This is a genomic window from Limnohabitans sp. DM1 (assembly GCF_001269385.1).
Classification (GTDB): domain Bacteria; phylum Pseudomonadota; class Gammaproteobacteria; order Burkholderiales; family Burkholderiaceae_C; genus Limnohabitans_A.
Map to the genome: position 1 here is coordinate 1 of NZ_CXOO01000025.1, position 56387 is coordinate 56387.

The following is a 56387-nucleotide window of genomic DNA, read 5'->3' on the forward strand; positions in this document are numbered from 1 at the left end:
ACGCTGTGCACCAGCCGCCTGTGCAACAGACAACGCTCACGCTGGGGGCAGACAAAGGCTACGCCGCTCAAGAATTCATCAAGGCCTTGCAGCAGATGAMCGTGTTGCCGCATGTGGCGCAGAACCAATCAGGGCGTAAATCGGCCGTACCCGATGCAGTGGCCGACAGTGAGGGTTACGCCATGTCGCGGGAAAAACGCAAGCGCATCGAACAAGGCTTTGGTTGGGCTAAGACTGTGGGCCACATGCGCCAGGTGTTGGTGCGAGGTTTGGAGAAAGTCGATCAGATGTTTGTGCTGACGATGACGGCCTACAACCTCACGCGACTGCGCACGCTGGAACAGGTGCGTCTGCAAGGTGCCCGATGAGCGAAAAAAGCAGGGATAGGTGCGTCAAAACGCGGTTTTGAAGCGTTCCAAACCACTGGAATTTCAAAATGCGAAATGAAAATCTGAAAATGCATCTTCGGGGCAAGGTGGCCCCTCTGAATCGTTGAGTAGTTCAGCAGCCTGATAGACCCTGTCGATGAAGGCAAACCAGAATCAATAACCAGTGTTTTGGTATTAAATGTATTTTGTTGATTCAATGAATAATTAGATACACCAATTCCAAATTCAGTCGTTTTACCTAAAGCACCAGCGAGATGGTAAACGGTCGAATAAAGAATGCGCAAAATATTCGTGGAACTAATTTGATTCGATGAATAGCCAACTGGATTTAACCCAGAGTTAACCAAGCTTCCCCAACTCGTTTGGGCGAGTATTTCTGAAGAATAACTTCCTGGATATGCTGCGTATGTAAATACGCGCTCTGTAGGATCTTAGCCAACATAACCGGGCGTACCAAGAGTCTCGTAATGGCTGTTTTCAAGCTTGTTAATGGCAAGATAGTCAGCATGTGCCTGGGCCGCTTTGTCAAGCAATGCGTTCTGAGTCATTCTTCCAAAACCACAAAGGGCGCGGTCGTCGTTGAGGCGATTGAACACAGCCACTTTTTCAGCTGCATACGGATCAGTGGAAGGATAAACAGGAGCTGGCACGCTTGTGACAAGCGCAGTCCCGCCGCCACTTCCCCCAGTGGATGAACCATTGATCGTTACTTTGATGTCCTGCGTCGCAGTGCCATCACTGGATGTCACAGTCAGCGTGTCAGTGGCCACCGTAGTTGAGGACAAAGCCTGAGTAGCGGCCTTGGCGTTGTCGATCAGGTAAGTCCAAGCACCGGTGGATTCATTGAACGTGAATGTCCCATACGTACCCACAAAAGACGAGGGCGTCTTGAACACTGCTTGCCCAGCATCTGGGTCAGTGACTTTGAGCGTGCCAGACACGTAGTTGCTTGCGCCTTTAGCGGTCGAGCCGGTACTTGTGCCGCTGATTGACGCGGGAGTGTTGTTCGTGCCGCCACCACCACCACCGCAAGCGGTCAAGAAAGAAGAAACGGCCAAAGCAATGAGAGTCAAATTTTTCATGTTGAACCAACCTATGCAATTTGGATAAGCACAATTGCTGTCCTTGTTCTTAAAGATTAGCATCTTAGTAGTGGAACGCAAATCCGAATTTTTAAACTCGTGCGATGCGTCCAAGACGCGACAAAATCTCTAACCCCGATGGCATGGGACCGCTGTTGTCAAACACTGAGAGCGTCAATGGCAAGCCCCTCGCGGCTGAGAAAACGTCTCCCACCAATCCATCACGCTCACTGGTCATGCCAGGCGTCCAGGCGCGACTTGTGTCCAATGCCCTTTGATTCAATCGTTCCTCGCGCATGGCCTCTTCACAGAACACCAACACGATGCTCGATCCTGGGGGAATCAATCTCAGGTGTTCGGGCGCAGCGGGGAAACCATCACACACGACACGCTCATGTTTGGATAAATCGTTGACGAGCATTTGACCGAGTTCCATAGACATGGGCGTGCCTGGCGTGACGCGCCCAATGCGGACCATCGTGCGTGGCGCATCCATTTTGGGTGTCGCGGCCACACAAAAAATCCTCGACCAGATCCAAGAAATGGTCATACGCAGCCGTCTTGGAGACAGCCTGACCCACGCAAGGCAGACCCGGTGAGCCAACGTGACTCGTTGTGGGCCGTTGACGCTTTAGGATGTCTTCATCGAAAGGTTTTTGATGACCCAAGCGTTTTCTGCATCCTTTAGGCGCTTGGCCTGGTCCAACCTGCTGGCGCAGTCGGCCGAGCAGCTGAGCCTGGCCGCCGTGCCCATCGTGGCGGTGCTGCTGCTGAAGGCGGGGCCCGGTGAAATTGGTTTGCTGGCCTCCATCCAATCGCTGCCGTTTTTGTTGTTGTCCATGCCGCTGGGCCTGCTGGCCGACCGCACTTCGCGCACGCGCTTGATGGCGCTCGCCGAGGCCTTGCGGGCGCTGGCTTTGCTGCTTTTGTTGGCGCTGATCGTCACGGGCCATGTGTCGATTGCGGCTTTGGCCATCATTGGTTTCATGGCGGCAGTGGGCACGGTGGCTTTCAGTGTGGCTGCGCCTTCGTTGGTGCCTGCGCTGGTGCAGGTCGAGGGTCTGGCCCGGGCCAATGGGCGGTTGGAGTTGGCGCGCAGCGCGGCGTTTGCGGCAGGCCCGGCTTTGGCGGGCGCCTTGATCGCGTGGACCGGGGCGTCGGCGGCGTTTGTGCTGTCGGGCATGTTGTCGGTGGCGGCGGTGTTGTGCTTGCGTGGCATCGTCGAACCTGCACGCGCCGCCATGCCAGCGCGCCACCCTTTGCTGGAGTTGCAAGACGGTGCCAAGTGGGTGTGGCAAAGCGATTTGCTCAGGCCCATGATGTTTTGCTCCATTGCCTGGAACATTTCCTGGTTCATGCTGCAAGCGGCCTATGTGCCCTATGCCATCCACGACCTGGGCTTGGACGCCAGTGGCGTGGGCATAACGCTGGCTTTGTATGGCGTGGGCATGATCTTGGGGGCATTGCTGGCGCCGCGTGTGGTGCGGGCCTTGCCCTTTGGGCAGGCGATTTTGCTGGGGCCTTATTTTTCGGTGCTGGCGGCAGTCACCATGGCCTTGACGCTGTTTTGGCCCCAGGGTTGGGTGGCAGCTTTGTCTTACTTTTTGTACGGTGCGGGCCCGATCCTGTGGGTCATCACCTCGACCACCTTGCGCCAGACCGTCACGCCACGCGCCATGATCGGGCGGGTCACATCCATCGTCATCGTGGCGAGCACGGGCGCACGGCCTTTAGGCGCGGCGCTGGGCGGCTTGTTGGGGGTGTATTTTCCGGCCTCGGTGAGCCTGTGGTGCGTGGTGTTGGGCTTTGGGGTGCAAGCGGTCATCATCACCGCATCCAAGGTGCGTACGCTCAAACGCCTGCCCGATCCTTTGCCCGATTGAATTAAAAAAACGAAGGAGACCAGCGCATGCATCCAGCCGAATTTGAAGAATTGCTCAAGCGTTTTTCAGCCGCTGCCGAAGCGGGTGATGGCGAGGCCTTTGCGCAGTGCTTCACGCCCGATGGCGTTTACCACGACTACATCTACGGCGACCACACGGGCCGTGCCGACATCGCCCACATGATGAATGACTTGTTCCACCGCGATGCGGGGCCGGACTACCGTTGGGAGATGTTCGAGCCCGTGTGCAATGGGCAGGTGGCCTATGCGCGGTCTTTGTCGAGCTTCACCTCGAGGGTGCCCGAGTTTGCGGGACGGCAGGTGGTGATCGATGGCATCAGCCGCTTTGAGCTGCGTGACGGGCTGATTTGCGACTACAGCGAATCGGTCAATGGCGGCGTGGCCATGGTGCAGCTGGGGGTGGCGGCGCCGCGCCTGGAGAAGGTGCTCAAGCGCTGGAGTCAGCAGTTGATTGACCAGCCTGCGACCCAGGCATTTTTGGCCCGTGGCAAGCGCACCGTTTGATTTGTTCAATCCTTCTTTGAAAGGCCTGGCCATGAGTTTCCAAGACATCCTTTACAGCGTGGAGCACCGCATCGCGACCATCACCTTGAACCGCCCGGACAAGCTCAACGCCTGGACCGCCGTCATGGAGCGCGAGGTGCGCGAGGCCATGGACGCCGCAGCCGCTGACGAGGGCGTGCGCGCCATTGTGATCACGGGTGCAGGGCGGGGCTTTTGCGCGGGGGCCGACATGGATTTGCTCAAGGGCCTGGACCCGAGCGACATCACGGCCACCACCTGGACGCGGCCTTTTGATGTGAACCAGCGGCTGGACTACCAAACGCGTTACGGGTTTTACCCGGCGATCCCCAAGCCGGTGATTGGCATGCTCAACGGCGCAACCGCAGGCATTGGACTGGTGCACGCCTTGTATTGCGACATCCGGTTTGCGGCCGACAACGCGGTGTTCACCACCGCGTTTTCAAGGCGCGGCTTGATTGCCGAACATGGCTTGAGCTGGATGCTGCCCCGCATCGTGGGCCACGCCAATGCGATGGACCTGCTGCTGTCGGCCCGCAAAGTGTTGGCCCCTGAAGCGCAGGCCATGGGTTTGGTCAACAAGGTGTTTGCGCCCGATGCTTTGGCCGCCGCAACTTATGCCTATGCGCGTGATTTGGTGGACAACGTGTCGCCGCGCTCGATGGCGGTGATCAAGCGCCAGCAGTACGACGCGCCGTTTCAGACGCTGGCAGAAAACACCCGCCAGGCCAATGCTGAAATGGCCCGCAGTTTTGCGAGCGATGACTTTCGCGAAGGGGTGGCGCATTTCATGGAAAAACGCGCACCGCAATTTACGGGCCGATGAGGCTTGGTGCGGAATGTCGATTCGACTCCATCAAGCTTGAATTGCCTCTGAGTAGGTCGGCTATGTGTTTGTTTTTGTAGGAGCCCACCCCATGGGCGATGGTTTGCCTGGCCGGCGCAGAGCCAAATCAAGGGCGTGTGCCACGCCCATCGCCCACAGGGGTGGGCTCCTACAAGTATTTGTCCCTCGCCTGTCACTCAATACTTCAAGGGGCCGGTTCCATAAGGGGCAGAAGCAGGGGATTGCCCCCGCCTGACTCACTTGAGCGTCATCAGCGGGATGTCTTTGGCCGCCGCCAGCTTGTCGAGCTGAGCGCGGGTCTGGCTGGCCAAGAAGGCCTCGATGGCTTGGCGTGTGGCGGGCTTGAACAGGTCTTTGACCGGGTGGGCCAGTGGGACGCCAGCGGCTTCGCACAGGCGCTGCGCAAAATGCGGCTCCAGGGCCGCCACGGCCACTCGGCCGTTTTTGCAGGCGTAGATGCGGTAGCCCGCGTGTGCACCGCCCACCGCGCCGTCGGGCGTGGTCATGCGCAGCTGGCGGGGCAGGGCCAGCCAGGCGGCGGCGTCGGACAGGGCCACTTCGTGGCGCGAGCCTTTGCCTGTGGTCTTGAGCGAGATGACGGCTTTGAGTGTGGCTTCGCTGGCCATGAGCGCGCCGCCCATGTCGGCAAACAAACTCGGTGGCAGGTCCATGCCGTTGACGAGGCCCACTTCGGCCTGGTAAGTCAAGTCGTGGCCGGGAATTTCGGCCAGCGGGCCGGGTGCACCGACCACTTCGATCAGGCTGAGTGCGGGGTATTGCTTGCGCAGGGTTTTCCAGCTCAGGCCCAGCTTGGTCAGGGCAGAGGGGCGGAATGAGGTCAGCAGCACATCGGTCTTGGGCAACAGTTTGTGCAAGGCGGCTTGTCCGGCCTCGGTTTTGAGGTCGAGTGTGTGGTGTTTCACGCCCTTGTGCATCAGCGCGTAACCGTCGGGGGTGTAGTGCTGCATGGGGTCGCCTGAAGGCGGGTTGATCTTGGTGCAGCTGGCACCCATTTGGGCCAGGCGCATCAGGGCGGCAGGACCGGGCAGGTTGAGGGCGAGGCTGACGACGCGAACGCCGCGAAGGGGTTTGGTGGATGGCATGCTGTTGATCTTGAAATTGTTGCTGCAGCATTATGTGCAAGGCGCTGACCGGGCACTGTCACCTGTGCGGTGGGGGCGCAAGGACCGAGCCCCCACCACACGATGGGTTTCAAACGCCCAGATTGCGCAAGGTGGCCTCGATCGCTGCTGCGGTAGCGATGGGTTTTTCCATGGGGAAGAGGTGGGAGCCGTCGAGCATCATGATGCGGCCTTTGACGACCTGGTGGGTCAGGTCGGTGCCAGCCTGGCGCATCTCGGCCGAGTGCGTGCCGCCAATGAAGGCGGCGGGGCATTTGAGGGGTTTGCGCTTGAGCAGGCTGTCGAGTTTGTGCGGCAGGCTGTTGTAGATGGCGGTTTCGATGTCGCGGTCAAAGCTGAGCACGCGCTGGCCGCCTTCGTCGTGCGTGCCGAACTCAATGTAGTCCCGCAGCACCTGCGGGTCCCAGCGGGCAAAGGATTTTTTGTGCGCAAAGCTCTCGAGCGCAGCCTGCGCGTCGGGCCAGTGGTGGCGGCGTTTTTGGCTGATGCGCCCGGGCGAGAGGGCGCCGATCAGGGGTGTGCGTTTGGCCAGGCCCAAGGTGGTGGCCCGCCAGCCGCCCAGCACGGGCGAGTCGATCAGCACCACGCCACGCGCCAGCTCGGGGTGGCGGGCGGCGCACATGAGGCTCAAGATGCCGCCCAATGAGTGACCGACCAGGAAGGCGGGTTCGCCATCGCCTTGTTGCTCACGCGCAAAGTCGGCCAGTTGCTGCACCAAGTTAGGCCAGTTGTTGGTGACGGGGTATTGCGGGTCGTGGCCGAATTTTTCGACGGCATGGACCTCAAAGCCGCGCTGGCGCAGGTTGTCGAACAGCACACGGTAGGTGCTGGCCGGGAAGCTGTTGCCGTGCGAGAAGATGATGCGGGGTGGCTTCTGCATGTGTTTAATGTTTGGGCAGCAGGCGCTGCAAGGCATACAGGGCATCGAGCGCTTCACGGGGGCTGAGCGCATCGGGGTTGATTTGGGCGAGCGCCACTTCGATGGGGCTCGGGCCTGTGGCTTCGGACTCGGGCGGCGCGGCGAACAGGTCCACCTGTTGGCGGCTTTCATTGGCCCCGGCCTCCAAAGCACTCAGCGCGTGCCGTGCGTGGTTGAGCACGGCGGCAGGCATGCCCGCCAAGCGCGCCACCTGCACGCCGTAGCTTTTGCTGGCGGGGCCGGGTTGCAGCTCGTGCAAGAAGACGATGGATGCACCCGATTCGGCGGCGCTGACATGCATGTTCACGGCGGCGGTGTGCGTGGCCGGGAATTCGGTGAGCTCGAAGTAGTGCGTGGCAAACAGCGCAAAGGCTTGTGTTTTGTTGTGCAGGTGCGTGGCGATGCCACTGGCGAGAGCCAGGCCATCAAAGGTCGATGTGCCGCGCCCAATTTCGTCCATCAGCACCAGGCTGTGCGGTGTGGCGCTGTGCAAAATTTGCGCGGCCTCGGTCATCTCCAGCATGAAGGTCGATTGGGCGTTGGCCAGGTCGTCGGCTGCGCCGATGCGGGTGTGGATGGCGTCGATGGGCCCGAGGCGGCAGCGGCTGGCGGGCACATGGCTGCCGATGCTGGCCAAGAGCACGATCAGCGCCACCTGGCGCATGTAGGTCGATTTACCGCCCATGTTGGGGCCGGTGATGATCTGCAAGCGCTGCTTGCTGCCCAGCACCGTGTCGTTGGCGATAAAGCTCGCGCCCGACATCTGAGCCAGCCGCGCCTCGACCACCGGGTGGCGGCCTTGGCGGATTTCGATGCAAGGCTCTTTGGTGAATTCGGGGGCGCACCAGTTCAGGGTGAGCGAGCGCTCGGTCAGGGCGCACAGCACGTCCAGGCTGGCCATGGCCTGCGCCAGTGCGGTGAGCGCGGGCACAAAGGGCTGCAGTTGGTCGAGCAGGCCTTCATACAGCCACTTTTCGCGGGCCAAGGCGCGTTCTTGCGCCGACAGGGCCTTGTCTTCAAAGGTTTTCAGCTCGGGCGTGATGAAACGTTCGGCGTTTTTCAGGGTCTGGCGGCGGCGGTAGTCGTCAGGCACCTTGTCGAGTTGCCCCTGCGTGACTTCGATGTAAAAGCCATGCACCTTGTTGAACTGCACGCGCAGGTTCGCAATGCCGGTGCGCTCTTTTTCGCGGGTTTCCAGGTCGAGCAAAAACGCATCGCAGTTGGTCTGGATGCCGCGCAATTCGTCCAGCTCGGCGTCCAGGCCGTCGGCGATCACGCCGCCGTCGCGCACCAGGGCAGCGGGCTCTTCGAGCAAGGCCATTTGCAGCAGCTCGGCGCAGTTTGTGGGCGGTGTGAGCCAGCGGGCCATACCTGCCAACAAGCTGCCCGGCTCAGGCTGAAGGGCTTGCAGTTGCACCGAGAGTGCAGCCGCACGCGCCAGCGCATGGCGCAGCGCCACCAGTTCGCGCGGGCGCACCTGGCGCAGCGCGGTTCGGGCGGTGATGCGCTCCACGTCGCTCGCGCCTTTGAGCTGTTCGCGCAGGCTGCTCCAGGGACCTGAGCCACTCTCACCGCGCAATACGGCTTGGGCTTGCAGGCGGTCCCTCGCGGCTTGGCGCTCGCGCGGCGGGCTGAGCAGCCAGCTTTTGAGCAGGCGGCTGCCCATGCCGCTCATGCAGGTGTCGAGCAGGGCAAACAATGTGGGTGAATCCGACGCGCTTTCGCCGCGCAGGGTTTGCGTCAGCTCCAGGTTGCGGCGGGTGCTGGCGGGCAGGTCAATGAGTGCGTCCGAGCGTTGCACCTGCACCCGCTGCACATGCGGCAGGCTGCGGCCTTGGGTGTGTTCGGCATAAGTGAGCAGGGCTGCAGCTGCGGCGTGTGCGTCGGCCAGCGCATCGGCGTTCCAGGCGGCCAGCGACGCAGCTTTCAATTGCTCGAGCAGCTTGCGCTGGCCCAGGCCTGCGTCGAACTGGAAATCGGGCCGCATGGCAAAGGACCAGCTGCCCCGGCCTGCGGTTTTGAGGCCGCGCAGTTTTTGCTCAAAGGTGGGGGTCATGCCCGCGCTGGCCAGCAGTTCGCTGGGCGCGATGCGGTCCACCCAGTCGGCCAGCTCGTCCTGTGCACATTCGGCCAAGTGCACCACGCCTTGGGTGACGCTCAGCCACGCCAGGCCGCAGCGGTTTTTGCCCGCTTGGTGCACGGCCAGCAAAATCGCTTCGCTCTTGTCGGACAGCAGCTCGGTGTCTGTGAGGGTGCCGGGGGTGACCACGCGCACCACTTTGCGCTCGACCGGGCCTTTGGCTGTGGCCACGTCGCCCACCTGTTCGCACAGGGCCACCGATTCGCCCAGTTTGATCAGGCGGGCCAAATACGTCTCGACCGAATGAAAGGGCACGCCCGCCATGAGCACCGGCTGGCCAGCGGACTGACCCCGGCGCGTCAAGGTGATGTCGAGCAAGCCTGCGGCTTTTTCGGCGTCGGCAAAGAACAGCTCGTAAAAGTCGCCCATGCGGTAGAACACCAGCGTGTCTGGAAACTCCGCCTTGATGCCCAGGTATTGGGCCATCATGGGCGTGTGGGCTGACAGGTCGAGTGCGGGCTTTGGGGCGTGGGGGATATCGTTTTGCATCAATGAGTGGCCAAATTTTTCCGCGACGGCATCAGGCTGCGCAAGAAAATATCCCGGGGATAAGGGTGATTCAGGCTGATCAAATTATCTTTAAAAATGCCAACGATAAATTTGCGGCTCAAAATTTATTGTTCCGGGGGGTCAACCCTGCACTTTGCCTGTGCTTGAAGGCCTGCAACGATCAGGCGGGTTCACCACCTGCCCGATGAGCCACCGCCGCCAAAACCACCACCGCCCCCCTTGAAGCCCCCGCCGGGGCCACCCCGTCCACCGAACCGGGCCCTGAGCAAGCCGGTGATGCCCAGCAAAGTGGTCACCATGGTGATGCCGCCAGCAATCAGGGCCATGGACAGCACGCCCAGCAAGAGCCAGCTGACGGTGCCCACGATGGCGGCGGTCATGATGGCCCCCGGAAATCGGCCCAGGACGGCACGCAGGACAAAGCCCAGGAGCGCGCCCGCCACAATGATCCAGGTGATGTCGATGTAGGGGCTGGCGGATTGGCCTGCCGCTTTGGCGGGCAAGGGTTCACCGTCGATGACGCGCATCATGCGTTTCATGCCCGCAGAAATGCCGCCAGCAAAGTCCCCTTGGCGAAAGTTGGGGGTGATGATGTCTTCGATGATCCGTTTGGCGGTGGCGTCGTTCAAGGCGCCTTCGAGCCCATAGCCCACCTCGATCCGCACGGTGCGGTCGTCTTTGGCAATGAGCAAAATCGCGCCATCGTCCACTTTTTGACGCCCCAGTTTCCATTGCTCCGCCACCCGCAGGGCATATTGCTCAATGGTTTCGGGTTGGGTGCTGGGCACCATCAACACCGCCAGTTGGCTGCCTTTGCGCTGCTCGAATGCCGCCAGGGCTTGTTCGATCTGGGTTTTTTGCTCTTCGGTGAGGGTGTGGGTTTGGTCAATGACATGGCCCGTCAATGGCGGCACGGGCACCCATGTGGGCACTTGCGCATGTGCAGCAAAACCCAGCAGGGCGCAAAGCAGCAGTCCAAAGGCCACCATTGACCGCCACATGGTCACTGCACCGCGTTGGAGCTGGGGGCTTTGGGTGGTGTGGCGCCTGTGCCGAAGTTGACGGGAGGAGGAACAGCAATGGCTTTTTCATTGTCCACCGAAAAGTTGGGTTTTTCCTTGTAGCCCAACACCCAGGCGGTCAGGTTGGAAGGAAAGGTGTGCACCGTGACGTTGTATTCCTGAACGGCTTTGATATACCGATTGCGCGCCACGGCGATGCGGTTTTCGGTGCCTTCGAGTTGAGCTTGCAGGTCAATGAAACCCTGGTTGGCTCGCAAGGCAGGGTAGTTTTCTGACACCACCAGCAATCTGGACAAGGAGCTGGACAAGTCCTTTTGAGCTTGCTGGAATTTTTGAAAGGCTTGCGGGTCGTTCACCAGTTCGGGCGAGGCTTGTACGGCAGTGGCTTTGGCACGGGCCTCGACCACAGCTTGCAAGGTGCTTTGTTCAAAGTCGGCCTGGCCTTTGACCACATTGACCAAATTGGGAATCAGATCGGCCCGGCGCTGGTATTGGCTGAGCACTTCGGACCAGCTGGCTTTGACTTGCTCGTTGTTGGTTTGGAATTGGTTGTAGCCGCAACCTGTCAAGCTCAAGGTGCTGAGCATCAGGAACACGGCGATCCAGCGTTGAAATGCTGACTTCATGACTCATCTCCATCGGGTTGTGGCAGTGTGTTGTGGGCGCAATAAGTCAGGGCAGCCTAATCAGGCGGGCTTTGCATGGCTGTGCGGTAGTTCACACGGTCAGTGATGGCGCAGTGAGTCGGTCCGCGGTATGCGCATGAGGCGGCTGGTCCTCATGGGGTGCGGGCCGGTTTCACCAACTCGATTTTGAAATCAGCCTCGTAAGGCGGCACATGGCATTCAAGGATGTCAGCCGGGGCAATGGCCAGGTGCACGCCCACCACATCGGCATGCACAGGCAGACTGGCTGTGCAACGGTCTGCCAGGCAGACCACCCGGATGGCGACGGGATTTTTCTTCAACAAGTAGGGCAAGACTTTCAGGATCGAGTGACCGGTATAAAACACGTCATCGACCAGCAGCAAGGTGTAGCCCTTCAGGTCCAGTGCTGCATGCTGCGCTTGTTCGGTCAGCAAGGTGTCCGGATGCAGCAAGGTCAAATCGTCGGCATAGCGCTTGACCGACAGGTCCAGCCGCAGCGGGGGCTGCAGGCCGTGCGCGCTCACCATGCGCTGGGTCAGCAGATCGGCCAAGGGCGCGCCCCGGCGCAAGATCCCAATCACGGCCACGGGCGAGTGGCCGGGCAGCAGCGCCATGGCCTGGCTGGCCATGCGGTCCAGCACGGCATTCAGCTCGGCGGTATTGAACAGGCAGGTGCGTGACTCGGCCGAGGTGGTCATGGGCAGCTCATGTCATCGGCAAGGCCGGGGGGCCAGCTCAGTGTCCATACGCCTGGGGTCTGAACCTGCATCCTGGTTTTGAAAGCCGAAGACTTGTCGTTGAACAGCGTCCTGAATGCCTCTTCGTAGTTGTCGTCTGCGCGCACCAGGCGGAACTTTTTCAATTGCCAAGGGCACATTTCCAGTCGCAAAAGCTCACCGGTGCGGTTCGAGATGTTTGCAAAGAACAGCGCCGCCATGCCCAAGTTGCCCGGCTCGTGCATGTCAATGCCTTCGTAGTCATTGATCAGGTCACCGCAGCCGTACAGGATGAGCTTGCCCTGGTAAATCTCGATGGGGCGCGGGTGGTGTGATGAATGACCGTGCACCAGGTCGGCCACGTCCCAGTCGATAAGCCAGCGTGCAAATTGCTGTTGTTCTGCGCGTACGTCCCAGCCCCAGTTGCTGCCCCAGTGCAGTGAGACGATCACCCGGTCACCGGCTTGGCGGTATCGGGCCACGCTGTGTGCAAGCTGCAACGCACTGTGTTCGCTCAAGGTGTCCAGCAACTGAATGCCGGCCTGTTGGGGCGTCGCCCGCCATGGCTGGGGCACGCCGCTGTCGGTGGTGGCCCAGGCGAAGATCAGCCAGCGTTCGCCGGTAGGGGCATGCCACTCAGCCGGTATTTCGGCCGATGCCTGATCGATACCTGCACCCACAGTGCGCAGGCCCGCGCTGTGCAGCACGTTCAGCGTTTCGCGCAGGCCGTCGACGCCCCAGTCCATCACATGGTTATTGGCCAGGCTGCACACGTCGATGTTCGCAGTCTGGAGTGCATTCACATGCATCGGGTTCATGCGGTAGTGGATGCCTTTGGCGGGCCAGGGGTGGCCGTGTGTGGTGATGGTGGTTTCCAGATTCACCAGCCGCAGATCGACTTGACGTCGCACCATGGCGGCCAGTGCCTCTCCCCAGATGTGTTCGGGGGGAACGGGGTGAGGAATGCGGCCGTGGATTTTTTCAGCCAATTTCACATACTCGCGGGCGTCGCGTACCCAGCTTTCGTAAAGCTCGGGGCTGCATGGATGAGCCATGATCTGGTCGATGCCGCGCCCGGTCATCACATCACCAGCCAGGCACAGGGTGGTGTGCGTTTGCATGCATCTGATTGTTTGCAGCCTGCGGCGACGGGTCTGTGTGCGTCAGCACAAACCCCATGCCCGTATTGCGGTCCAATCTTTGGCGACAGATGACCGTGTCATGTTGAAAGGCAGACCATGAAAATCCTGTTGGAAGATCAGGTTCAGATCGAGATCAACGGCTTGATGCTGGAGGGTATTTTGGCCGTACCTCCCGATGCGAAAGGCTTGGTCTTGTTTGCCCATGGCAGTGGCAGCAGCCGCCACAGCCCGCGCAACAACTTTGTGGCACAGGTGCTTGGTGACCATGGGGTGGGGACCTTGCTGATGGACTTGCTCAGCCCCGAGGAAGATCAGGACCCTTCGGCCCGGTTTGACATTGCCTTGCTGACCGAGCGTCTGGTCGCCGCCACGCACTGGGTGCACCATCAACGACTGACAAAACATCTGTCCCTGGGTTACTTTGGTGCCAGCACGGGCGCGGCAGCTGCCTTGCGTGCAGCCGCCCAATTGGGGGCTCAGGTGCATGCCGTGGTTTCACGCGGCGGACGGCCCGATCTGGCGGGGCCGAGCCTGTTGGCAAAAGTGACTTGCCCGACCTTGTTGCTGGTCGGAAGTCTTGACGAAGAGGTGTTGGCATTGAACCGCCAGGCGGCCCGGCAGATGCATGCCGATGTGCATTTGACCGTGGTGCCCGGAGCCACGCATTTGTTCGAGGAGCCAGGCACGCTCGAAGCTGTGGCGCGCCATGCGGCCCAATGGTTTGTGCAGCATCTGCCCGTCAAGCCCTGAGGTCTTCAAAACATGTCCATCTGCTGCCCCATGCCAGGCCCCATGGGCGTCTCTGCGGATTTGGCAGCTTGCGGTACAGCCGCAATCATGCAATCGGTTGTGAGGATCAGGGCGGCAATCGAGGCCGCGTTTTGCAGCGCCAGACGCGTCACCTTGGCCGGGTCGATCACACCCATTTGCAGCAAGTTGCCATATTGGCGGGTGGCGGCGTTGTAGCCCTCATTCGGGTCGGTGGCATCGTCCACCCGCTGCGCCACCACAGAGGGTTCTTGGCCTGCATTGCTCACGATGCGCCGCAAGGGCTCTTCCAGTGCACGCTCCACCAGGCGGATGCCCGAGGTTTCATCCAGCGATTCGCCTTGCAGTGCGCTCAGCACTTTGCGTGCGCGCAGCAAGGCCACGCCGCCGCCGGGCACGATGCCTTCTTCAATGGCGGCGCGGGTGGCGTGCAGCGCATCTTCCACCCGGATTTTGCGTTCCTTCAATTCGGTCTCGGTGGTCGCGCCCACCTTGATGAGCGCCACGCCACCGGCCAGTCGGGCTGCGCGTTCGTCGAGTTTTTCGCGGTCGTAATCGCTCTCGGCGGCTTCCCGCTCTTTGCGGATGACGGCAACGCGCTCCTGAATTTTGTGGGGGTCGCCTGCGCCGCCGATCAGGGTGGTGTTGTCCTTGCCCACTTCGGCACGCTTGGCACGGCCCAGGTCGCTCATCTGCAGCTTGGACAGGCTCAAACCCATGGTCTCGCTGACCACTTTGCCGCCGGTCAGGATGGCCATGTCCTGCAACATGGCCTGGCGGTGCGCGCCAAAACCGGGGGCCTTGACGGCGCAGGTCTTGATCGAACCCCGGATGTTGTTGATGACGAGTGCGGCCAGGGTGTCGTTGTCCAGATCTTCGGCAATCACCAGCAAGGGTTGACCGGACTTGACCACTTCTTCCAGCAAGGGCAGCAGCTCTTTGAGGGAGGACAACCTGCCCTCGCACAGCAGGATGCGCACATCGTCCAGCATGGCGCTCAGGCGTTCGGTGTTGTTGATGAAATAGGGTGACAGGTAGCCATTGCCAAACTGCAGGCCTTCCACCACTTCAAGCACGCTGACCAGGCCCGATCCGTCCTCGATCGAGATGGCGCCTTCGCGGCCCACCTTGTCGATGGCGCTGGCCACCAGTTCGCCAATGGAGCGGTCGTTGTTGGCCGAGATGGTGGCTACATGCGCGATGTCCTGCGAGTGCGCACAGGGCTGTGCCGTGCGCTGAAGTTCGGCCACCACGGCTTCAATGGCCCGCTCAATGCCGCGTTTGAGGTCCATCGGATTCATGCCCCCGGCCAGATAACGCAGACCTTCGTGCACCATGCCGTGCGCCAGCACGGTGGCGGTGGTGGTGCCGTCACCTGCCATTTCGCTGGTGCGTACAGCCACTTCGCGCAGCAGTTGCGCGCCCATGTTTTCAAAAGGATCTTCCAGGTCAATGGCTTTGGCCACCAGCACGCCCGAGTTCACGATTTGCGGCGAGCCCCATTCGCGCTCCAGAATCACGGTGCGACCGCGAGGCCCCATCGTCACCTTGACGGCTTCGGCCAGGGCGTCCACGCCCCGACGGATTTTGTCTCTGGCTTCGTCGTGAAACATCAGGTGCTTGGCTTTCATGGTGCTTCCTTTGCGCAGATGAATCGGGGATGTCCCATCACGCATGCTGAACAGAAAATGCCCGGTTTTCTGTGCGTTAGCGCAAAGAAACAGACACAGCGCAGCCGTGGCCTTCAAGTCGCCGTGGTGTGTGAATGAGGCAACAGACACCCACGCCAGCAGATACGACAGTGTGGATGGGGCTGTTGTTTGGAGACGGCCCTGTGTGCGATGGGGCATTCCTGCGCGCACCCTGTCATGCAGCGATCTTGCTGCGATTCATTGAATGGAGATCACACCATGAGCAACCTCGCACGATTCAACCCTTTCAGCGAACTGCGGGACCCTTTCAGCGACGATTTCTTCAAAGGCTTTGCCTTGCGTCCGGTTTACCGCATGCTGGAGGGCGAACCCCAAATGCGTCTGGATTTGACGGAAGACGACAAGAACTTTTTTGTCAAAGTCGAAATTCCAGGTGTCAAGAAAGAAGACATCAAGGTGTCTGTGGAAGGCAACCAGGTGTCCCTGTGCGCCGAAGTCAAAAAGGAAACGGAAGAAAAAGAAGGCGCCAAAGTGATTCGCTCTGAGCGCTACTATGGCAGTGTGACGCGCAGTTTCACGCTCAATGAAAGCGTGGATCAGGCTGCATCCATTGCGAAATACGAAGACGGTGTTTTGCACCTGACGTTGCCCAAAAAACCCAGCGAGCAAAGTCATACCCTCAAAATTTCCTGATGAAGTGGCTTGGGTGCCGACCTCGTTTCAAGCGTGTCCGATGGGGTCGGTGACTCACTGATTCACTGATGGATGCACCCACCATGGACATGCTGGCTTGACTTCTGGCTGTCAGGGCGTCGGGCTCTTTTTCCGGCATGTCCATGTCGGGCGACAAGCAATTTCCACTTTTTGAAGGAGCCGTCATGAGCAAACAATTGACAGCGGGCGAAATCTGCAAACGCAAAGTCTCAGTGGCTTACGAGAACACCAGTCTCGTGGCTGCAGCTCAACTCATGCGCGAAGAGCATGTCGGTGCCTTGGTGGTGGTAGCAGATCAAAACGGCCACCGCCTTGTGCGTGGGGTCGTCACTGATCGTGACATCGTGATGGCCGTTGTGGCCACAGGCCTGGACCCCGAGCCCTTGCTGTTGGAAGACATCATGTCCGATCGCCTAGTGACCGCCAAGGAAACCGACTCACTGCTTGACCTGATGCGGGTCATGCGTGAACACGGTGTGCGCCGTGTACCTGTGGTCGGTGAACAGTACGAATTGGTGGGCATCGTTACCATGGACGATGTGCTCAAAGTGTTGGCGCTGGAGCTGAACATGCTGGTGGGCACGATTGACCGCAATATCAAACAAGAGCAAGTGCGCAGGCGGTGAGCCTCTTCGTAGGTCGCAGCATCAGCTCAGACAATACCTGCTTCGGTGCAGGCAGCATTCGGGGCTGAAGCCACCGACCTGCGGGGGGCATGCTGGCGCCGCTTTCGGACTTTGCGAGGGCCAAATCAGCAGGGACAGCGCAATCCAAGTCGTGATGTTTGATGTTGTGCAGCGCCTGCGGCCGGATCAAAACGGCGCGTCTTTGCGCTCGTCGCTGCCCTCGGCACTGTCACCGGAAACTGTGTCAGTGGCTTCGGCGTCCGGGTTGTGCGTGTCGCCTGTGCGCTCGCGGCTCAGGGCGTCCACGGCGGTGCGCACGTTGGCCTTGTCACCCGCGCTGGCAAATTTGCTGTACTTGCCCAAGATGGTGACCAGCTGGCCATAAATGCGGGGGGCGCCAGCCAGGCATTCTTTTTGTTCCAGAAAGTCGGACTCGCCCGTGAAGTTGCCAATCAGGCCACCGGCTTCGGTGACCAACAGCGAGCCCGCAGCCACGTCCCAAGGAGACAAACCTGTTTCAAAGAAACCATCGGTAAATCCTGCGGCCACATAGGCCAGGTCGAGCGCGGCAGAGCCGGGGCGGCGCAGGCCGGCGGTGCGTTGCATCACGTCGCCCATCATGCGCAGGTACTGGTTGAAGTTGTCGCCCTTGCGGAAGGGAAAGCCGGTGGAGATGATGCATTCCTGCAGGCGGATGCGCTTGCTCACGCGCAGGCGGCGGTCGTTCATGAACGCACCACGGCCTTTGGTGGCGGTGAACAAATCGTTGCGGGTGGGGTCGTAAATGACGGCTTGCTCGATCTTGCCGCGCACTTGCAGGGCAATGCTCACGCAGTAAACGGGGAAGCCGTGGATGAAGTTGGTCGTGCCGTCCAGGGGGTCGATGATCCAGATGTGGTCAGCGAGGGGGTTGCCGAATTCGCGGCCCGACTCTTCGGCCAGGATGCCGTGGTCGGGGTAGGCGGTCAGCAGGGTGTCGATGATGACTTTTTCGGCGGCGTGGTCGACTTCGGTGACGAAGTCATTGACCTGCTTTTGCGAGATGCGAACCGCTTCAACGTCGAGCGCGGCGCGGTTGATGATGGCGCCAGCGGCGCGCGCAGCCTTGATGGCCACGTTGAGCATGGGGTGGAGATTGGACGACATGAATTGTGTGAAGAACGGGTGTAACGCACGCACGATCGCGGCGACAGGGGGTGCATTTTCTCATGAAAAGCCCAGCAAGCCGTCGCTGGCGCGTCATAAGCATTGACGTTCACGCAGCCACTCAGGCGAACGGCGGGTGTCCAGCACGGCCGATACAGTGGCTTTTTTGCCTTCGAGCAAATAGTAAATGGCAAAGGGGAAAGCGGCTTCCCAAGCTTCGAAACGCGCCGCTTGGTTGAACTTTGATATGAACACCGGCACTGATTTGCAAGGCGTCAATGTCGGCTTACAAACTGTTTAAAAAGTAAGCACCTATGCCAGCCTGCTGGTGTTCGTAAAACCAATAAGCCGCCAGCAAGTCGTCTTGTGCCGCCTGCGTGATCTCAATAGATTCGCAGCCATTCATGGCTTGCCTGGCTCAGTGGCTTGGGGTTGGGCGGGTCAGGGTGCGCAAGCGCTCTTTGGCTTGATCCCAAGGCAGGCAGTTTTCCCGGCCTGACTTCAGGCGTTCCAATCGTGCGGCAAGCACCTGTTGGTGCCAGGGGGGGGGCAGGTCTTCGGATGGGTTTTGAGACAAGGACTGCCACAAAATTTCCATGGCCAGCAAGCTTTCCGCTTTGGGCAAGTCTTTCAGGTGGTCAAATTTCATGGGTTTTCCTGCAAGTCTGTTCGATCAGATCAGTTTAGCAAAACCAAGCTTGAAGGGCTGCACCAGGCTCAGCGTATGGGAGCGTGGACAATCGGGGCATGCAAACGCGATTCATCTTGATAGAAACCAGCCATGCCGGCAACGTGGGCGCTGCCGCCCGGGCCCTGAAAGTCATGGGCTTTGACGATTTGGTGCTGGTGGCGCCGCGCTGGCCCAATGTGCTGCGCAAAGAGGAAACCATCCAGCGCGCCAGCGGGGCCAACGATGTGCTGACCAAGGCCCGCGTGGTGGGCACACTCGACGAGGCTTTGGATGGCGTGACCCACCTGTGTGCCACGGCCATGACCCCGCGCGACTTTGGCCCGCCCACGCGCTCGCCGCGTGAGCATTTTGCCGAGCTGACCCGGCCCGGTGCGCCCGAGCAATGCGTGGCCTTCTTGTTCGGCTCCGAGCGCTTTGGCATGAAAAACGAGGACGTTTACCGCTGCCATGTGGCGCTGTCGATCCCAACCAATCCCCAGTTCGGCTCGCTCAACTTGGGCTCGGCCATTCAGGTGATTGCTTATGACTGGCGGGTCGCTTTGGGTGGCTTTCCTGTGCAGGACGCGGTATCGCCCGCTGACAAGGCCGATGCACAGCAGGTGGCGGGCATGCTTGGCCACTGGGAGCAGGCGCTGACCGACATCGGCTTTCTGGACCCGGCCGCGCCCAAAAAGTTGATGCCGCGCCTGAACCAGTTGTTCAACCGGGCCGACTTGAGCCCGGAAGAAATCCACATCCTGCGCGGGGTGGCCAAGGCCATGATCCAAAACGCCATCGCCAAGCGATAGACTCAAAGCCTATGTTTTCTCGCCTTCGCTCCGACATCCAATGCATCCTTGACCGGGACCCCGCAGCGCGCACCGCCTGGGAGGTGCTGACCTGTTACCCGGGGCTGCATGCCTTGGTGCTGCACCGCCGGGCGCACTGGTGCTGGAACCATGGCTTCAAGTGGCTGGGGCGCTTCATTTCGCATGTGTCGCGCTGGCTCACGGGCATCGAGATCCATCCCGGTGCGCAGATTGGCGAGCGGGTGTTTTTTGACCATGGCATGGGCATCGTGATTGGCGAGACGGCCCAAATTGGCGAGGGCTGCACCATCTACCACGGCGTCACTTTGGGCGGTACATCGCTGTACAAAGGGGCCAAGCGCCACCCCACGTTGGGCCGCGATGTGGTGATCGGGGCGGGGGCCAAGGTGCTGGGCGGTTTTGAGGTGGGCGATGGTGCCAAGGTGGGCTCGAACGCGGTGGTGACCAAACCGGTGCCCGCCGGGGCCACGGCGGTGGGCAACCCGGCCCGCATCATCCAGGCCGAGCAAGACGCCAAGCGCGAAGAAGTGGCTTCCAAAATGGGTTTCTCGGCCTATGGCGTGACGCAAAACGACGACCCGCTGAGCCAGGCCTTGCGCGGTTTGATCGACAACGCGGCCGGACAAGAGCATCAAATTACCATGCTCTGGAAAGCGATAGAGCAGTTGGGTGCGCACCAGCAGATGCACGTGCCCCGCGATGCCGCCACCTGCGAAACCTTCGAGGCCGACAAGTTCAACCAGCTGGTGGGTAAGTAGGCTCGGCGGGAAAGAATTTTCCGCGTCAATGCGACGCTTTCCTTCGTCATTTCGTGCTTTTTCCCGTCATTTCTTCCTGTCATTGCGAGCGAAGCGTGGCAATCCAGCCTCTGAGCTTGATCGGCCGCTTAAGCCATTTACAAGCGCTCAGCTGGATGAACGGGTCCATGTCTTCGCGCTATCAACATCAATGAACGGTTGTGATTGCCGCCGCAGCTGCCATCAATTCCTTGCGCCGTTCGTGAAGGCTGCGCCAGCGTTGCTGGGCTTCGGGGTCTTGCCCGGTGCTGGCCTGCGACAGGGCTTCGGTTTCGAGCTGCTTGAGGCGATCGATCAGCATCATGTTGAGCAGGCGACGCAATTCTTGCCGGGCTTCTTGCGGGTCGGGTGGTGGGGCCTCTTCCTGGCCGGGTGTCACCCCCAGATTGTCCTGGGCCATCCAGCGCTTGGCATCGTCGGCAAAGGCCTGTCCCTGCATTTCCGCTTGCAAGGCCGACCAGCCCAAAGCCCCTTGCTCATGAAACTGTGATTCGAGCCAGGCAAACAAGGGGCCATGCGGCGCAGGCTGTGCGCAGAGCATGGCGTGGTCTTCTCCGGCCAGGGTTTCCCACAGCGCCATATTGCCCAGCAGCAGGCGGGCCGCATGGTCGGCGCGGCTGGCCGGTTGGGTGCGCGGGCCGGTGTAGACAGGCGGCTGATCACGCTTGAAGCGGCTGTTGCCCTTGAAGCCGGGTGTCCAGTTGGGATTTTTGCGTGGCCAGTTGTTGCCGCCAGCACCCGCATTGCCATAGCCACTTTGCCCCCCATGGCTGCGAGCAGCCGCCGGGTTTTGCGCAGAGCCGCCGGGCCAGGCAGGCGGCTCGCCATAGTGGGGCTCAAAGTGGGGGTATTCATCGCTGCTGGCCGCGGCCTGGCCGAAAGCCGCGTTGGCCTGTTGGGGCGAGGCCGTGGCACTGCGGGCGGCGGGGGCAAAACGTTGATCAGTCGCCGCTTGCTGGCCCCACAGGCGCTCCAGCCCGGCCGTTTCCAGCTGGATGAGTTGCGCCAGTTCTGACAGCAGTTGCTGTTTGAGCGCGCCTTCGGGCAGCAGCTGCCACAGCGGGCGGGCCTGGCTCGACAGGCGGGCGCGGCCTTCGGCGGTTTGCAGGTCGCAGTCGGCGCTGGCCGCTTCGATCAAAAAGCGCGACAGGGGCATGGCCTGCTTGATTTGCTCGGCAAATGCCTCTTGACCAAACTCGCGCACGTAGCTGTCCGGGTCGTGCTCGGCGGGCAAAAACAAGAATTTGATGCTGCGCACATCGGTGGCGTAGGGCAGGGCCCCGTCAAGCGCCTTGCGGGCTGCGCGCCGGCCTGCGCCGTCGCCGTCAAAGCTGAAGACGACCGAGTCGGTGAAGCGGAACAGCTTTTGCACATGGTCGGGCGTGCAAGCTGTGCCCAGCGTGGCCACGGCGTTGGCAAAGCCGAGTTGCGCCAGTGCCACCACGTCCATGTAGCCCTCGGTCACCAGCACATAGCCCGCGCTGTGCAGGGCTTCGCGGGCTTCGTACAGGCCATAGAGCTCGCGGCCTTTGTGGAACACCGGGGTTTCGGGTGAGTTCAAATATTTGGGCGTTCCGCTGCCGATCACCCGCCCGCCAAAGCCGATGCACTCGCCTTTGATGTTGCGGATCGGGAACATGATGCGGTCGCGAAAACGGTCGTAGCGTTTGTCGTCTTCTTCATTCACGATCACCAGGCCCGACTCGGCCAACAGCGGGTCGTCGTATTTGGGGAAGATGCTCGCCAGTGAGCGCCAACCTTCGGGTGCGTAGCCCAGGCCAAAGCGCTTGGCGATCTGGCCCGACAGGCCCCGGCCCTTGAGGTAGTCGATGGCGTGCGGTGTGATCTTGAGCTGGTCGCGGTAAGCCTCGCCCGCTTTTTCGAGCACATCGCTCAGGCTGTCTTGCTTGGCCTTGGCGGCTGCGGCGCGGGCGCGGTCTTCGGGCGACTGCTGTTCTTCGGGCACCACCATGCCGGTTTGCTGGGCCAGGTCCTTCACCGCTTCGATGAAGGTCATGCCCGCGTGCTCCATCAAAAAGCCGATGGCGTTGCCGTTTTTGCCGCAGCCAAAGCAATGGAAGAACTGTTTGGTGGGGCTGACGCTGAAGCTGGGCGATTTTTCGCCATGGAAAGGGCACAGGCCCATGAAGTTGGCGCCGCCTTTCTTGAGCTGCACGTACTTGCCCACGATGTCGACCACGTCGACGCGGGACAGCAACTCCTGGATGAAAGACTGGGGGATGGCCATAAGAGGGCTATTTTCGCCGATAAGGGCGGTTCATCCCGTGCAGGTTTCGGGGCAAACCAGCATGGATTTCAGCGCTGGGTCAGGCAAACTGTTCAACATCCAACCGTTAGCCGATACAGGACCCGTTCATGACTGATACCAAAGTCAGCATCTTTGACCAAGACTTGCCCCAAACCCCCGCCAACCACGCGCCGATTTCGCCCTTGAGCTTCATCGAGCGCACGGCCGAGGTCTACCCCCAGCGTCTGGCCATCGTGCATGGCGATTTGCGCAGGACTGGGCCACCACTTACCGCCGCACCCGCCAGCTGGCCAGTGCGCTGGCGCAGGCGGGCATTGGCAAAAACGACACGGTGGCTGTGATGCTGCCCAACACGCCGCCGATGGTGGAGGCGCACTTCGGCATCCCCATGGCCGGGGCGGTGCTCAACGCCCTGAACACCCGGCTGGACCCGGAGACCGTGGCTTTCATGCTCGACCACGGCGAGGCCAAGGCGGTGATCGTGGACCCGGAATTTGCGGGGGTGATGAAAAAAGCCCTGGCGCTGCGCCAGTCCACTCGGCCCTTGTTGGTCATCGATGTGGAAGATGCGCTGTACACCGGCCCCACCGACAAGCTGGGTTCGGTGACTTACGAAGACTTTGTGGCCAGCGGCGACGCCGACTTTGCCTGGAGCCTGCCCGCCAACGAGTGGGACGCGATTGCGCTGAACTACACCAGTGGCACCACGGGCAACCCCAAAGGCGTGGTCTACCACCACCGGGGCGCGGCGACGAACGCGATCTCCAACATTCTGGAATGGGACATGCCCAAGCATGCGGCCTATTTGTGGACGCTGCCCATGTTCCATTGCAACGGCTGGTGTTTCCCGTGGACGGTGGCGGCGCGTGCGGGCGTGAACGTGTGTTTGCGCAAGGTGGACGCGCAGGCCATGTTTGATGCCATGCGCGACCATGGTGTCACCCATTACTGTGGTGCGCCCATCGTGCACGGCCTGCTGGTCAACGCCCCGGCCGCGATGAAGGCGGGGGTGCCCGCAGGCATTAAGGCGATGGTGGCGGGTGCGGCACCCCCGGCCTCGATGATCGAGGGCATGGAGCAGATGGGCTTTGACTTGACCCATGTGTACGGCCTGACCGAGGTCTATGGCCCGGCCACCGTGTGCCCCAAACACCCCGAGTGGGACGCGCTGGACATTGGTGACCGCGCACGTCTGAATGCCCGCCAAGGCGTGCGTTACCACCTGCAGCGTGATGTGCGGGTGCTCAACCCCGAAACCATGCAGCCCGTGCCACAAGATGGCGAGACCATGGGCGAGATCATGTTCAAGGGCAACATCACCATGAAGGGTTACCTCAAGAACCCCAAGGCCACGCAAGAGGCCTTTGCGGGCGGCTGGTTCCACAGCGGCGACTTGGCGGTGCAGTACCCCGACGGCTATTTCAAGATCAAGGACCGCAGCAAAGACATCATCATTTCGGGTGGTGAGAACATTTCATCGATCGAGGTGGAAGACGTGTTGTACCGCCACCCCGCTGTGCTGGCGGCTGCCGTGGTGGCCAAGCCCGATGCGCGCTGGGGCGAGACGCCTTGCGCCTTTGTGGAGCTGAAGGCCGATGCCCAGGTCACAGCCGAGCAGATCGTGGCGCATTGCAAGCAGCATTTGGCGGGCTTCAAGGTGCCGCGGGCTGTGGTGTTTGGCGAGTTGCCCAAGACCAGCACGGGCAAGATTCAGAAGTTTGAATTGCGCAAGCAGGCGGGGTCTGCAGCGGCGATTGACGTTTGAACGAAAAAAGAGGCTCCTTGCGAGGGCCTACTTCACCTTGAAGAGCACCGCCACCCAATAGGGCGGTGGTGCGTCAGACTGATCAGAAGTCGTAGCGCATGCCGATGGACACGCCTGATGCAGTCTTGCCAATGGTTGAAGAGGGGGCAGCCGTGCGGCCTTCTTTCCATGGGTTAATTGTGCTTTGTGAATCGTTGTCTACGCTGGCGTAGTTGGCATAAAAGCGCAGCGCTTTGTCATAGCGATACTCGCCACCCAGGGTGTACATGCTGGCGTTGGCATTTGCTGCGTCGGCTTTGCGGTCCATGTAGTGGGCTTTGAGGGCGATATTTGGCGCAACCATGTACTCCATACCCAAGCCTGTGACATCGGCGCTCTGATTTTTGTTGCCTGAAGAGGTGATCGAGTCAGCCGTTTGGTAAAAGCCCATCACGCGCAGTACGGGTGTCAGCTTGTAGCTGATGGCGGCGCGTGTGGCCTCGCGTTTGCGGGTGGTGGCTGTGCCTGCACCGTAGTTCTCGAAAGCCAATGTGGCCTCCAAACCGCCGGCTTTGTAGCCCAATGAGGCGCTCGTCGCGTCTTCTTTGTTTTCCACAGCGCCGTTGTTGGTCGCGCTGGTGCCGGAGTGGAACGAATACGCCACCTTGGCTTGGAAACCGTTCATCACGGGCGACTGGTACTCCAACATGTTGTTCAGGCGCTCGTCGAACTTGGCATCACCCACACGGGTCAGGTTGCGCATGTCGCCGAGCTGGTCGCCAAACAGGTTGAAGGGCTCGCGTGCTGTTTTGAACGGGGTGTCGAACTTGCCTGCGCGCACGGTACCGAAATCGCCCTGCAAGCCTGCAAAGGTGTCGCGTGAGCCCAAACGGTTGTTGGTGTCACCTGTGGCGTTGCTCAGGTTGAGTTGGATTTCCTGTTCGATTTGCCAGATACCGGTCAGGTTGCCGATTTTCTTGCTGCCTTTGAAACCCAGACGCGAAGCGTTGCTGGACAGGTTGTTGCGCTTGTAGCTCGCGCCGTCGTCCAACTGGTCGACCGAGAAGCTGGCGCGACCGTAGATTTCAAGCAGGCCGTCGACTTTGACTTGGGCTTGTGCCAAGGGGGCTATGGCCAAAAGGGTTGCGGTGGCGATGAAGGTTTTCGAGAATTTCATTGTTCAAACTCCATGTAAAGAACAGACGAAGTTTCTGTTCTTGACGTGACGTCTGCATGAAATTCAGATGAAGATTTGATGATGCAGCCCAACGCTCAAAGCTTCATAGGCGCATCACTCGATATCGAAGGCGTGTGTGCTGAAGCGTCCTGCACGGCGGTCTGCAAAGTAATGCTCCAGCGTTTCCTTGACGGTGCGAAAGGCCAATTCGTCCCAAGGAATTTCGTCTTCTTTGAACAAGCGTGCTTCCATGGTTTCGTGCCCGGGGTCGAACACGTCGCTGGTCAGGCGGGCGCGGTAATACAGGTGCACCTGGCCGACACGCGGCACGCTCATCACGGTGAGCAAGTCTTCCATGATGAACTGCGCACCGGCTTCTTCGGTGGTCTCGCGGGCCGCGCCTTGCGCGGTGGATTCACCCAGCTCCATGAAGCCTGCGGGCAAGGTCCACTTGCCTTTGCGCGGCTCGATGTTGCGCTTGCACAGCAGCACCTGGTCACCCCAATGGGGCACGGTGCCCACCACGTTCAGAGGGTTTTCGTAGTGCACCGTGTGGCAAACGGTGCAAATGGCGCGCTGCTTGGTGTCGCCGTCGTCGGGCAAACGGTAAGCCACCGATGCGCCGCACTGGCGGCAGTGTCGAATGGCTTCTCGTGTGTACATGGTCAGAGTTTCAAGACAAATAGAACGACGGAGGGCACAAAGACGATCAGCAAGATGCGCAAAAGGTCAGAGGCCAGGAAAGGCATGACGTAAAGGAAGATGTCCTTCATGGGCACGTCTTTCGTCATGCTGCTGATGATAAACACGTTCATGCCCACGGGTGGCGTGATCAGGCCAATCTCCACAACCATCAGTGCCAATATGCCAAACCAGATGGCTTTGGACTCGGGGTCCATGCCCCACAAATCAATGCCCATGATGATGGGAAAGAAAATCGGGATGGTCAGCAGCAGCATGGACAAGCTGTCCATCACGCAGCCCAGCACCAGGTAGATGGCGATGATAGTGAACAGCACGGCCAGCGGTGACAAGTCCATGCTGACCACCCACTTGGCCAGTTCGGTGTTGACTTGGGTCAGCGCCAAAAACACGTTCAACACGTCCGCACCCAGCAAGATCAGGAAGATCATGCCCGTGCCTGCGGCTGCGCCATACAGGCATTGCATGAAGCCCTGGCCGCGCAGGCCACCCGACTTCCAGGCCACAAAGGCTGTGGCCACCGTGCCGATGGAGGCGGCTTCGGTGGGGGTGAAAAAGCCGCCGTAAATGCCGCCAATGACCACCATGAAAATCAACAAGACTGGCCAGGTTTCAGCCAGGGCTGTGAGGCGCTGCGTCCAGCTGAAACGGTCACCCCGTGGGGCATCTTTGGGACTGACGCGGGCAATGATGCCGATCACCACCATGTAACCAATGGCGGCGATGATGCCCGGCACAAAGGCCGCCAAAAACAGCTTGGCGATGTTTTGCTCGGTGATGATGGCGTAGATGACCAAGGGCACGGAGGGCGGAATCAAAATGCCCAAGGTGCCGCCCGCTGCGATCACGGCGGCGGACAAGCGTTCGGAATAGTTGTGCGCTTTGAGCTCAGGCAAAGCCACTTGGCCCATGGTGGCTGCGGTGGCCAGCGAAGAGCCGCAAATCGCCCCAAAGCCTGCGCACGAAGTCACAGCCGCCATGGCCATGCCGCCGCGCCAGTGGCCGATCATGGCGTTGCCCGCCTTGAACAAGGCCTTGGACAGGCCGCCTTGGGTGGCAAATTGGCCCATCAACAAAAACAGGGGCACCACCGACAGGTCGTAAGTGGAGTAGCGGGCAAAGGCCGCATTTTTGAAAAAACTCATCAACGGGTCCCAGCCCGCGACAAAGGTGTAACCCATCGTGCCCGTGAGCAGCATGGCCACGCCAATGTGGACCCGCAGCGCCAACAGCAGCAGCAGGACCGCAAACATCAAACTACCCCATTCGATGCCGCTCATGATTGGATCTCTTTCATTTTTTCGAAGGCACGGTACAAGGCCGTGAGGGACAACAGCGCAAACGAGGGCACCAGCGGCACATAGGCCCACCAGGTGGGAATTTCCAGCAGCATCGAGGCGTCAAAGTTGCCCCGCAAATCGAGCATGCCTACAGTCACACGCCAGCTGATCAGGCCAGAGAAAAACGCCAGCAACAAGTTGGCCAAAGTGTCGAGCACGGCGTTGAGCCGGGCGGGCGCATTGGCGGTGAAGAAATCCACAATCACATGGCCCGAGATCCAGTGCGTGTAGGGCAGCGACATGGCCACAGCGCCCGCGCACAAAAACTGCACCAGTTCAAAGTCGCCCAGCAGTGGGGCATCAAAAAAGGAACGGCCGACGATGCTGCGCAAGGACATGAAGGCCATGGTCAACAAGGTCAAGCCCGACAAAACGGCTAAAAATTTACTCAAACGGTCCAACACCCAGCCCAATCCTTGGTACTGGCGTGTGGATAAAACATGGACGGCTTCTGCCAAGGGGCTTCTCCTAGGGACAAAAAAATGGGGTGGGCCGCAGCTCACCCCATGGAATTCCAAACAAGACCGAGGTCTTTACTTGGTGTATTGCTTGATCAGGTCCTGGGCATCCTTGAGCATGGCGGCACCGTTGAGGCCGCGCTTGTTCATGCCATCCACCCACTCGTTGTCCTGCTCGTCGGTGGCCTTTTTCCAGCGTGCCAGCTCAGACGGTGGAATCACCGAGATGGTCTGAGTTTTGGTGTCGGCAAACACTTTGCGGCCAGGCACATCGTTGCCCTCTTGTGTGCCACCCAGGAAAGCAGAGAACTCGCGACCGGAGTTCTTGTCGATCACGGCTTTCAAGTCAGCAGGCAGCGACTCGTACTTGGCCTTGTTCATGGGCACCACGAACACGGTGGTGTACAGGGCTGGGAAGCTCTTGTCTGTTTCGGCGCTGAACTTGGTCAGCTCATGCACCTTCAGGCCGGGCGCGACTTCGTAGGGAATCACTGCGCCATCGATCACGCCCTTGGACAAAGCTTCAGGCACCTGAGGCACGGGCATGCCCACGGGTGTGGCACCCATTTTGGCGAGCATCTTGGTCACGTTGGCTGTGGGGGCACGCATCTTCATGCCCTTGAAGTCTTCCATCTTGGTGATGGGCTTGTCGCGGGTGAAGATCACGCCTGGGCCGTGCACGTGAACGGCCAGCAGTTTCACATCCTTGTGCTCGTCCATGGCGTTCTTTTGCACGAAGTCCCATGCGGCGCGGCTGGTGGCGGCGGCATTGGTCATGGTGAAGGGCAGCTCGAACACTTGGGTCTTGGCAAAACGGCCAGCCGAGTAACCGGCCACGGTCCAGACCACGTCGGCCACGCCGTCTTTGGCTTGGTCATACAGCTGCGGTGGGGTGCCGCCCAACTGCATGGCCGGGAAGATTTGGCACTGCAAGCGGTCTTTGGAGTCGCGAGCAATGTTTTTGCACCAATCGCCCAACATCGTGGTGTGCTGAATGGACTGAGGGCCCAGAAAGTGGTGCACTTTCAGGGTGATGGTCTGTGCGTGAACGCCAAAACCTACGGCCATCAGGCCTGCGGCCAAGGCCGTTTGTTGTAAGAACTTCTTCATCGACTTGTCTCCATCATGGGTTGAAAAACGAAATGATAAACCAACCGAGCGGTCGGTTAATGAAAAGAATGACGCCCGTGGTGCTCAGCTTGGGTCACCTTAAAGTCCCTTGAATTGCAATGTATATGAATTAAGTTGCAACTTTGGAGGCTATTTTTAGGGGTTAACCCTTTGTGTTGCGGGGCGTGTGCACTTTTGTTCAATGAACAAAAGTGCTTTTATGGCAGGCCCAACTGCGTTCTGACCACCTTTCAGGTCAGGAAATTTTAATTTGCAAGCTGCCCAACCCGGCCACTTGGCCCACCAAGGTGTCACCCGCCACCACGGCGGCCACACCTTCAGGGGTGCCGGTATAGATCAGGTCACCGGGCTGCAGTTCCCAGGCGGCGGACAGGTGTTCGATGGTTTCGGCCACGCTCCAGATGAGTTTGGCCACGTTGCTGCGCTGGCGGTCTGCACCGTTGACTTGCAGGCTGATCTCGGCTTGGTTCACGTCACCGGCTTGCGCAATCGGCGTGATCGGGCCGATGGGGGCCGAGTGGTCGAAGGCTTTGCCGATGCACCAGGGGCGGCCTTGCTTTTTCATCTCGTTTTGCAGGTCGCGGCGTGTCATGTCCAGGCCCACCGCATAACCATAAATGTGCTTGGCCGCATCGGCGGCCAAGATGTTGCGCCCGCCTTGGCCAATGGCCACCACGAGTTCGATTTCGTGGTGCAGGTTTTGTGTGAGGCTGGGGTAAGGCATGGTGCCGGTCTGGCCCGCTTCGACCACCACCAGGCTGTCGGTGGGCTTGAGGAAGAAGAAAGGCGGCTCACGCCCGGTGAAGCCCATCTCCTTGGCATGCTCTTCATAATTGCGGCCCACGCAGTAAATGCGGTGTACCGGGAATCGTTCGGGTTGGCCCGCAATGGGTACGGAGACAACGGGCATGGGTTGAAACACAAAACTCATGAGGATCCTTTGAACGTTGGGATGGTGATGTTAAGCCGAGATAGCCCTTTCGATACACTTCTGGCTGGCTTCGGGTCAGTTTTGTTGATTCGTGGAAACCCTTGCTTTTACAAAGAATGAACCAAGATGACGACGCGCATTGATCTGGCCAAAGCCCCAGGGCATTTGATTCGGCGTGCGCATCAAATAGCCGTGGCCATTTTTGCAGAGCAGCTGGCTGCGGCCGATGTGACGCCGGTGCAGTTTGCAATTTTGAGTGCTGTGCTGGATTCACCGGGCATGGATCAGATTTCATTGGCAAAACGCGTGGCCTTTGATGCCGCAACTTCAGGTTCGGTCATCGGGCGCTTGGAGATGAAGGGCTGGTTGCGCAGACAGCCCGACTCGGCGGATCGCCGACGCAAATTGCTGGTGGTCACCCCTGAAGGCGCGCAGGCTTTGCACCGCATGCAAGGGCAGGTGGCCAAGGTTCAGGCACAAATTCTGTCGCCCCTTTCGTCCGATGAGCAGGCCCTCTTTGTGGATTTGCTGGCCCGCTTGGTGCAAGGCCATGAAGCCATTGAGTGAGCAGGGCAGTTTTCTTGCTGTTCGGCATTTGCAGAGACAGGCGTCTCTTCAATCAACCGAGCAGCAAAATGGTCGGCTCAAGCAGACTGGTAAGTCAATTCGAAATGTTCAACGTGGGGTGGGCCTGCAAAAAATGGCCCCACGATAGCGCGCCATTGGGTGAACAGATCTGATTCGCGAAAGCCCACGGTATGGTCTTCCAGGGTGTCCCAGAAAATTTGCAGCACAAAGCGCTCAGGCGTCTCGATGCAGCGGTTGACTTTGGCGCCACGAAAGCCCTTGGCCTGGCTGGCCACGGTCTGAAGTCCGCGTTCGATGGCTTGTTCAAAGGCGGCTTGTTGACCTGGGTGGATGCGGATGTCGGCGAGTTCGAGGATCATAAAAAGGGTTCTCTTGAAATTTGAGTGGGTAAGCTTCTGCCATATTGATCAACTTTTGAGCGTGAATTGATGACTGCCAAGCTGTTTGAATCTGCCCTGGGCATCACTGACCCGTGGTGCGTTGCCTCGGTTGAGTTCGACGAAGGTGCCAAGACCTTGACGATATTGATTGACTTCAAAGTCGGCAGTCGCTTTGCAGTCTCGGGTCACGATGGGCTGCATGGTGTGCACGACACGGTGGCCAAGACGTATCGGCACCTGAACTTCTTTCAACACGAGTGCCATCTGCAAGTTCGCACGCCTCGCGTGAAACTTCCCAACGGTTCGGTGCGGTTGGTCGAGCCTGATTTTGCCGGGCGACTTAATGGCTTCACCTTGCTGTTTGAAGCCTTCATTCTGATGCTGTCTGGCCAGATGCCATTTGCCGCCGTCTCGCGTCTTGTCGGGGAGTCGCCGCACAAGGTTCTGGCCGTGTGCGAAAAGTATGTTGAGATGGCCTGTGGCTTGGCAGATCACTCGGATGTCACGGCACTGGCGATTGATGAGACTTCGCGTGCCAGGGGACACAGCTACGTCACGCTGGCCGCTGATGCCGTTGCCAGGCGCGTGTTGTTTGTAACCGAAGGGCGCGATGCTAAAACCATCAAGGAACTGGCGTCCTACCTGGAAGACCATGGCTGCCCGTGCGAAAACATCATCCAGACCAGCATCGACATGTCGCCCGCCTTCATCTCGGGGGTTACCCAGCATTTGCCCAACGCCCGGATCACGTTTGACAAGTTTCACATCATCGGTCACGCAAGCACTGCAGTGGACAAGATGCGCCGGATCGAGCAGAAGACCGACAAGTCTCTCAAGGGCATGCGCTGGACTTTGCTCAAAGACACAGCCAAGCTCAAACCGGAGGCGGCAGCTGAACTGGATGCGTTGATGGCCAAGATGACCGTCAAACGCACGGCCAGGGCGTGGTCCTACAAAGAGCAGTTGCGTGAGATCCTTGATCGAAAGCAGATCAACGTTGTGCGAACCATGCTGGATCACTGGTGCACATGCGTGATGCGCTCCAAGGTCGAACCGATGAAGGACGTTGCCAAGATGATCCGCGCTCATATGGAAGGCATCGTGGCCTGGGCGCAGACACGCCAGACCAACGGATTCCTCGAAGCCATCAACGGTTTGTTCCAGGCATCCAAGCGTCGTGCGCGTGGGTTTACGCGAATCACAACGATCAAGACTGTCATCTTCTTGATCGCCGGGAGACTCGACTTCCACGCTATCAATCCTCATGCTGGGCAACCCACTTGAAATTCATCAGAGCCCCATTTTTGATGACCTCCTAAAGGCTGGTTGCAGAAGGTCACCAGCTACGGCTCTGCTACACCTAAGTGCTGGACAACGAGTCCAGCGGTCTGCGCACCACCGCCCATCTGCAACACGTGGGTTTTGATCTTGGTTGTCGCCACCTCGACATAGACCAGTAGTTCCTGTACGGAGCGACTGTCGCTGCCAGTCTGCAGCAAGAGCTAGGGGACACTGATTACACTAGGTGCAACCACGCAGACTCTGTTCCTGCTGGTCACTGAGAATCTCACGTCAGGGATAAGCACAAGACCATGCCACAAAAATCAGGCACAACCCGTAAACTGCGGAAGACTAGGCACGTCGCCAAGGGCGGCGTCATACAACCTTCTTCGCAAGTCATTCTGCTAAATCACGATCAGTGGGAAGAGTTCATTTTGGCCTCCGCGCGACAGCGCGATCTTCCCGGCGGAAGCCACTATGCGGTCGTCAAGCGCTTGGGCGGAGCTGGCGACGGTGGCAGGGACATTGAAGCGCGGTATGGCCAGGCGCTAGTTCGTGACGGCTGGGATCTGTACCAGGCCAAGCACTACGGCAAGGGCCTTACGCAAAGTGACGCCTTCCCGGAGATGGCGAAGTTCTTCAAGCAGCTGGCCTCGAAGACCTACCCCCGGCCAAATTTTTATTACTTCTGCTGCCCGCTTGCGGTTGGTAACGAGCTCCATAACACGATGGCCTCGGGGTCTGCTACCTTCAAGGCAAAGTTCATGGATGCTTGGACTAACGAACACACGGGCATGAAAGGCAGAGCCGCCGAGCTGACGCAGGACGTCCAAGATGCCATCGACGATTTCGACTTCGACCGTTTCATCGAGTGCACGGTGCACGATCTGCTGGCCTGGCACGCGCTTGACAAGGCAGCCCACCATGGCCTGTTCGGCATCGTGCCCGAACGCGGTGACGATGACCCTATGCCAGCCCAGCCTACTGGGTACGAGAGCATCTATGTCAACGAGCTCCTGCGCGTCTACACCGAGGACAATACGTCGCCCGTCGGCCTGGCTGACCTACCGGGCAGTAAATACGAAGATCACTTCGATTCGCATCGACAGACCTTCTACTGTGCCGAGGGCCTGCAGCGGTTTAGCCGCGACATATACCCTAACGAGCGTGAATTCGAGCGGCTGCTCGATATGGTCTATGCAGGCATCCGACCCACTGTCACCCAACTCCGCTTGAAGACAGGCATGGACCGAGTCGACGCGGCTGTTGAGAAGGCATCAATACTGCAGGTCCAAGAGAGCCGCTTGTCGCCCCAGCTTCGCGGGGGTGACTTGCCCGGCACCTGCCATCACTTGGCCAATGACGGGAGGCTAATGTGGGTCAAATGAAGAAGTCCGAGTCCATCGCAGCCTTCAACTCACCGTTCGAACTGGGTGTACGGATGGTGTACCTGCTCACTTCCCTGCAGCCGATAGGCGCCGACCTGCAGAAGTTGGTCCTGCTCGATTACGCTATCGTGTATTCCGACGATCTTGGCGGGCCGCCCAGTCTTCACACTCCGGTGCCCTACCGCGGTAGCGAATACCTGAGTCGTCGCGACCTCATCGCCCAAGGCCTGTACTTGATGAGTACTCGTGGACTCGTCGCGGTGACCATGGACGAAACCGGCATCACCTACTTCGCAGGTGACACCGCAAGATCCATGGTGGGTGCACTGACCTCCCCTTACTTACGTGAATTGGAAGGGCGATGCCGGTGGGCGGCTGCCATGTTCGCGACTCTTAGCTCACGAGACATGACCGAACGATTCGCCCAGCAAGGACACCTGTGGGGTGCCGAGTTTGAAGGCGTCAACGGGCGGGGGCACCAATGGCAATAACGCTGAAGCAATTGTCGGTGCACGGTCCGGGCTTATCGCCCGCAGTGGTTGTGTTCGAGGGGCGTCGAACTCTTATCCGAGGCCCCAGTGAAACGGGCAAGTCGCATATCTGGAAGTGCATCTGGTTCCTCCTGGGTGGCACAGCTTCACTCGAACAGTTTCCTGAGTCGCAGGGATATGACTCACTTGAACTCGCTTTCCTACATAGCGAACATGAATACCTTGTGCGCAAGGCGATGTCTGGCGGTGCCGCGCGCGTTCTGGTACGTCAGGATGATCTTTGGGTCGCAGACGGTGTACCGAATCCGCTCGAAGACTTGGCGCAGGATTTAGGGGAGTTGCTCGTCAGTTTGTCTGGTGCCGCGGGCAAACTGGTGCTTCGCACGCGGAGTGAAAAAGGCCCTATCACTGGCGACGACCTGAGGCATTGGGCGCTGCTTTCCCAGCCCCGCATGATTTCCGAGGACGCGACCAAGGGATCTGGGCACGGTTCGGACAAGCATGTTTCTTCTTACTCGCTGTTTTTGAGCGGGCTCGATGATTCGGCGGTCGAGCTGTACAAAAGCGCTTCGGAGAAGGATCAGGCCAAAGGCATGCTGGTTGTCGCGCAGTCAGAGTTGGCGCGCCTAGAGGGCCTCATTCCAGCTGATGCTGATCGGGCATCTACAGTTCAGGCTCTGGCGAGGGTCGATGAGCGTCTCGACATGGTCGTCACGCAATTCAAGGCGCGTTCGTCGGTTTTGAAGGAGCTGCGCCAGCAGATCGCCATTGAAGGCGAGGCGCTCACCACCGCATCGACCCAACTGGCCAGCGCGATATCGATGCGCGAGCGCTTCACGATGCTTGACCTCAAGTATTCGAGCGACCTTGCTCGGCTAGGTGCCGCGGACGAGGGCACTGCGTTCTTTCAAGCGTTAGAGGAGACACCTTGCCCACTCTGCGGCACAGCGGTGGAGCAGCATTTAGATCCTGGCAATCTCAACCCAAGGGCGCCGTCCAAGTACCGGAACGCCATAGCTGCGGAAGCCGAGAAAATTCGTGAGCTTCGGCGTGGACTTCAACCGTCCCTTGCTCAAGAGCAAGCGCGGATCTCCATTGCCTCCGTCGATGTGAAACGTCTGACAGCGTCGCTCAAGCTCTTAGAAGAGCAGGAGACGATGGTCCTGCGGGCCGCGTCGCAGGAGTTTGACGCGGATCCCCGAGAGCTTGCTGAGTCCCACACACGCTTGTCATCGCTGATCGACGCATTCGATGAATCCACCCGGCTTAAAGGAGAAATTGCGCGCCTCGAGGAGGCCACAAAGCAGAAGAGGATCGCCCTTGTTCGCAACGTGGGATCCCACGGCGATAAGGTCGGTGCTATCGCGCGCCAAATGCTGAACGACTGGGGGTTCACGTCAATTCAGTCGGTGCATCTTGACGCCACGTCCTGCGACCTGCTTGTCGATGGCCGTAGGCGCCTTAGTTATGGTGCCGGCAAGCGCGGCCTGTTTCTCACGGCCATGACCATCGCGCTAATGCAGCACGCGCTAAAGGAAGGCCATCCCCACCTTGGCGTGGTCGTGCTGGATTCACCACTGAAGGCCTACGCCCAGAAAGAGTCGGCTGACGACACGGACCGGGACATTCCTACGGCCACTGTGAACGCTAGCTTCTACGGCTGGTTGTCGCGCTTCAAAGGCCCTGGCCAAATCATCGTTCTTGAAAATGAAGTGGTGGATGCAGTCACGGCCCGCGCTTTGGGCGCTATCGAGTTCACCGATGACTACACCCGTGGACGGCAAGGGTTCTATCCGCCCAGACCTTTGATTGCGCCGCCGCCAGGGCCGAGCGACGGGCCCGTTTTCGATGATCTTGCGTAATGCGCTAAACGAGCTCCCGATTCAAGCCGCCAGGTGGCGAGTGAGAGCCACTATTCGGTGTTGGTTTTCGAGGGTCGTGGATTCTCAAGCGGTGCAGAAGCGGCGTTTCTGACCCGTGAGAGTTCTATATGTCGAGTATTGGAGGGCTCCTACTGGGGGGGCTCTGTTCGGCGAAGCGACGGACCGCTTTCGCTGCAACTGAGTCATTCGGCCCCCCGCCAAAGTAGGTGAATAGATGCGTTGTTTAGATGGCCCGAAAAAACAGATCTGAGTGATTCAATTTCGATAAAAGTACAAGGCTCAATGAGCAACGCCTACAAGTTTGAATGATCGAACTTCAGCAGCGGCTCAGGCGTCTGGCCTCTTGTGGGAGCCGAAGGTCCGGGCGTAGGCGCAGGTGAACTCGGCACCTACCAGCAAGATTTGGGCTGAAAAGTAGACCCACAGCAGCACCACCACGAGCGAGCCCGCTGCGCCGAAACCCGACGCCACACCACTGCGGCCGATGTAGGCGCCAATCAGGAACTTGCCGCCCGTGAACAGCAAGGTCGCGATCAAAGCGCCGAGCCACACATCGGAGATCAGCACACGCTGGCGAGGCATGACCTTGTAGATCAGGCCGAACATGATGGCCACGAGCAGAAAGCCACCGATCGCATTGCCCGCCTCCACAACACCCTGCCAGCCGCCGAAGACGGGGTCGAGGCTTCGGCCCATGGCCGCGATCATGGCACTGGTGACCAGCGACACGATGAGCAAAAATCCCAAGGCCAAAATCATGCCGAAAGCCATCAAACGGGCGCGAACGAGCGTGAGCCAGCCGCTCTTTCGCAAGCGTCCCGGTACGCCCCAGATGCGGTCGAGCGCATCTTGCAGTTCGGCAAACACGGTGGTCGCACCGACGACCAGCAGCACCAGGCCCACGGCGGTGGCCGTCAAGCCTTCAGCGGGTTCGCGCACGCTGGCCAGCAGGCCTTGAACGGCACCCGCGCCGACATCGCCCATGAGGTCTTTCAGCTGCGCCTGGATTTCACCGCGAGCGGCTTCTTCACCAAACACCAAACCGGCCACCGACACCACGATCAGCAACAGCGGTGCCAGCGAAAACATGGTGTAGTAGGCCAACGCAGCCCCCATGCTCGGCACATAGTCGTCGAGCCAGGCGTTGGCAACCTGTTTGAACAACCCCCACCACGCCTTGATTGGGACGTTCGTCTTCGGCATGCACACTCCAATGAGCAAAGGGTGAATCAAGTTAGCGCCCTGACTGCCTGCGGTCTGTTCGCTGTCAAACCCACGGGTTCAGTGGTGATCGACCACTTGGGAGGAGACATCACACTCAACAAGCGTGTAAAAGTTGGCTCGCAAGCACGGGCAACTGCCTATTGATTCGGCCCTGTGAAGTTTTCAATGCGCAAAGTTGTTGTAGGTCGGCGGTCGAAGACTCCGACATGGGCCTGTGCCGAAACCAATAACGTCGGACTCTGCGAGTGCCGACCTACGAGATGACATGTCTCATGCATTTCAAACTTCAGCGTGCCGGATCAATAGGTAACACCTACCGCTCTGGTGCGGTCCCCATCTCAGATGCTTCGAATCGCAACGCCTCGCAATTGTTGCAAACCAGTGTCTTGCGGCGGACGTGGGTAACGGGTGGGATCGATCCGGTGAAGCAGCCAGGCTTGACGGCTCTGGGCGGCGCGTATGTTGCGGGCCTTCACATGGCCAAAGCCTCGCATGGACAGCGGCAGCGCCATGATGTCGCGCATCAAGTCTTTAATTTTTGTGTTGACCAAGGGCAACAACTCTTGCACCAGTGTGATGTGGGCATCTATCAGATGACGTTCCATACGCCGCTCGTGCGTGTAGCCAAACGGGTCCCAAATCGTGCCGCGCAACACCTTTGCCTTGGCCAGAAGCCCCAACACGGGGCGCATCCAGGCTCCCAGGGTGACTTTGCGGGGTGCTTTTCCATCGGATGCTTTGAACAACGCGGGCGGTGACATGTGGAATGCCAGGCGGTAGTCGCCTTCAAACTGCGCATCCAGTTGCGCTTGGAAGGCCTTGTCACTGAACAACCTGGCAACTTCGTATTCATCCTTGTAGCTCATCAATTTGTGCAGGCTACGTGCCACCGTCATGTTCAAGGTGTCATCCTGCAAGCCAGCTGCTTGCGTGGCCCGCTGAACATCACGCATCAAGCGTGTGTAGCGTTGTGCCCAAGCCTTGTTCTGGTAAGCCGCGAGATGCTGGCTGGCCTGTTCGATGAAGCCGTGCAGGTCTTCTGGCAAAGCCTCTGCTTTGGCGGACATGCTCAATGCCATGGGATCTGCGGCTGCCAGTCGACCCACGGTGAAGGCCAGCAAGTTGGCTTCCACGGCGACGTTGTTCAAGCGGATGGCCTGCTCCAGCGCCGCCAAGCTGACGGGCACCAGCCCACGCTGCCAGGCGTACCCCATGGCCAAAATGTTGGCGGCCAGTGTGTCGCCCAGCACCTGCTCAGCCAGTACCTGTGCGTCAAAGGTTTCTACCTGCGCATCGCCTGCAGAAAAGCGTATTTTTTCGACCAGCAAGTCGGTTTGCACTTGCGCATCCGGGTTGCGCACAGCATCGGCAACAGGTGTTTCATGCACATTCACCAGCACGCGTGTACGGCCATGGCGAATGGTTTGAAGTGCTTCAGCAGAGGCAGCCACCACCGCATCGCATGCCAGCAAGGCATCTGCTTGTTGGGTATCGATGCGCACCTGGTTGAGCAGTTTTTGCGTGGGCGCTATGCGTACAAAACTGAGCACCGAGCCACCTTTTTGGGCAAAGCCCATGAAGTCGAGCACGCTGGCGTGCTGCCCTTCCAGGTGCGCAGCCATGGCAATGACCGCGCCCACCGTCACCACGCCCGTGCCGCCCACTCCGGTGATCAGCAAGTCCCAGGGGCTATCGGTGCTGCGGGGATGGATGTCTGGCAAGCGTGCCGCGTGCGCCATGAACTGCTGGCGCATTTGCGGCGATGCGCCCGTCTGGCGACGTTGACGTCCTCCGATCACGCTCACGAAGCTCGGACAAAAACCTTGGGCGCAAGAATAGTCCTTGTTGCAATGCGTCTGGTCGATCTTGCGCTTGCGACCCCATGGCGTCTCCTGCGGCAGCACCGCCACGCAATTGCTTTGCACACCGCAGTCACCACAGCCTTCGCATACCCCTTCATGGATCATCAGGCGACGCGCAGGATCGCTCAGCTCACCTTTCTTGCGGCGGCGGCGTTTTTCGGCGGCGCAGGTCTGCTCGTAAATCAGCACCGACACACCCGTGACTTCGCGCAACTGGCGCTGCACAAGGTCCAAATCTTCACGCGGATGGAATGTGGCGATGGACGGAAAGCGGTTTTTGATGGCGTTGAATTTTGCGATGTCATCGCTCACGATCGCCAGGGCTTCAACGCCCTCGCTCTCGACCTGGCGTGCAATGGCATCCACGCTGATGACACCATCGACGGGTTGCCCGCCTGTCATCGCCACCGCATCGTTGAACAAAATTTTGTAGGTGATGCGGGCCTTGGCCGCAACCGCTTGCCGAATGGCGAGATAGCCCGAGTGGTAATACGTTCCGTCGCCCAGATTCTGAAAGACATGCGGCGTGCGGGTAAAGCGCGAGTGCGAGACCCAGTCCACCCCTTCGCCGCCCATCTGGATCAGGCCAGCGGTGTCGCGCTCCATCCAGTTGGCCATGAAGTGGCAGCCAATGCCTGCACGCGCGGTGGAGCCTTCGGGCACTTTCGTCGATGTGTTGTGCGGGCAGCCGGCACAAAAGTAGGGCAGCCGCTTGACCGCATCGCTGGCGTTACTGAGCATGTCAGCGGGCACAAAGTCCAGAACCTTCAGATGCGGAATATTCAGCACCCCTCCCGTGTGCTGCTGTAGCCAGTCAGCCACTTGCACGATCAAGCGCGAGGGTCGCAATTCGCCCAGCGCTGACAAGAGCGCCTGGCCGTGTGCATCGCGTTTGCCCACGATGACAGGGCGCGAAGGCGCGTTGTACAACAGATCGCGCAATTGCTGCTCGACGATGGGTGCTTTTTCTTCAATGACCAGAATCTCTCGAAGGCCTTGTGCAAAGGCATGCATGCGGGTGGTTTCGATCGGGAAGGTCAGGCCTAACTTGATCACACGCACACCGGCAGCGGCCAGTGAGGCTTCGCTCAGGCCCAATCGCCTGAACACTTCCATCAGGTCGTGGTGGGCCTTGCCCGCTGTGACAATGCCAATGTGGGCCTGCGGGCTGACGATCACCTGGCGGTCAATGCTGTTCACTTGTGCAAAGGCTGCCACCGCGCTCAACTTGTCGTGCAGACGCGATTCGAGACGCAAGGATGGCAAATCAGGCCAGCGGTAGTGCAGGCCATCGGCAGGCGCAACATGTCCAGTCAGCTCTTGCACTTCTTGTGGGCGCTTCCAAAGACCCTGCTGCGCATTGATGGCGTCCAGATCCACCGTCGTACTGCTTTCCACCACCTCTGACAGCGCGGTCAGGCCCACCCAGGCACCCGAATAACGTGACAAGGCAAAGCCATACAAACCAAAGCTCAGCAACTCCGACACATCAGCGGGTGAGACCACTGGCATGTGCCAGGACTGAAACACCTGGTCGCTCTGGTGCGGCATAGACGACGACACACAGCCATGGTCGTCGCCCGCCACCACCACCACACCGCCGTGCGGTGATGAGCCGTAGGCGTTGCCGTGTTTGAGTGCATCGCCTGCGCGGTCCACACCCGGGCCTTTGCCGTACCACAGTCCGAATACGCCATCGACTGTGCGCTCGGGGTCTGACTCTACCCGCTGCGTGCCCAGCACCTGTGTGGCGTCCAGCTCCTCGTTGATGGCGGGCACAAATTCGATCCCCGCTTCCTTGAACTTGTCACCTTGTTTCCAGATGACTTGATCCACCATCCCCAGTGGCGAGCCCCGGTAGCCGCTGATGAAACCGCGTGTGTTCCATTGCTGGCTTTCGTCGCAGCGGCGCTGCATCAGCATCAGCCGCACCAGCGCCTGCGTGCCCGACATAAAGACCGCGCCTTGCGGCGCCCAGACGTTGTCCTTGAGCTGGTAATCGCGCAAATCCGCAGGCGGGGTGACGGCGGTCAGAGGGTTATGTGTCATTTGTGTCTCCACACTAGTGGAGTAAGAATAGGCTACTCATTAGCGAATAGAACACTTATAAATATCTAATTAGGCCAGTAATGGAGAAATAATTTCTCGAAATGAATAATATGTAAGAATGAATTATGTTTGCAGCCTGAAAATCCTTGAAGCCTTGCAACTGGATTCGCGCATGACCGTGCAACAAATTTCAGAGCGGGTCGGTCTGTCCACCACGCCATGCTGGAAACACATCAAGGAGATGGAGACCCAAGGCATCATCACCGGCTACACCGTTCAGGTAGACCGCAAAAAGGTCGGGCTGAATTTGATGGTGATGGCCGAAATCAACCTCACCCAGCACACCGAAAAAACAGTGGCCGAATTTGAGGCTGCCGTGCAGGCCACGCCCCACATCGTGCACTGCTACTCCACCACGGGCCAATCGGACGATGTGTTGACCATCATGGCGCAAGACATCAAGGCTTATGAACACTTCCTGATGAAAACCTTGTTCAAGCTGCCCGCAGTGGCGCATGTGCGATCGAGCATCGTGTTGCGCGACATCAAACAGGTCTCAGTGCTGCCGCTTTGAACAAGTCATTGCTGGAGAGCACGGAAAATTTGAGCAGCACTTGCTGAATCCCACTGATGTTGGCAGACCAAAGAAGTCTTTGCTCGTGAGAGACTTCACAAGCAAACAAATGAGGCAGACGGCATCAAAACCCACGACCAAGGAGTCAAAAAAATGGACGATATCCAAACATTCGCTCGGCAGGTCTTTGCAAACCAACCTTTCAGTCAATTCATCGGGGCTGAATTGACGCAGAGCAGTGAAGACAGCGCAGAGTTGACTCTCGCCATTCAGGACCACCACAAGCAGCAGCATGGTTTTGTCCATGGTGGTGTGATCAGCTATCTTGCAGACAATGCCATCACCTTCGCGGGTGGTCTGGCACTTGGTGGAAATGCGCTGACTGCGGAATTCAAAATCAACTATTGCCGTCCCGCCGTGGGATTGCATTTGGTCGCCAGGGCACAGGCACGAAGCGTGGGCAAGCGGATGGCCATCTGCCAGTGCGAGATCTATGCAGTCGATGTTGACTCAGAAAAGCTGTGTGCCCTCGCACAGGGAACCATTGTTCTGGCGGTTTGAACCCTTACCCCTGACATGCCACCAAGAAGATTGACTGAAACTTCGGGATGAATGGATTTGCAGCTCAGTGCAAGCCGCTTGGAATATTCAATCTCCATTTCAAAAGCATGAAGCCTCGGGCCCACAAGCACAGATGATCAACTGCGCAACCCGCCCCAGTTCGTGAGCACGAAATCATCTTTCCGCAGCCCTTGCAAACACTCACGCCAAGCAGTCGAAGCCCATAACACCTGCATTTCGGACTGACCGCTTGCAATGAGGTTCCGATTTCACATTCAGGCCTTGAGAGTGGGGTTGCAAGCCTATTGCAAGGCCGCAATGGGTAGGCAATGTGCAGGCAATTGCCCTAGACTCCCCCTCTTGCTCAACAAGCCCCAAGGGCTGTATGGAGACGACCCATGACCTGGCAAACCCACGAGATCACCAACCAGTTCGACGAACTGCAAAACTACAAGCTGTTGGCCACCGACACACCTTTGCGTGAAGCCTTGGCGCGGGCCGGGGCTGATGATTTTGTGTCGCAGCTGGACAGCTATGGCACCACGCTGGGCCAAGCCGATACTTATGCCTTGGCCGATCAGGCCAACCGCCACACGCCGGAATTGAAATCCTTCGATGCCCGTGGGCGCCGGGTGGATCGGGTCGAGTTTCATCCCGCCTGGCACGAGTTGATGGCGCTGTACCGGGGGCAAGGCCTGATCGCCATGCCGTTTGCCGATGAGCGCCCGGGGCGTTGGTCGGCCTGGGCTGCTGGCTTTTTCCTGCACGGTCAGGTGGAGGCCGGTACGCTGTGCCCGGCCACCATGACGCAGGCGGCCATTCCGCTGATTCAGCGCGAACCCGCCCTGTGGGCGGCCATGAAGGACCCGTTGCTCAGCTCTGAGTACGACGAACGCGATGTGCCGCTGGCCGACAAAAAGTCCATGTGGGTCGGCATGGGCATGACCGAAAAACAAGGCGGCTCTGATGTGCGTGCCAACACCACGACGGCTACCCCCACCGGACAGGGCGAGCGCGAATTCAGCCTGCGCGGGCATAAGTGGTTTTTTTCGGCCCCCATGTGCGACGCCCATTTGGTGGTGGCGCGCACGGCTGACGGCGGTCCCAGCTGCTTTTTCGTACCGCGCTGGCGGCCTGACGGCAGCAAAAACCCGATTGAAATCCAGCGCCTCAAGAACAAGGTGGGCAACCGCAGCAACTCCAGCAGCGAAGTCGAATTCAAGGACGCGCACGGCATCCTGATGGGCGAGCCGGGGCGCGGCATTCCCACCATCATCGAGATGGCCACCTACACCCGACTGAACTGCGTGGTCGGCAGCGCCGCCATGGTGCGACAGGGCTTGGTGCAAGGCCTGGCCTATGCCCGCCAGCGCAAGGCCTTTGGCCGCTTGCTCATCGACCAGCCGCTGATGCGCGCGGTGCTGACCGATCTGGCGCTGGAAAACGAAGCCAATATGGTTCTGATGATGCGACTGGCGCAGGCTTATGAACGCGATGACAGCCCGCTTGAAAAAGCCTGGAAACGCGTGATGACGCCCGCGGCCAAGTTCTGGGTCTGCAAGCGTGCAGTGGAACTGACGGGCGAGACCATGGAAATCTTTGGTGGCAACGGCTATGTGGACGAGGGCGTCATGGCTCGCCTGTTCCGCGAGGCTCCGGTCAATTCGATCTGGGAAGGCTCGGGCAACGTGATGTGTCTGGACGTGATGCGGGCCATCGGCAAGGAGCCCGATCTGGCCCACGCCCTGCTGCAAGACCTGGGGCAGGGCTTGGGTGACGATGCCCGCTTGGTGGCCGCCCAACAAAGCCTGCAGGCCATGCTGCGCGAGCCGCCCGACCATCTCGAAGCGCTGGGTCGGCGCTTTGCCGAGCGCCTGGTGCTGTTGGCCCAGGCCTGTTTGCTGCGCCGCCTCGCGCCCACAGCGGTGGCCGATGCCTTCATCCAGACGCGCTTTGACCCTCAGTGGGGCCGCGTGGTGGGCAGCATCGACACCCGATTGCTGGGGGTGGAGGCCATCCTGCAACGCGCTTACCCGGCCTGAGGCATGCCCATGACAAGCTCCGAAGTTCAGGTGACCCGGCAGGGCCCGGTCACCATCGTCACGATCGACCGCCTGCAGGCGCGCAATGCGGTGGACCGCGTGACGGCGCAGCAACTGGCCGATGCCTTCCGTGACTTTGACGCTGACCCCGAGGCGGCCGTGGCCGTTTTGCATGGCGCACATGGCACCTTTTGTGCCGGAGCCGACCTCAAGGCGCTGAACGACGACGAGCGCCGCAACCGCCTGGAGCCGCAGGGCGACGGCCCGATGGGGCCTTCGCGCATGCTGCTGTCCAAGCCTGTGATCGCGGCCATCGGTGGGCACGCGGTGGCCGGTGGGCTGGAGCTGGCCTTGTGGTGCGATATGCGCATCGTGGAGCGCTCAGCCGTTCTGGGCGTGTTTTGCCGCCGTTTTGGTGTGCCCCTGATCGACGGCGGCACCGTGCGCCTGCCCCGACTCATCGGCTTGTCGCGGGCGCTGGATTTGATCCTCACGGGTCGTGCTGTGGGCGCCGACGAAGCCTTGGCCATGGGCCTGGCCAACCGCGTGGTGGATGACGGACAGGCCTTGCAGGCAGCGATTGAGCTGGCGCAGCAACTGGCGGCCTTGCCCCAGACCTGCCTGCGCAACGACCGCCGTTCGGCGTATGCGCAATTCGGCATGGGCCTGGATGAAGCGCTGGCCCACGAATTTGCGCTGGGCTTGCAAACACTGGCCAGCGGCGAGGCCTCACACGGCGCCCAGTTGTTCGCGGCGGGCGTGGGGCGCAGCGGGGCACAGCTCTAAACTCGCGGCTCGACAGGATGGGTTTGGGCACAGGCCCATGTCGGGGTCTTTGACCGCCGACCTACAACATCTTTGAGCATTGAAAACTTCACAGGGCAAAGGTTTTGTAGGTCGGTCGCTTGAGCTCCGACTTTGCTGGTTTCGGCGTGGGCACTTGTCGGAGCTAAAGCGACCGACCTACGGGGTGACGGTGCAAAAAATTCAAACATCTGCGTGCCGAATCTACAGGGCGACTTTTTCAGCAGCATGGTTGCTGCTGAACCTGGCGCAGCAAGCGTCCTTCAGACGGACACCAAATCGGCGGCCCGCCAACCCAGCCGGCGCATTCAAGGCGCGTGCGAACGACCAGCCATCCAGCGGCGGTATTGGCGGGTTTGCCTGAACATCATCCATTGCTGCAGGGCAAATGCCCAAAGCGGCGACACCTTGGGCTGCGTGGCACGCCCCTGGCTCAAGCGCTTGAGCTGAAACTTGACCACCGCCATCGTGGCCAGCGATGCCAGCACTTTGTTTTTCCAGGTGATGGGCGCCAAGGCCGCGCTGGTCTGGGCACCGGCGCGCCATTCGCGTGGCAAGTTGGGCGCAATCGCCAAGGCGGTGGCCATGCCCACCATGGACACGCCACTGGCCAGCACCTGCTCGGCCACGGCTGGGCGGCGAATGCCTCCAGTCACCATGAGCGGCATGCGTGCCACAGCCAGCATGTCGCGCGCAAACTCCAGAAAGTAGGCCTCCCGGGCCAGCGTGCGGCCGTCGCGTGCTTGCCCCTGCATGGCGGGCGCCTCGTAGCTGCCGCCCGAGAGTTCGACGAGGTCGACCTGCAAACCATTGAGCATCTGCACCACCCGCTTGGCGTCATCAGCGCTGAAGCCCCCGCGCTGAAAGTCGGCCGAGTTCAGTTTCACGGCCACGGCGAACTGCGCGGACACCGCACTGCGCACCGCTTTGACGATGTCGATCAGCAAGCGGGCCCTGTGCTCGATGCTGCCGCCCCAGGCGTCTTGGCGCTGGTTTGACAGGGGTGAGAGAAATTGGCTGATCAGGTAACCGTGGGCTGCATGAATCTGCACGCCGTGAAAGCCCGCTTGCTCCGCCCATTGCGCGGTTTGCACAAAGCGCCGCTGCAGCGCCGCGATGTCTTCCTCGGTCATGGCTTGGGGGACGGAGAACTTGCTGGACAACTTGCCCATGTCCAAAGGCACGGCCGAGGCCGAGCGGGTGGTCTGACCCAGCGCGGCCATCATTTGACGGCCGGGGTGGCTGATTTGCATCCACACCTGAGCGCCACCGCTGCCTGCGGCCTGCGCCCACTGCTTGAAGCGCGCCAGGTGCCGCGCGTCTTCGAGTACCACCCCGCCCGGCCCCGTCATGGCCCGGCTGTCCACCATGACGTTGCCGGTCAAAATCAGGCCAGCGCCACCCTCGGCCCAGGCGCGGTACATGCGCAGCATGGCATCCGATGGCGCGTGCTCGGCGTCGCACATGTTTTCTTCCATGGCCGCTTTGGCAATGCGGTTGGGCAAGCGTGTGCCATTGGGCAGCGTGAGGGGGTCAAACAAGTTCATGCGGCATGTTCAGAAAGCCTGATCGGGGATCGGGATGATGCCAGTGTGCCTGCACCGGCCATGCGGGGCTGTGCAACAGTGCACGGCTTGTGGGCGCACTGCCTGGGGATCAAACGTGGGCATGGGCCTGCAGCTGATCCAAGCTGATGAATTCGAGGGCTTTGGCATGTGTTGACGCCAGCACGACGGGGGGTGCCACGCCCGCATCGAAGGCCTCTTTCCAGCGCACAGCGCACAAGCACCAACGGTCACCCGGCTTCAAACCTGCAAATCGGTACTCGGGGATCGGGGTGCTCAGGTCATTGCCCTTTTGGCGCGAGAACGCCAGAAACTCCTGCGTCACTTTGGCGCAAACCACATGGCTGCCTTGGTCGTGCCCGTCGGTGTTGCAGCACCCGTCGCGGTAATAACCCGTCAGTGGATCGTAGGAGCAAGGTACCAAAGGGGTTCCGAGCACATTCAATGCGTGATCACTCATCTGCTTTTTCTTTTGAAATGGCCCATGCAGGCCCGCGGTGGTGTCAGCCCGTTGACGCATGGAAACCCAGGTTTTGAAAGTCGCGGGCACTGGGCTTGCAAGGCCCAGACCACCGCACACACCACCGCTCAAACGCACTGGGGATCATAGCGACTGGGCTTGCATCGTTCGGCGATCAGGGCCATCGCACCGCCCTCCCCTGTCACACCCCCCTCACACCAGGGGCACTTCTTGCCAGTCGGTGGTGTAGTGGGGTGATTTGCGCGCTTGCAGCATTTGCCAGTCCTTGTAGGCCCCTTGCGTGGACACCTTGACTGCGCCGCGCCCGTAACGCTGGTTCAACGCGTCCACGGCCTGCATCAGCCGGGTGTTGCTGGTGGTTTCGGGCTCCAGCAAGTCGCCTTGGCGCTGCGAGACCGGCGTAATTTCGCTGAGCATGACACCGGCCTTTTTATAGGCATAGCCGGGTTTGAACATGCGCTCACACAGGTAGTCGGCCCAGCGGTTGACTTCGAGGGTGTCGTGCGTGGGATAGGGCAGCGGCACGGTCAGACTGGGCATGTACTGCGGCAGGTCTTTTCTGAACCGGTTGGTCTGCAAAAACACCTGAATCACTCGCGCGTGGCTGCCTTGCGCCCTGAGCTTGGCGCAGCCATTGGCGACGAATATGGACAGGGCATCCTTGAGCACAGGCAAATCGGTGACCATGCTGCCAAAGGATCGGCTGGAGATGATTTGCTGCTTGTCGGTGGGCTGCTCTTGCAGCGAAATGCACGCCGTTTCTTGCAGTTCGCGTTGGGTTTTTTCCATCACCACACCGAACTCGGCACGCAGCGTGGGCGTGTGCGCCTCGCGCAAGTCATGGGCACTCAGCACGCCGTGCAGCGCCAGTTTTTGGCTGAGCTTGCGCCCCACGCCCCAGACCTCTTGCACGGGCAGGCGTTGGAGCAAGCGGTTTTTTTGTTCCGCCGTGAGCGCGTTGTAGTTGAAAACGCCTTGAGATCGGGGATGCTTTTTGGCCACATGGTTGGCCAATTTGGCCAGGGTCTTGGTGGGGCCAATGCCCACGCACACCGGCATGCCCGTCCACTTGCCCACACGTTCGCGCATGTGATAGCTGAGTTCGCGCAGTTGGGGCATGCCCGTCAGGTCCACAAAGCACTCGTCGATCGAATAGACCTCGTGCCGGGGCGAAAACTCGCTCAGGATGCTCATCACCCGGTTGGACAAGTCGGCATACAGCGCGTAATTGCTGCTCATGGCCAAAATGCCGTGCTCCTCGGCCAGGGCTTTGCACTCGAACCAAGGCTGCCCCATCTTCACGCCCAGGGCCTTGGCCTCGTTGGAGCGGGACACCACGCAGCCGTCGTTGTTGGACAACACCACCATCGGCACCCGGGCAAGATCGGGCCTGAAAATGCGTTCGCAGCTGACGTAAAAATTGTTGCAGTCAACCAGGGCCAGTTGCTGCGTCATGGCGTGTCGCTCCCGTGGGTGCGATGCCCGGCTGGCCCCGCCAGCATCCAGGACCGCCGGGCGCACGATGTGTGTTCAGCCATGGGTTCAATACAGCTTGTGCAGGTTGCGCGTGACCACACCCCAGATGAGCAGCTCCTGGCCATCCTTGAGCACGATGGGGGGGTACAAGGGGTTTTCGGCGATCAGCTTGATCACGCCGCCCCGTCGGTACAGGCGCTTGACGGTGTAGTCGTTGTTGAGCACGGCCAGCACGATGTTGCCGTGCACGGCCTCGATGGAGCGGTCCACCAGCAGCTCATCGCCTTCGTAGATGCCGATGCCGTTCATCGAATCGCCTTTGACCCGAAAGATGAAGGTCGCCTCCTTGTTGCGGATCAGGTGCTCATTGAGGTCGATGCGCTTGCGCGTGTGGTCTGCCGCCGGAGACGGAAACCCCGCCTGCACCTTCCAGGCGCACATCTGCAGCCACAGCGGGGTGTCCGGGACAACAACAGGGATCGGCGTGAAATTCAAGGGAGAAGGCATGCGCCAAATATACTGTATGAAATCACAGTTGTTCAAGTATTCAGTCTGGCGTCACAAAAAGGTCACCGCACATTCAGCACCCCTGGGCGCACAGCATGAGACGCCCCCTACTGGGACATGGGCGACAGCGCGCAGCCCGTCTGCGCTTGTAAGCTTGTGGTTTTGGAAGTGCCCCACATTCACTGGGCTTCAAAGGGCTTGCACATGCGCTTGTTTTCGTACCGCGACCGCCCCGTGCACTTGGGGCCCTACCCGCTGGAACGCCTGCGCCGCACGATCCACACACCCGACGACAGTGCCCTGCCGCCCATGCAGGCGCTGCGTTTTGAGCACGATGACCCCGAATCGATGGCCCACGCCATGGCGCGTTACATGGCCATGTTCGACCTGATGCGCGACGGGGCCGTGAACCCGCAAATCGGGGAGATCCCGGCCGAGCCCGACGAGCGCGCCCTGCACCTGAAGGCCGCAGGTTATTACTTTGACGCGTCCATGATGGGCATCTGCGCTCTGCCTGCCAGCGCCTGGCTGCCCGAGCCGATCCGCAACCCGGCGGTGCCTGCGCTGGGCGAAGAGTTGGCGCAGAGCCAACCGGCCAGTTTTGCGGCAGGCATGGACATGATCCTGGCCGATGTGCTCGAGTCGGCCCGCACGGTGCATGGGCCGATTGGGCACCACAGCCACGCCATCGTGATCCTGGTGGAATTTGCGCGGGACCCCAAACCGGGTGAGCCCGGTTGCGACTGGCTGACCGGCACACAAGAACCCCGCGCCGCTGTGCTGGCGGCGCAAACAGCCGTGCTGCTGTCGAGTTATTTGCGCATGCTGGGCCACGAGGCCCGCGCCCACAGCGCCAGCTGCAGCGATGTGGACTTGGCCCGCCTGGCCCTGGCCGCAGGCCTGACCTTGCCCGATGGCGGCAACCCCTATGTGGGCCAACGCTATGCCCTGGCCGCGGTCAGCACCACGCTGGCCATCGCCCCTGATCAGGCCCTGGCCCCGCAGCAAAACCGCTGGCAAAGCCACGGCCCGGCTTGGTGGCTGGGGCAGGGCACGTTCAAAGGGGCTTTCCACCGCGACGCGTATGCCCGGCGCGAGTTTCGCCAAGGGGCGCACCCGTTTGAAACGCTCAAGCGCCAGGACACGCCCACCACCTTCATCGACCACGACCGGGTGCCTCGATTCCCGAAGCGGGCCGACTTTTTTGCGCGGGCCTTGTTTGGCGACTTGGGCAAGACGGTGCAAGACGACGCCAAGAACGCGCACTATGTGATGAAAAGCCCCATCGGGGCTTGCGCGCGTCGGGCGCTGGGCGCATTGCTGCTCTTGCAGTTTGGCCCGGCGCGTGGCCCGGTGGCCGCCAGCACGCTTGATCCTCAACGCAACGCCGACAAGCTGAAAGCCGCTTCTTACTATTTGGGTGTGGACGCGGTGGGCCTGTGCGCCGTGCCCGAGTGGGCCTATTACTCGCACGACGCGGGCGGCAACCCCATGCCGGCCTACCACGCCAACGCGCTGAACCTGTTGATCGACCAAGGCCACGAAACCATGGAGGGCGCCAGCGGCGACGACTGGATTTCGGTGGCGCAAAGCATGCGGGCTTATTTGCGGTTTTCGCTGATGGGCGGCATCTTGGCCGAGCAGATTCGGCGGCTGGGTTATTCGGCCCGGGTGCATTCGGTGCTGGACGGCGACGTGCTGCAGCCGCCTTTGCTCCTGCTGTCGGGCCTGGGCGAAGTCAGCCGCATTGGCGAGGTGATCCTCAATCCGTTTTTGGGGCCTCGCCTGAAAAGCGGCAGCGTGACCACCGACATGCCCATGGCCCCCGACCAGCCCATCGACTTTGGATTGCAAAGCTTTTGCGAAAGCTGCAACAAGTGCGCCCGCGAGTGCCCCTCCGGGGCCATCACCGCAGGCCCCAAGCTGATGTACAACGGCTACGAAATCTGGAAAAGCGACGCCGAAAAATGTGCCCGATACCGCATCACCAACGCGGCAGGCGGCATGTGCGGGCGCTGCATGAAAACCTGCCCCTGGAACCTGGAAGGCCTGTTGGCCGACAGCCTGTGGCGGCAAGTGGCCATGAAGCTGCCCGCCGCTGCACCGGCGCTCGCGCGACTCGATGACCTGCTCGATCGCGGCAGCATCAACCCGGTCAAGAAGTGGTGGTGGGACATCGAGCTGGACAAGCGCACGGGCCGCTATGTGCAAGCGGCGCAAACCCACCAGCGCACCCTGCAAAAAGACCTGGACCTGCGCTACGAAGACCAGACCCTGGCCGTGTACCCGGCCGACAAAATGCCGCAGCCTTACCCGGTAACCTACCCCGTCAACCGCGAAGAAGGCATTGCCCGCTACCAGGCCTTGCTCACGCCCGAGCAATACCAAGCCCGCTTGGCAGCAGGCCAGACCGAGGGCTTGGCCCCGGGGCCGCAGCCTTTGCCGGCCGAACCGCCCGTGTTTCCGGTGGTGCTGCACAAACGTGAAGAGATGGCCGAGGGCCTGGCGCGTTACGAGTTCAAAGCGCCCGATGGCCGCGAGTTGCCGCCCTTCACGGCAGGCGGGCACATCGACGTGGTGATCGCGCCCGAATACCAGCGCCCCTACAGCCTGGCGGGTGACCCGGCGGACCGCAGCCGTTATGTGCTGGGTGTGTTGCGCGAGCCGCCCGAGTCTGGCGGGCGCGGGGGCTCGGCGCTCATGCACCGGGCTTTTCGCGAAGGGCGCAGGGTGTTTGTGTCGCGCCCGGTCAACCACTTTGCGCTGCACGAAGACGCCACGCACAGCTGGCTGTTTGCAGGCGGCATTGGCGTGACGCCCATGATCGCCATGGCACACAGGCTGCACGCTTTGGGCAAGCCCTTTGACTTTCATTACAGCGCGGCCAGCCGAAACACGGCGGGCTTTTTGAAAGACTTGGCCGAGGTACCGTGGGCCCATCAGGTGCAGTACCACTTCAAGGACGAAGGCCAACGCGCCGACCTGATGCAACTGCTGCCCGACTTTGCTGCGGGGGGACATGTCTACACCTGCGGTGCGCCACGCTTCATGGATGGCGTGTTCGAAGCGGCCACTGCACACGGCTGGCCAAGTGACGCCTTGCACCGCGAATACTTCAGCGTGCCCGAGGCCGACGCCTGGGTGAACCAGCCCTTTGAGCTGCTGCTGCAAAAGTCTGGCCGCCGCCTGCAGGTGCCTGCCGAGCGCAGCGCCACTGAGGTGCTGGCCGAGGCGGGTGTGGGCATCAGTGTGAAATGCAGCGACGGCCTGTGCGGCGTGTGCGCCCTGCCTTACGATGCACAAGCCTCTGATGCGGTGGAGCACCGCGACTTTGTGCTCAGCCACAAAGAGCGGCAGCACAAAATCATCTTGTGCTGCTCACGCGCCCAGCAGGCCGGAGGTGTGATTAGCCTGGATTTTTAACAACAGCAAGGGAGAAGTTTCATGGACATGGTCAAACAAGTTTTCATCACCGGCGGCACCAGCGGCATTGGCGCGGCCATTGCACGGGCCTTTGCCGCCACCGGCGCCAGCGTCACCGCCACCGGTGCCACGCCTGCCGAAGTGGCGGCGGCGCAAGCCTCAAGCGCCAACCGCCTGATCGCCTTCCATGTGCTGGATGTGCGGCAAGCTGCGCATGTGAACAAGGTCCTGGGTGAATTTGCCGAGCTGGATGTGCTGGTCAACTGCGCGGGCATCATCCAGCGCAACGCCGAGCACGACCCGGAGGTGTTCGCACAGACCGTGGACATCAACCTGAACGGCACCATGCGTGTGTGCGCTGCGGCGCGTGCAGGCCTCAAAGCTCGCCAAGGCTGCATCGTCAACACCGCCTCGATGCTGAGCTTTTTTGGGGGCGGCCTCACGCCCGGCTACAGCGCCAGCAAGGGCGGCGTGGCGCAACTGACCAAGTCGCTGGCCATTGCCTATGCGGCCGACGGCATCCGCGTGAACGCAGTGGCCCCGGGCTGGATCGCCACGCCTTTGACCCAAGCCCTGCAGGACGACCCCACACGCAGCGCCCAGATCGTGGGCCGCACACCCATGGGCCGCTGGGGCCAACCCGAAGACGTGGCGGGTCCGGTGCTGTTTCTGGCCAGCCCGGCGGCGCGCTTTGTCACGGGCGTGGTCTTGCCGGTGGACGGGGGTTATTTGATCCAGTGAGGCCCAAGCGAGGGGCCCTGCGCGGCGCCCCTCTTGCGCCCGCTCAGGGCTGAGGGCCCCAAGGCGCGGACAACATAAGCTTGTTGTTTTGCTCGCGCATCAGCGGTCGGATTTTGGCGGCAAAAGCCATGAATTCAGGATCGGCAAACACCCCGGCCCAAAAGGCGCGGCGGTCGGCGTCGTCGTCGAACTTCCAGACATGGATCAGCTCATTGATCGCGCCCACATCGCCCGTGAAATAACCCACCAGTTTTTGCGGGTGCTTGGCCAGCGCAGGCCAGCCCTCGTTTTTGTAGTGCGAGATGACGTCGGACATCTTTCCGACGATCACGGAATAGGTGCGCAGCTCGTAAATGGCCATGAAAGCTCCAAGGGTGAGAGAAATAGACAGTTCACTTTAGGCGCACACGCCCCCTCGGCTTGTCGGCAAGGTGACGCAAACGGCCACCGGCCCCTGTAAGATGAAAACCGCCCGCCATGGGCCTTTTGGATGGAGTCCCCTCATGAACGCCCCTCTTTCGCACACCGCCTTGTCGCCCGAACAAGGCCCTGCACCAGCCGCCACACAGGCCGCAGACTTGGCCGCTCTGCCCCTCATCGAAAAATGGATCGCCTTTGCCACCGTCTCGCGCGACAGCAACCTGGCCTTGCTGGACTGGACCGAGGCTTACCTGAACGATTTAGGCATCCACTGCAGCCGCACCTACGACGACAGCGGTCAAAAAGCCAACCTCTGGGCCACGCTGCCTGCGCACGACGGCGAAACCAAAGTGGGCGGCCTGGTGCTGTCGGGCCACACCGACGTGGTGCCGGTGGACGGCCAGCCTTGGGACACCGACCCGTTCAAGGTCGTGATCCAAGGCGACAAGATGTACGGCCGGGGCGTGACCGACATGAAGAGCTTTGGGGCCATCTGTTTGATGATGGTGCCTGAGCTGCTCAAGCGCAAACTCAAGCGCCCGATCCATCTGGCCTTCAGCTACGACGAAGAAGTCGGTTGCATCGGCGTGCGCCGCATGATCGCCGACATGCAGGCCCAGGGCTTCAAGCCTGCAGGCTGCATCGTGGGCGAGCCCACCGGCATGCAGGTGGTGATTGCGCACAAGGGCAAGCATTCGTACCAAACCACGGTGCACGGTTTTGAGGCGCACTCCTCGCTCACGCCGCTGGGCGTGAACGCGGTCGAGATCGCTTGCGAGTTTGTCGCCAAGCTCAAAAGCATGCACCGCGAGTTGGTGCAAAACGGCCCGTTTGACCCGATTTACGACGTGCCGCACACCACCATCCACACGGGCGTCATCGCTGGCGGCACCGCGCTCAACATCATCCCGCGTCAGTGCGAGGTGACTTGGGAAATCCGCCACCACCACATGAACACGCCGGAAGACCTGTTTGCCCGCGCCAAAGCCTTTGGCGAGAGCTTGGTGCCCGCCATGCAAGCGGTCGCGCCGGACACGGGCATCACCCACGAGCTCAAATCGGTGCTGCCCGGTTTTGCCACGGCGGCCGACAGCGAGATCGCGCAGCTGTGTTTTTACTGCGCCGAGGTCGACCCGGCCAGCGGCGCGGGCAAGGTGTCGTTTGGCACGGAAGCTGCTCTGTTCCACCAGGCGGGTGTGCCCACCATCGTGTGTGGCCCCGGCCACATCGCACAGGCTCACCAGCCCAACGAATGGGTCACGTTGGACCAGCTGGCGTGGTGCGAGCGCTTCATGCGTCGCCTGGCCGACCGGGTGTGTGTGGCCTGAACACCGTCTGATTTTCAATGTTTTGAACCCATCACAAGGAAACTCTCATGATGCAACGGCGTGAAATTTTGACGACCACTTTGGGCACAGCTTTGTTGTCTGCAGTGGGCATGGCGCAAGCGCAATCGGGCAAACCGGTACGAATCGTGGTGCCTTTTGCACCCGGTGGTGTGCAAGACATACTGGCTCGCTCGTTCTCGGTCGAGATGGGGGCGGCTCTGGGTCAAACCGTGATCGTGGAAAACCGCGCCGGTGCGGGGGGCACCATTGGCAACGCTTTTGTCGCCCGAGCCGAAGCCGATGGCTCGGTCATGGTCATGGCAGCGGCCAGCCACAACATTGCGGGCTCGCTCTACACCAAGCTGGCTTATGACCCGCAAAAAGACTTTGCGCCACTGGGCCACATCGGCAGCGCCAGCTATGTGCTCATGGTGCACCCCGACGTGCCGGCCAAGACGGCCGCTGAATACATCCGCTACGCCAAGGCCAACCCCGGCAAGATGAACTACGCCACGGCGGGCGTGGGCAGCGCCACGCATTTGTCCATGGCTTACTTCAACGGCTTGGCCGGTATCGATGTGGTGCATGTGCCACTCAAAGCCACAGGCGAGGCGATCAACGAGGTCATCTCCGGCCGCGCCCAGGCGGTGATTGCCGCCAGCATTGGGGCCTTGGCCTTTGCCAAGGACAGCCGCATCCGTCTGCTGGGCGTGACTTCGCCCAAGCGCAGCAAATACCTGTCTGATTTGCCCACGATTGCCGAAAGCGGCTTGCCAGGTTACCAGTTCGATTCGTGGTTTGGTTTGTTGGGTCCCGCAGGCGTGCCCGCAGAGCAGGCCAACCGCATCCATGCGGCGGTGAGCAAGCTGCTCAAGGACCCGGTGATTCTGGAGCGCCTGGACAAGCAAGGCATTGAGCCACGCGACCTGAGCAACGCCGACTTCGGCAAGCTGCTGGCCGCCGACTATGTCCGCATGGCGCAGGTGGTCAAGGCCTCGGGCGCGAAGATCGACTGAGCGTCCATCCTGCTCAATCAAATCCCCGAATCATCAACACAGGCACGGGCGACATGCGCATGATCTGCTCGGAACCACTGCCCAGCAACACACGTCCAATACCCCGTCTGCCGTGTGTCCCGATCACGATCAGATCAGCCCCCCAGTCGCCTGCGGCATCGGCCACCGACTCGCCCAGGCGCTGACCCACGCGGTCAATCACCAAAGTGTCGGCCGTGACGTTGGCGGCACTGGCAGCCACCAAGCCGGTTTTCAAAATCTTCTCGGCATTGTCACGGGCCAGCCCGATCAGCTCCCCCGTGTATTCATGCCCGCCGAGCAAGGACAACTCATCAATGCAATGCACCATGCGAATCTGCGCTTTTTC

General features: G+C 60.4%; 51 protein-coding genes and 1 pseudogene (1 of these 52 running past the window's edge). 23 read left to right on the top strand and 29 right to left on the bottom strand.

Annotated features, from left to right (window positions below; translation table 11 throughout):
* Window positions 1–368, top strand: a 368-nt coding sequence (locus AMM33_RS09600; protein WP_194945361.1) for a transposase, incomplete at its 5' end; no start/stop codon positions are given.
* A gap of 452 nt (window positions 369–820) precedes the next feature.
* Here AMM33_RS09600 and AMM33_RS09605 read toward each other — a convergent pair.
* Together AMM33_RS09605 and AMM33_RS21915 are read right to left on the bottom strand one after the other, a co-directional pair.
* On the bottom strand, window positions 821–1471 hold the full coding sequence (locus AMM33_RS09605) for a VCBS domain-containing protein (protein WP_228768052.1): 651 nt from the start codon (window positions 1469–1471) through the stop codon (window positions 821–823).
* A gap of 91 nt (window positions 1472–1562) precedes the next feature.
* Window positions 1563–1913, bottom strand: a complete 351-nt coding sequence (locus AMM33_RS21915) for a hypothetical protein (protein WP_194945362.1) — start codon at window positions 1911–1913, stop codon at window positions 1563–1565.
* 217 nt (window positions 1914–2130) lie between these two features.
* Here AMM33_RS21915 and AMM33_RS09610 point away from each other — a divergent pair, with 217 nt between their 5' ends.
* From AMM33_RS09610 to AMM33_RS09620, 3 genes are read left to right on the top strand one after another with little or no spacing between them, the layout of a single operon-like run.
* The gene (locus tag AMM33_RS09610; protein ID WP_090140786.1) at window positions 2131–3354 is read left to right on the top strand and encodes an MFS transporter; all 1224 of its coding nucleotides are present in this window, start codon (window positions 2131–2133) and stop codon (window positions 3352–3354) included.
* A gap of 26 nt (window positions 3355–3380) precedes the next feature.
* Complete coding sequence (locus AMM33_RS09615) at window positions 3381–3878, top strand: nuclear transport factor 2 family protein (RefSeq protein ID WP_090140788.1); 498 nt, start codon at window positions 3381–3383, stop codon at window positions 3876–3878.
* A gap of 31 nt (window positions 3879–3909) precedes the next feature.
* Window positions 3910–4722 carry an enoyl-CoA hydratase gene (locus tag AMM33_RS09620; protein ID WP_090140902.1) on the top strand — a complete coding sequence of 271 codons (813 nt, stop codon included), beginning with the start codon at window positions 3910–3912 and terminating at the stop codon, window positions 4720–4722.
* Window positions 4723–4979: 257 nt separating this feature from the next.
* On the opposite strand, the gene AMM33_RS09625 is transcribed toward AMM33_RS09620, so the two are convergent.
* The 7 genes from AMM33_RS09625 to AMM33_RS09655 all read right to left on the bottom strand — a co-directional run bounded on the left by AMM33_RS09625 (window position 4980) and on the right by AMM33_RS09655 (window position 12960).
* Complete coding sequence (locus tag AMM33_RS09625; RefSeq protein ID WP_090140790.1) at window positions 4980–5846, bottom strand: CoA transferase; 867 nt, start codon at window positions 5844–5846, stop codon at window positions 4980–4982.
* A 109-nt stretch (window positions 5847–5955) separates the two neighbouring features.
* Window positions 5956–6765, bottom strand: coding sequence for an alpha/beta hydrolase (locus AMM33_RS09630; protein ID WP_090140792.1), 810 nt, complete (start codon window positions 6763–6765; stop codon window positions 5956–5958).
* Between the two features lie 4 nt (window positions 6766–6769).
* A complete protein-coding gene (mutS, locus tag AMM33_RS09635) occupies window positions 6770–9433 on the bottom strand; it encodes a DNA mismatch repair protein MutS (RefSeq protein WP_090140794.1) in 2664 nt (887 codons plus the stop codon).
* Window positions 9434–9624: 191 nt separating this feature from the next.
* A complete protein-coding gene (locus tag AMM33_RS09640; protein WP_228768053.1) occupies window positions 9625–10455 on the bottom strand; it encodes a TPM domain-containing protein in 831 nt (276 codons plus the stop codon).
* A 2-nt stretch (window positions 10456–10457) separates the two neighbouring features.
* Entirely contained in the window at window positions 10458–11102 is a 645-nt protein-coding gene (locus AMM33_RS09645; protein WP_228768054.1) for a LemA family protein, read from the bottom strand.
* Window positions 11103–11254: 152 nt separating this feature from the next.
* Window positions 11255–11821, bottom strand: a complete 567-nt coding sequence (locus tag AMM33_RS09650) for a phosphoribosyltransferase family protein (RefSeq protein ID WP_090140799.1) — start codon at window positions 11819–11821, stop codon at window positions 11255–11257.
* Complete coding sequence (locus AMM33_RS09655; protein ID WP_090140801.1) at window positions 11818–12960, bottom strand: CapA family protein; 1143 nt, start codon at window positions 12958–12960, stop codon at window positions 11818–11820. The genes AMM33_RS09650 and AMM33_RS09655 overlap by 4 nt, the downstream gene beginning before the upstream one ends.
* Before the next feature lie 117 nt (window positions 12961–13077).
* Between AMM33_RS09655 and AMM33_RS09660 the strand changes: the two genes are divergently transcribed.
* Window positions 13078–13731 (top strand): dienelactone hydrolase family protein, encoded by a 654-nt coding sequence (locus AMM33_RS09660; protein WP_090140803.1) that lies wholly within the window; start codon window positions 13078–13080, stop codon window positions 13729–13731.
* Window positions 13732–13736: 5 nt separating this feature from the next.
* Here AMM33_RS09660 and groL read toward each other — a convergent pair whose 3' ends face one another.
* Window positions 13737–15380 carry a chaperonin GroEL gene (gene groL, locus AMM33_RS09665; RefSeq protein WP_090140805.1) on the bottom strand — a complete coding sequence of 548 codons (1644 nt, stop codon included), beginning with the start codon at window positions 15378–15380 and terminating at the stop codon, window positions 13737–13739.
* A 279-nt stretch (window positions 15381–15659) separates the two neighbouring features.
* Between groL and AMM33_RS09670 the strand changes: the two genes are divergently transcribed.
* Both AMM33_RS09670 and AMM33_RS09675 read left to right on the top strand, forming a co-directional pair.
* The gene (locus tag AMM33_RS09670; protein ID WP_090140807.1) at window positions 15660–16094 is read left to right on the top strand and encodes an Hsp20/alpha crystallin family protein; all 435 of its coding nucleotides are present in this window, start codon (window positions 15660–15662) and stop codon (window positions 16092–16094) included.
* Between the two features lie 185 nt (window positions 16095–16279).
* On the top strand, window positions 16280–16741 hold the full coding sequence (locus AMM33_RS09675) for a CBS domain-containing protein (RefSeq protein ID WP_090140904.1): 462 nt from the start codon (window positions 16280–16282) through the stop codon (window positions 16739–16741).
* Between the two features lie 186 nt (window positions 16742–16927).
* Here AMM33_RS09675 and AMM33_RS09680 read toward each other — a convergent pair whose 3' ends face one another.
* From AMM33_RS09680 to AMM33_RS09690, 3 genes are all read right to left on the bottom strand, one after another.
* Window positions 16928–17887 carry an inositol monophosphatase family protein gene (locus AMM33_RS09680; protein ID WP_090140809.1) on the bottom strand — a complete coding sequence of 320 codons (960 nt, stop codon included), beginning with the start codon at window positions 17885–17887 and terminating at the stop codon, window positions 16928–16930.
* 93 nt (window positions 17888–17980) lie between these two features.
* Complete coding sequence (locus AMM33_RS22415) at window positions 17981–18142, bottom strand: hypothetical protein (RefSeq protein ID WP_228768055.1); 162 nt, start codon at window positions 18140–18142, stop codon at window positions 17981–17983.
* 163 nt (window positions 18143–18305) lie between these two features.
* On the bottom strand, window positions 18306–18536 hold the full coding sequence (locus AMM33_RS09690) for an addiction module protein (protein WP_090140811.1): 231 nt from the start codon (window positions 18534–18536) through the stop codon (window positions 18306–18308).
* Between the two features lie 98 nt (window positions 18537–18634).
* On the opposite strand from AMM33_RS09690, the gene AMM33_RS09695 reads away from it, so the two are divergent.
* Together AMM33_RS09695 and cysE are read left to right on the top strand one after the other, a co-directional pair.
* Window positions 18635–19366, top strand: coding sequence for an RNA methyltransferase (locus tag AMM33_RS09695; RefSeq protein WP_090140906.1), 732 nt, complete (start codon window positions 18635–18637; stop codon window positions 19364–19366).
* Window positions 19367–19377: 11 nt separating this feature from the next.
* On the top strand, window positions 19378–20145 hold the full coding sequence (cysE, locus tag AMM33_RS09700; protein ID WP_090140812.1) for a serine O-acetyltransferase: 768 nt from the start codon (window positions 19378–19380) through the stop codon (window positions 20143–20145).
* Window positions 20146–20332: 187 nt separating this feature from the next.
* Here cysE and dnaG read toward each other — a convergent pair whose 3' ends face one another.
* Entirely contained in the window at window positions 20333–22432 is a 2100-nt protein-coding gene (gene dnaG / locus AMM33_RS09705) for a DNA primase (RefSeq protein WP_090140813.1), read from the bottom strand.
* A gap of 128 nt (window positions 22433–22560) precedes the next feature.
* Between dnaG and AMM33_RS09710 the strand changes: the two are divergent.
* Window positions 22561–24218: pseudogene (locus AMM33_RS09710) on the top strand (acyl-CoA synthetase).
* Window positions 24219–24300: 82 nt separating this feature from the next.
* On the opposite strand, the gene AMM33_RS09715 reads toward AMM33_RS09710, so the two are convergent.
* From AMM33_RS09715 to AMM33_RS09740, 6 genes are all read right to left on the bottom strand, one after another.
* On the bottom strand, window positions 24301–25374 hold the full coding sequence (locus AMM33_RS09715) for a porin (protein ID WP_090140815.1): 1074 nt from the start codon (window positions 25372–25374) through the stop codon (window positions 24301–24303).
* A gap of 114 nt (window positions 25375–25488) precedes the next feature.
* Window positions 25489–26037 carry an NUDIX hydrolase gene (locus tag AMM33_RS09720; RefSeq protein ID WP_090140817.1) on the bottom strand — a complete coding sequence of 183 codons (549 nt, stop codon included), beginning with the start codon at window positions 26035–26037 and terminating at the stop codon, window positions 25489–25491.
* A gap of 2 nt (window positions 26038–26039) precedes the next feature.
* Window positions 26040–27356 (bottom strand): TRAP transporter large permease, encoded by a 1317-nt coding sequence (locus tag AMM33_RS09725; RefSeq protein ID WP_090140819.1) that lies wholly within the window; start codon window positions 27354–27356, stop codon window positions 26040–26042.
* On the bottom strand, window positions 27353–27874 hold the full coding sequence (locus AMM33_RS09730; protein WP_090140821.1) for a TRAP transporter small permease: 522 nt from the start codon (window positions 27872–27874) through the stop codon (window positions 27353–27355). The genes AMM33_RS09725 and AMM33_RS09730 overlap by 4 nt, the downstream gene beginning before the upstream one ends.
* A 75-nt stretch (window positions 27875–27949) precedes the next feature.
* Complete coding sequence (locus AMM33_RS09735) at window positions 27950–28984, bottom strand: TRAP transporter substrate-binding protein (protein WP_090140823.1); 1035 nt, start codon at window positions 28982–28984, stop codon at window positions 27950–27952.
* Between the two features lie 256 nt (window positions 28985–29240).
* The gene (locus AMM33_RS09740; RefSeq protein ID WP_090140825.1) at window positions 29241–29936 is read right to left on the bottom strand and encodes a fumarylacetoacetate hydrolase family protein; all 696 of its coding nucleotides are present in this window, start codon (window positions 29934–29936) and stop codon (window positions 29241–29243) included.
* Window positions 29937–30062: 126 nt separating this feature from the next.
* Here AMM33_RS09740 and AMM33_RS09745 point away from each other — a divergent pair, with 126 nt between their 5' ends.
* Window positions 30063–30503, top strand: coding sequence for a MarR family winged helix-turn-helix transcriptional regulator (locus AMM33_RS09745; RefSeq protein ID WP_090140827.1), 441 nt, complete (start codon window positions 30063–30065; stop codon window positions 30501–30503).
* Between the two features lie 77 nt (window positions 30504–30580).
* Here the strand turns inward: AMM33_RS09745 and AMM33_RS09750 are convergent, their stop codons facing one another.
* Complete coding sequence (locus AMM33_RS09750) at window positions 30581–30883, bottom strand: antibiotic biosynthesis monooxygenase family protein (protein ID WP_090140829.1); 303 nt, start codon at window positions 30881–30883, stop codon at window positions 30581–30583.
* A gap of 69 nt (window positions 30884–30952) precedes the next feature.
* On the opposite strand from AMM33_RS09750, the gene AMM33_RS09755 reads away from it, so the two are divergent.
* From AMM33_RS09755 to AMM33_RS09770, 4 genes are all read left to right on the top strand, one after another.
* Window positions 30953–32188 carry an ISL3 family transposase gene (locus tag AMM33_RS09755; protein WP_090138798.1) on the top strand — a complete coding sequence of 412 codons (1236 nt, stop codon included), beginning with the start codon at window positions 30953–30955 and terminating at the stop codon, window positions 32186–32188.
* 308 nt (window positions 32189–32496) lie between these two features.
* The gene (locus AMM33_RS09760; protein WP_090140832.1) at window positions 32497–33573 is read left to right on the top strand and encodes an ABC-three component system protein; all 1077 of its coding nucleotides are present in this window, start codon (window positions 32497–32499) and stop codon (window positions 33571–33573) included.
* Window positions 33570–34064: an ABC-three component system middle component 2 gene (locus AMM33_RS09765; RefSeq protein ID WP_090140833.1), complete on the top strand. Its 495-nt coding sequence runs from the start codon at window positions 33570–33572 to the stop codon at window positions 34062–34064. Before AMM33_RS09760 ends, AMM33_RS09765 begins: the two co-directional genes overlap by 4 nt.
* A complete protein-coding gene (locus AMM33_RS09770; RefSeq protein WP_090140835.1) occupies window positions 34055–35926 on the top strand; it encodes a hypothetical protein in 1872 nt (623 codons plus the stop codon). Before AMM33_RS09765 ends, AMM33_RS09770 begins: the two co-directional genes overlap by 10 nt.
* Window positions 35927–36274: 348 nt before the next feature.
* On the opposite strand, the gene AMM33_RS09775 is transcribed toward AMM33_RS09770, so the two are convergent.
* A complete protein-coding gene (locus tag AMM33_RS09775; RefSeq protein ID WP_090140837.1) occupies window positions 36275–37150 on the bottom strand; it encodes a YihY/virulence factor BrkB family protein in 876 nt (291 codons plus the stop codon).
* Window positions 37151–37509: 359 nt separating this feature from the next.
* The gene (locus AMM33_RS09780; RefSeq protein WP_090140838.1) at window positions 37510–41082 is read right to left on the bottom strand and encodes an indolepyruvate ferredoxin oxidoreductase family protein; all 3573 of its coding nucleotides are present in this window, start codon (window positions 41080–41082) and stop codon (window positions 37510–37512) included.
* 118 nt (window positions 41083–41200) lie between these two features.
* Here AMM33_RS09780 and AMM33_RS09785 point away from each other — a divergent pair, with 118 nt between their 5' ends.
* The 4 genes from AMM33_RS09785 to AMM33_RS09800 all read left to right on the top strand — a co-directional run bounded on the left by AMM33_RS09785 (window position 41201) and on the right by AMM33_RS09800 (window position 45045).
* On the top strand, window positions 41201–41656 hold the full coding sequence (locus AMM33_RS09785; protein ID WP_090140840.1) for an Lrp/AsnC family transcriptional regulator: 456 nt from the start codon (window positions 41201–41203) through the stop codon (window positions 41654–41656).
* Between the two features lie 153 nt (window positions 41657–41809).
* A complete protein-coding gene (locus AMM33_RS09790; RefSeq protein ID WP_090140842.1) occupies window positions 41810–42217 on the top strand; it encodes a PaaI family thioesterase in 408 nt (135 codons plus the stop codon).
* Between the two features lie 398 nt (window positions 42218–42615).
* Entirely contained in the window at window positions 42616–44259 is a 1644-nt protein-coding gene (locus AMM33_RS09795; RefSeq protein ID WP_090140844.1) for an isovaleryl-CoA dehydrogenase, read from the top strand.
* Between the two features lie 9 nt (window positions 44260–44268).
* Entirely contained in the window at window positions 44269–45045 is a 777-nt protein-coding gene (locus AMM33_RS09800; RefSeq protein WP_090140908.1) for a crotonase/enoyl-CoA hydratase family protein, read from the top strand.
* 326 nt (window positions 45046–45371) lie between these two features.
* Here the strand turns inward: AMM33_RS09800 and AMM33_RS09805 are convergent, their stop codons facing one another.
* From AMM33_RS09805 to AMM33_RS09820, 4 genes are all read right to left on the bottom strand, one after another.
* Window positions 45372–46610 carry an NADH:flavin oxidoreductase/NADH oxidase family protein gene (locus tag AMM33_RS09805; protein ID WP_090140845.1) on the bottom strand — a complete coding sequence of 413 codons (1239 nt, stop codon included), beginning with the start codon at window positions 46608–46610 and terminating at the stop codon, window positions 45372–45374.
* A gap of 109 nt (window positions 46611–46719) precedes the next feature.
* Window positions 46720–47088, bottom strand: coding sequence for a DUF2237 family protein (locus AMM33_RS09810; RefSeq protein WP_090140910.1), 369 nt, complete (start codon window positions 47086–47088; stop codon window positions 46720–46722).
* Between the two features lie 213 nt (window positions 47089–47301).
* Window positions 47302–48564 carry a Y-family DNA polymerase gene (locus AMM33_RS09815; protein WP_090140912.1) on the bottom strand — a complete coding sequence of 421 codons (1263 nt, stop codon included), beginning with the start codon at window positions 48562–48564 and terminating at the stop codon, window positions 47302–47304.
* Between the two features lie 87 nt (window positions 48565–48651).
* A complete protein-coding gene (locus tag AMM33_RS09820; protein ID WP_228768056.1) occupies window positions 48652–49092 on the bottom strand; it encodes a LexA family protein in 441 nt (146 codons plus the stop codon).
* A gap of 204 nt (window positions 49093–49296) precedes the next feature.
* Here AMM33_RS09820 and AMM33_RS09825 point away from each other — a divergent pair, with 204 nt between their 5' ends.
* A complete protein-coding gene (locus AMM33_RS09825) occupies window positions 49297–52515 on the top strand; it encodes a 4Fe-4S double cluster binding domain-containing protein (RefSeq protein WP_090140916.1) in 3219 nt (1072 codons plus the stop codon).
* Between the two features lie 21 nt (window positions 52516–52536).
* Window positions 52537–53256 carry an SDR family NAD(P)-dependent oxidoreductase gene (locus tag AMM33_RS09830; RefSeq protein ID WP_090140847.1) on the top strand — a complete coding sequence of 240 codons (720 nt, stop codon included), beginning with the start codon at window positions 52537–52539 and terminating at the stop codon, window positions 53254–53256.
* A gap of 43 nt (window positions 53257–53299) precedes the next feature.
* On the opposite strand, the gene AMM33_RS09835 is transcribed toward AMM33_RS09830, so the two are convergent.
* Window positions 53300–53617 (bottom strand): NIPSNAP family protein, encoded by a 318-nt coding sequence (locus AMM33_RS09835; RefSeq protein WP_090140849.1) that lies wholly within the window; start codon window positions 53615–53617, stop codon window positions 53300–53302.
* A gap of 142 nt (window positions 53618–53759) precedes the next feature.
* On the opposite strand from AMM33_RS09835, the gene argE reads away from it, so the two are divergent.
* Complete coding sequence (gene argE / locus AMM33_RS09840) at window positions 53760–55004, top strand: acetylornithine deacetylase (RefSeq protein WP_090140851.1); 1245 nt, start codon at window positions 53760–53762, stop codon at window positions 55002–55004.
* A gap of 47 nt (window positions 55005–55051) precedes the next feature.
* Window positions 55052–56020, top strand: a complete 969-nt coding sequence (locus tag AMM33_RS09845) for a tripartite tricarboxylate transporter substrate binding protein (RefSeq protein ID WP_228768057.1) — start codon at window positions 55052–55054, stop codon at window positions 56018–56020.
* Window positions 56021–56033: 13 nt separating this feature from the next.
* On the opposite strand, the gene AMM33_RS09850 is transcribed toward AMM33_RS09845, so the two are convergent.
* Window positions 56034–56387: the 3' portion of a universal stress protein gene (locus tag AMM33_RS09850; RefSeq protein WP_090140920.1), read on the bottom strand. The gene runs 90 nt beyond the window's last position; the window shows 354 of its 444 coding nt (coding positions 91–444); its start codon lies off the right edge, out of view; it ends in the stop codon at window positions 56034–56036.

Coding starts and splice junctions, on each gene's coding strand:
- AMM33_RS09810 (WP_090140910.1), bottom strand. CDS start 47,088: ATGAGTGATCACGCATTGAATGTGCTCGGAACCCCTTTGGTACCTTGC.
- AMM33_RS21915 (WP_194945362.1), bottom strand. CDS start 1,913: ATGTCTATGGAACTCGGTCAAATGCTCGTCAACGATTTATCCAAACAT.
- AMM33_RS09770 (WP_090140835.1), top strand. CDS start 34,055: ATGGCAATAACGCTGAAGCAATTGTCGGTGCACGGTCCGGGCTTATCG.
- AMM33_RS09650 (WP_090140799.1), bottom strand. CDS start 11,821: ATGACCACCTCGGCCGAGTCACGCACCTGCCTGTTCAATACCGCCGAG.
- AMM33_RS09775 (WP_090140837.1), bottom strand. CDS start 37,150: ATGCCGAAGACGAACGTCCCAATCAAGGCGTGGTGGGGGTTGTTCAAA.
- AMM33_RS09715 (WP_090140815.1), bottom strand. CDS start 25,374: ATGAAATTCTCGAAAACCTTCATCGCCACCGCAACCCTTTTGGCCATA.
- AMM33_RS09785 (WP_090140840.1), top strand. CDS start 41,201: ATGAATTATGTTTGCAGCCTGAAAATCCTTGAAGCCTTGCAACTGGAT.
- AMM33_RS09805 (WP_090140845.1), bottom strand. CDS start 46,610: ATGAACTTGTTTGACCCCCTCACGCTGCCCAATGGCACACGCTTGCCC.
- AMM33_RS09740 (WP_090140825.1), bottom strand. CDS start 29,936: ATGAGTTTTGTGTTTCAACCCATGCCCGTTGTCTCCGTACCCATTGCG.
- AMM33_RS09630 (WP_090140792.1), bottom strand. CDS start 6,765: ATGCAGAAGCCACCCCGCATCATCTTCTCGCACGGCAACAGCTTCCCG.
- AMM33_RS09640 (WP_228768053.1), bottom strand. CDS start 10,455: ATGTGGCGGTCAATGGTGGCCTTTGGACTGCTGCTTTGCGCCCTGCTG.
- cysE (WP_090140812.1), top strand. CDS start 19,378: ATGTTTTCTCGCCTTCGCTCCGACATCCAATGCATCCTTGACCGGGAC.
- AMM33_RS09655 (WP_090140801.1), bottom strand. CDS start 12,960: ATGCAAACGCACACCACCCTGTGCCTGGCTGGTGATGTGATGACCGGG.
- AMM33_RS09760 (WP_090140832.1), top strand. CDS start 32,497: ATGCCACAAAAATCAGGCACAACCCGTAAACTGCGGAAGACTAGGCAC.
- AMM33_RS09825 (WP_090140916.1), top strand. CDS start 49,297: ATGCGCTTGTTTTCGTACCGCGACCGCCCCGTGCACTTGGGGCCCTAC.
- AMM33_RS09675 (WP_090140904.1), top strand. CDS start 16,280: ATGAGCAAACAATTGACAGCGGGCGAAATCTGCAAACGCAAAGTCTCA.
- AMM33_RS09605 (WP_228768052.1), bottom strand. CDS start 1,471: ATGAAAAATTTGACTCTCATTGCTTTGGCCGTTTCTTCTTTCTTGACC.
- AMM33_RS09845 (WP_228768057.1), top strand. CDS start 55,052: ATGATGCAACGGCGTGAAATTTTGACGACCACTTTGGGCACAGCTTTG.
- AMM33_RS09720 (WP_090140817.1), bottom strand. CDS start 26,037: ATGTACACACGAGAAGCCATTCGACACTGCCGCCAGTGCGGCGCATCG.
- groL (WP_090140805.1), bottom strand. CDS start 15,380: ATGAAAGCCAAGCACCTGATGTTTCACGACGAAGCCAGAGACAAAATC.
- AMM33_RS09660 (WP_090140803.1), top strand. CDS start 13,078: ATGAAAATCCTGTTGGAAGATCAGGTTCAGATCGAGATCAACGGCTTG.
- AMM33_RS09725 (WP_090140819.1), bottom strand. CDS start 27,356: ATGAGCGGCATCGAATGGGGTAGTTTGATGTTTGCGGTCCTGCTGCTG.
- AMM33_RS09820 (WP_228768056.1), bottom strand. CDS start 49,092: ATGCCTTCTCCCTTGAATTTCACGCCGATCCCTGTTGTTGTCCCGGAC.
- AMM33_RS09625 (WP_090140790.1), bottom strand. CDS start 5,846: ATGCCATCCACCAAACCCCTTCGCGGCGTTCGCGTCGTCAGCCTCGCC.
- AMM33_RS09670 (WP_090140807.1), top strand. CDS start 15,660: ATGAGCAACCTCGCACGATTCAACCCTTTCAGCGAACTGCGGGACCCT.
- mutS (WP_090140794.1), bottom strand. CDS start 9,433: ATGCAAAACGATATCCCCCACGCCCCAAAGCCCGCACTCGACCTGTCA.
- argE (WP_090140851.1), top strand. CDS start 53,760: ATGAACGCCCCTCTTTCGCACACCGCCTTGTCGCCCGAACAAGGCCCT.
- AMM33_RS09615 (WP_090140788.1), top strand. CDS start 3,381: ATGCATCCAGCCGAATTTGAAGAATTGCTCAAGCGTTTTTCAGCCGCT.
- AMM33_RS09795 (WP_090140844.1), top strand. CDS start 42,616: ATGACCTGGCAAACCCACGAGATCACCAACCAGTTCGACGAACTGCAA.
- AMM33_RS09830 (WP_090140847.1), top strand. CDS start 52,537: ATGGACATGGTCAAACAAGTTTTCATCACCGGCGGCACCAGCGGCATT.
- AMM33_RS09610 (WP_090140786.1), top strand. CDS start 2,131: ATGACCCAAGCGTTTTCTGCATCCTTTAGGCGCTTGGCCTGGTCCAAC.
- AMM33_RS09620 (WP_090140902.1), top strand. CDS start 3,910: ATGAGTTTCCAAGACATCCTTTACAGCGTGGAGCACCGCATCGCGACC.
- AMM33_RS09815 (WP_090140912.1), bottom strand. CDS start 48,564: ATGACGCAGCAACTGGCCCTGGTTGACTGCAACAATTTTTACGTCAGC.
- AMM33_RS09790 (WP_090140842.1), top strand. CDS start 41,810: ATGGACGATATCCAAACATTCGCTCGGCAGGTCTTTGCAAACCAACCT.
- AMM33_RS09750 (WP_090140829.1), bottom strand. CDS start 30,883: ATGATCCTCGAACTCGCCGACATCCGCATCCACCCAGGTCAACAAGCC.
- dnaG (WP_090140813.1), bottom strand. CDS start 22,432: ATGGCCATCCCCCAGTCTTTCATCCAGGAGTTGCTGTCCCGCGTCGAC.
- AMM33_RS09695 (WP_090140906.1), top strand. CDS start 18,635: ATGCAAACGCGATTCATCTTGATAGAAACCAGCCATGCCGGCAACGTG.
- AMM33_RS09765 (WP_090140833.1), top strand. CDS start 33,570: ATGAAGAAGTCCGAGTCCATCGCAGCCTTCAACTCACCGTTCGAACTG.
- AMM33_RS09680 (WP_090140809.1), bottom strand. CDS start 17,887: ATGTCGTCCAATCTCCACCCCATGCTCAACGTGGCCATCAAGGCTGCG.
- AMM33_RS09645 (WP_228768054.1), bottom strand. CDS start 11,102: ATGAAGTCAGCATTTCAACGCTGGATCGCCGTGTTCCTGATGCTCAGC.
- AMM33_RS09735 (WP_090140823.1), bottom strand. CDS start 28,984: ATGAAGAAGTTCTTACAACAAACGGCCTTGGCCGCAGGCCTGATGGCC.
- AMM33_RS09800 (WP_090140908.1), top strand. CDS start 44,269: ATGACAAGCTCCGAAGTTCAGGTGACCCGGCAGGGCCCGGTCACCATC.
- AMM33_RS09690 (WP_090140811.1), bottom strand. CDS start 18,536: ATGAAATTTGACCACCTGAAAGACTTGCCCAAAGCGGAAAGCTTGCTG.
- AMM33_RS09835 (WP_090140849.1), bottom strand. CDS start 53,617: ATGGCCATTTACGAGCTGCGCACCTATTCCGTGATCGTCGGAAAGATG.
- AMM33_RS09755 (WP_090138798.1), top strand. CDS start 30,953: ATGACTGCCAAGCTGTTTGAATCTGCCCTGGGCATCACTGACCCGTGG.
- AMM33_RS09780 (WP_090140838.1), bottom strand. CDS start 41,082: ATGACACATAACCCTCTGACCGCCGTCACCCCGCCTGCGGATTTGCGC.
- AMM33_RS09745 (WP_090140827.1), top strand. CDS start 30,063: ATGACGACGCGCATTGATCTGGCCAAAGCCCCAGGGCATTTGATTCGG.